The organism is Mucilaginibacter sp. P4_D1, assembly GCF_056401935.1.
Genome location: NZ_JBFUIJ010000030.1, coordinates 1 through 57,671, shown reverse-complemented (window position 1 = coordinate 57,671; position 57,671 = coordinate 1). Strand labels below are relative to the sequence as shown.

General features: G+C 43.4%; 50 protein-coding genes and 1 tRNA gene (1 of these 51 running past the window's edge). 15 read left to right on the top strand and 36 right to left on the bottom strand.

From position 1 onward, the window contains the following. From AC1DV1_RS21620 to AC1DV1_RS21570, 11 genes are all read right to left on the bottom strand, one after another. Positions 1 to 47 carry the 5' end (the start) of a DM13 domain-containing protein gene (locus AC1DV1_RS21620; RefSeq protein ID WP_477363244.1) on the bottom strand. 385 nt of this gene lie to the left of the window's left edge, so the window shows 47 of its 432 coding nt (coding positions 1-47); the start codon lies at positions 45 to 47; the stop codon falls past the left edge of the window. A 453-nt stretch (positions 48 to 500) separates the two neighbouring features. After that, positions 501 to 1,742, bottom strand: a complete 1,242-nt coding sequence (locus AC1DV1_RS21615) for a glycosyltransferase WbsX family protein (protein ID WP_477363241.1) — start codon at positions 1,740 to 1,742, stop codon at positions 501 to 503. A 180-nt stretch (positions 1,743 to 1,922) separates the two neighbouring features. Next, a complete protein-coding gene (locus AC1DV1_RS21610; protein ID WP_477363238.1) occupies positions 1,923 to 3,719 on the bottom strand; it encodes a RagB/SusD family nutrient uptake outer membrane protein in 1,797 nt (598 codons plus the stop codon). Between the two features lie 11 nt (positions 3,720 to 3,730). Continuing rightward, positions 3,731 to 7,036: a TonB-dependent receptor gene (locus AC1DV1_RS21605; protein WP_477363235.1), complete on the bottom strand. Its 3,306-nt coding sequence runs from the start codon at positions 7,034 to 7,036 to the stop codon at positions 3,731 to 3,733. Positions 7,037 to 7,234: 198 nt separating this feature from the next. Further along, positions 7,235 to 8,344 carry a FecR family protein gene (locus tag AC1DV1_RS21600; protein WP_477363232.1) on the bottom strand — a complete coding sequence of 370 codons (1,110 nt, stop codon included), beginning with the start codon at positions 8,342 to 8,344 and terminating at the stop codon, positions 7,235 to 7,237. 209 nt (positions 8,345 to 8,553) lie between these two features. Then, positions 8,554 to 9,144 carry a sigma-70 family RNA polymerase sigma factor gene (locus AC1DV1_RS21595; protein ID WP_477363229.1) on the bottom strand — a complete coding sequence of 197 codons (591 nt, stop codon included), beginning with the start codon at positions 9,142 to 9,144 and terminating at the stop codon, positions 8,554 to 8,556. Positions 9,145 to 10,295: 1,151 nt separating this feature from the next. Next, complete coding sequence (locus tag AC1DV1_RS21590; RefSeq protein WP_477363225.1) at positions 10,296 to 11,804, bottom strand: RagB/SusD family nutrient uptake outer membrane protein; 1,509 nt, start codon at positions 11,802 to 11,804, stop codon at positions 10,296 to 10,298. A 28-nt stretch (positions 11,805 to 11,832) separates the two neighbouring features. Continuing rightward, a complete protein-coding gene (locus AC1DV1_RS21585) occupies positions 11,833 to 14,940 on the bottom strand; it encodes a SusC/RagA family TonB-linked outer membrane protein (RefSeq protein ID WP_477363222.1) in 3,108 nt (1,035 codons plus the stop codon). A 579-nt stretch (positions 14,941 to 15,519) separates the two neighbouring features. Further along, positions 15,520 to 16,551 carry a GntR family transcriptional regulator gene (locus AC1DV1_RS21580; protein ID WP_477363219.1) on the bottom strand — a complete coding sequence of 344 codons (1,032 nt, stop codon included), beginning with the start codon at positions 16,549 to 16,551 and terminating at the stop codon, positions 15,520 to 15,522. Positions 16,552 to 16,585: 34 nt separating this feature from the next. Further along, positions 16,586 to 16,900 (bottom strand): hypothetical protein, encoded by a 315-nt coding sequence (locus tag AC1DV1_RS21575; protein WP_477363216.1) that lies wholly within the window; start codon positions 16,898 to 16,900, stop codon positions 16,586 to 16,588. Between the two features lie 209 nt (positions 16,901 to 17,109). Further along, positions 17,110 to 18,066: a carbon-nitrogen hydrolase family protein gene (locus AC1DV1_RS21570; protein ID WP_477363348.1), complete on the bottom strand. Its 957-nt coding sequence runs from the start codon at positions 18,064 to 18,066 to the stop codon at positions 17,110 to 17,112. Positions 18,067 to 18,296: 230 nt separating this feature from the next. Between AC1DV1_RS21570 and AC1DV1_RS21565 the strand changes: the two genes are divergently transcribed. From AC1DV1_RS21565 to AC1DV1_RS21510, 12 genes are all read left to right on the top strand, one after another. Continuing rightward, on the top strand, positions 18,297 to 18,749 hold the full coding sequence (locus tag AC1DV1_RS21565) for a thioredoxin family protein (protein ID WP_477363213.1): 453 nt from the start codon (positions 18,297 to 18,299) through the stop codon (positions 18,747 to 18,749). A gap of 54 nt (positions 18,750 to 18,803) precedes the next feature. Continuing rightward, a complete protein-coding gene (locus AC1DV1_RS21560; protein WP_477363210.1) occupies positions 18,804 to 19,496 on the top strand; it encodes a response regulator transcription factor in 693 nt (230 codons plus the stop codon). 101 nt (positions 19,497 to 19,597) lie between these two features. Then, positions 19,598 to 20,965: a histidine kinase dimerization/phospho-acceptor domain-containing protein gene (locus AC1DV1_RS21555; RefSeq protein WP_477363207.1), complete on the top strand. Its 1,368-nt coding sequence runs from the start codon at positions 19,598 to 19,600 to the stop codon at positions 20,963 to 20,965. 83 nt (positions 20,966 to 21,048) lie between these two features. Continuing rightward, on the top strand, positions 21,049 to 22,749 hold the full coding sequence (locus tag AC1DV1_RS21550; protein WP_477363204.1) for a protein-disulfide reductase DsbD family protein: 1,701 nt from the start codon (positions 21,049 to 21,051) through the stop codon (positions 22,747 to 22,749). A gap of 12 nt (positions 22,750 to 22,761) precedes the next feature. Next, on the top strand, positions 22,762 to 23,886 hold the full coding sequence (locus AC1DV1_RS21545; protein WP_477363201.1) for a redoxin domain-containing protein: 1,125 nt from the start codon (positions 22,762 to 22,764) through the stop codon (positions 23,884 to 23,886). 23 nt (positions 23,887 to 23,909) lie between these two features. Next, complete coding sequence (gene msrA / locus AC1DV1_RS21540; protein ID WP_477363198.1) at positions 23,910 to 24,554, top strand: peptide-methionine (S)-S-oxide reductase MsrA; 645 nt, start codon at positions 23,910 to 23,912, stop codon at positions 24,552 to 24,554. A 4-nt stretch (positions 24,555 to 24,558) separates the two neighbouring features. Continuing rightward, entirely contained in the window at positions 24,559 to 25,083 is a 525-nt protein-coding gene (msrB, locus tag AC1DV1_RS21535; protein WP_477363194.1) for a peptide-methionine (R)-S-oxide reductase MsrB, read from the top strand. 32 nt (positions 25,084 to 25,115) lie between these two features. Beyond that, positions 25,116 to 25,559, top strand: coding sequence for a protein-disulfide reductase DsbD domain-containing protein (locus tag AC1DV1_RS21530; protein WP_477363191.1), 444 nt, complete (start codon positions 25,116 to 25,118; stop codon positions 25,557 to 25,559). Between the two features lie 11 nt (positions 25,560 to 25,570). Then, positions 25,571 to 26,527 (top strand): thioredoxin-disulfide reductase, encoded by a 957-nt coding sequence (gene trxB, locus AC1DV1_RS21525; protein ID WP_477363345.1) that lies wholly within the window; start codon positions 25,571 to 25,573, stop codon positions 26,525 to 26,527. 46 nt (positions 26,528 to 26,573) lie between these two features. Beyond that, a complete protein-coding gene (locus AC1DV1_RS21520; protein ID WP_477363189.1) occupies positions 26,574 to 27,137 on the top strand; it encodes a sigma-70 family RNA polymerase sigma factor in 564 nt (187 codons plus the stop codon). 186 nt (positions 27,138 to 27,323) lie between these two features. Continuing rightward, complete coding sequence (locus AC1DV1_RS21515; RefSeq protein WP_477363186.1) at positions 27,324 to 27,482, top strand: hypothetical protein; 159 nt, start codon at positions 27,324 to 27,326, stop codon at positions 27,480 to 27,482. A 114-nt stretch (positions 27,483 to 27,596) separates the two neighbouring features. Beyond that, entirely contained in the window at positions 27,597 to 27,956 is a 360-nt protein-coding gene (locus AC1DV1_RS21510; protein ID WP_477363183.1) for a hypothetical protein, read from the top strand. A gap of 185 nt (positions 27,957 to 28,141) precedes the next feature. Here AC1DV1_RS21510 and AC1DV1_RS21505 read toward each other — a convergent pair whose 3' ends face one another. From AC1DV1_RS21505 to AC1DV1_RS21460, 10 genes are all read right to left on the bottom strand, one after another. Continuing rightward, the gene (locus tag AC1DV1_RS21505; protein ID WP_477363181.1) at positions 28,142 to 28,531 is read right to left on the bottom strand and encodes a RidA family protein; all 390 of its coding nucleotides are present in this window, start codon (positions 28,529 to 28,531) and stop codon (positions 28,142 to 28,144) included. A gap of 179 nt (positions 28,532 to 28,710) precedes the next feature. Continuing rightward, on the bottom strand, positions 28,711 to 29,268 hold the full coding sequence (locus AC1DV1_RS21500) for a Crp/Fnr family transcriptional regulator (RefSeq protein ID WP_477363178.1): 558 nt from the start codon (positions 29,266 to 29,268) through the stop codon (positions 28,711 to 28,713). 192 nt (positions 29,269 to 29,460) lie between these two features. Further along, positions 29,461 to 30,816, bottom strand: a complete 1,356-nt coding sequence (locus AC1DV1_RS21495; RefSeq protein ID WP_477363175.1) for an MBL fold metallo-hydrolase — start codon at positions 30,814 to 30,816, stop codon at positions 29,461 to 29,463. A gap of 13 nt (positions 30,817 to 30,829) precedes the next feature. Beyond that, on the bottom strand, positions 30,830 to 31,240 hold the full coding sequence (locus AC1DV1_RS21490; RefSeq protein WP_477363172.1) for a DUF6691 family protein: 411 nt from the start codon (positions 31,238 to 31,240) through the stop codon (positions 30,830 to 30,832). Continuing rightward, positions 31,237 to 31,797 (bottom strand): YeeE/YedE family protein, encoded by a 561-nt coding sequence (locus AC1DV1_RS21485; RefSeq protein WP_477363169.1) that lies wholly within the window; start codon positions 31,795 to 31,797, stop codon positions 31,237 to 31,239. Before AC1DV1_RS21485 ends, AC1DV1_RS21490 begins: the two co-directional genes overlap by 4 nt. A 1-nt stretch (position 31,798) precedes the next feature. Then, positions 31,799 to 32,587, bottom strand: a complete 789-nt coding sequence (locus AC1DV1_RS21480; protein ID WP_477363166.1) for a sulfite exporter TauE/SafE family protein — start codon at positions 32,585 to 32,587, stop codon at positions 31,799 to 31,801. Between the two features lie 58 nt (positions 32,588 to 32,645). After that, positions 32,646 to 33,254, bottom strand: coding sequence for a Crp/Fnr family transcriptional regulator (locus AC1DV1_RS21475; protein ID WP_477363163.1), 609 nt, complete (start codon positions 33,252 to 33,254; stop codon positions 32,646 to 32,648). A gap of 18 nt (positions 33,255 to 33,272) precedes the next feature. Continuing rightward, positions 33,273 to 34,202, bottom strand: coding sequence for an SDR family NAD(P)-dependent oxidoreductase (locus AC1DV1_RS21470; RefSeq protein WP_477363160.1), 930 nt, complete (start codon positions 34,200 to 34,202; stop codon positions 33,273 to 33,275). An 89-nt stretch (positions 34,203 to 34,291) separates the two neighbouring features. Continuing rightward, the gene (locus AC1DV1_RS21465) at positions 34,292 to 35,038 is read right to left on the bottom strand and encodes an SDR family oxidoreductase (RefSeq protein ID WP_477363157.1); all 747 of its coding nucleotides are present in this window, start codon (positions 35,036 to 35,038) and stop codon (positions 34,292 to 34,294) included. Positions 35,039 to 35,104: 66 nt separating this feature from the next. Further along, positions 35,105 to 35,695, bottom strand: coding sequence for a TetR/AcrR family transcriptional regulator (locus AC1DV1_RS21460; protein ID WP_477363154.1), 591 nt, complete (start codon positions 35,693 to 35,695; stop codon positions 35,105 to 35,107). 263 nt (positions 35,696 to 35,958) lie between these two features. Here AC1DV1_RS21460 and AC1DV1_RS21455 point away from each other — a divergent pair, with 263 nt between their 5' ends. Continuing rightward, a complete protein-coding gene (locus AC1DV1_RS21455) occupies positions 35,959 to 36,762 on the top strand; it encodes a DUF1223 domain-containing protein (protein WP_477363151.1) in 804 nt (267 codons plus the stop codon). A 76-nt stretch (positions 36,763 to 36,838) separates the two neighbouring features. Further along, the gene (locus AC1DV1_RS21450; protein WP_477363149.1) at positions 36,839 to 37,333 is read left to right on the top strand and encodes a cytochrome b/b6 domain-containing protein; all 495 of its coding nucleotides are present in this window, start codon (positions 36,839 to 36,841) and stop codon (positions 37,331 to 37,333) included. Between the two features lie 291 nt (positions 37,334 to 37,624). On the opposite strand, the gene AC1DV1_RS21445 is transcribed toward AC1DV1_RS21450, so the two are convergent. From AC1DV1_RS21445 to AC1DV1_RS21395, 11 genes are all read right to left on the bottom strand, one after another. Next, entirely contained in the window at positions 37,625 to 38,290 is a 666-nt protein-coding gene (locus AC1DV1_RS21445) for a hypothetical protein (protein ID WP_477363146.1), read from the bottom strand. 98 nt (positions 38,291 to 38,388) lie between these two features. Continuing rightward, a complete protein-coding gene (locus AC1DV1_RS21440; RefSeq protein WP_477363143.1) occupies positions 38,389 to 38,730 on the bottom strand; it encodes a DUF1016 N-terminal domain-containing protein in 342 nt (113 codons plus the stop codon). After that, positions 38,727 to 39,995, bottom strand: coding sequence for a site-specific integrase (locus AC1DV1_RS21435; RefSeq protein ID WP_477363140.1), 1,269 nt, complete (start codon positions 39,993 to 39,995; stop codon positions 38,727 to 38,729). Before AC1DV1_RS21435 ends, AC1DV1_RS21440 begins: the two co-directional genes overlap by 4 nt. A gap of 497 nt (positions 39,996 to 40,492) precedes the next feature. Then, positions 40,493 to 40,566: transfer RNA gene (locus AC1DV1_RS21430), tRNA-Asp, on the bottom strand. 205 nt (positions 40,567 to 40,771) lie between these two features. Continuing rightward, the gene (locus tag AC1DV1_RS21425) at positions 40,772 to 43,153 is read right to left on the bottom strand and encodes a hypothetical protein (protein ID WP_477363137.1); all 2,382 of its coding nucleotides are present in this window, start codon (positions 43,151 to 43,153) and stop codon (positions 40,772 to 40,774) included. Positions 43,154 to 43,226: 73 nt separating this feature from the next. Next, complete coding sequence (locus AC1DV1_RS21420; RefSeq protein WP_477363134.1) at positions 43,227 to 44,414, bottom strand: DUF4249 domain-containing protein; 1,188 nt, start codon at positions 44,412 to 44,414, stop codon at positions 43,227 to 43,229. Position 44,415: 1 nt separating this feature from the next. Beyond that, positions 44,416 to 45,585 carry a DUF4249 domain-containing protein gene (locus AC1DV1_RS21415; protein WP_477363131.1) on the bottom strand — a complete coding sequence of 390 codons (1,170 nt, stop codon included), beginning with the start codon at positions 45,583 to 45,585 and terminating at the stop codon, positions 44,416 to 44,418. 3 nt (positions 45,586 to 45,588) lie between these two features. Continuing rightward, positions 45,589 to 46,746, bottom strand: a complete 1,158-nt coding sequence (locus AC1DV1_RS21410; protein ID WP_477363128.1) for a DUF4249 domain-containing protein — start codon at positions 46,744 to 46,746, stop codon at positions 45,589 to 45,591. Positions 46,747 to 46,748: 2 nt separating this feature from the next. Further along, positions 46,749 to 47,915 carry a DUF4249 domain-containing protein gene (locus AC1DV1_RS21405; protein ID WP_477363125.1) on the bottom strand — a complete coding sequence of 389 codons (1,167 nt, stop codon included), beginning with the start codon at positions 47,913 to 47,915 and terminating at the stop codon, positions 46,749 to 46,751. A 5-nt stretch (positions 47,916 to 47,920) separates the two neighbouring features. Then, positions 47,921 to 50,698, bottom strand: a complete 2,778-nt coding sequence (locus AC1DV1_RS21400) for a carboxypeptidase-like regulatory domain-containing protein (protein WP_477363122.1) — start codon at positions 50,696 to 50,698, stop codon at positions 47,921 to 47,923. Between the two features lie 88 nt (positions 50,699 to 50,786). Next, complete coding sequence (locus AC1DV1_RS21395; protein WP_477363119.1) at positions 50,787 to 51,533, bottom strand: hypothetical protein; 747 nt, start codon at positions 51,531 to 51,533, stop codon at positions 50,787 to 50,789. Positions 51,534 to 51,712: 179 nt separating this feature from the next. Between AC1DV1_RS21395 and AC1DV1_RS21390 the strand changes: the two genes are divergently transcribed. Beyond that, positions 51,713 to 52,324, top strand: a complete 612-nt coding sequence (locus tag AC1DV1_RS21390) for a hypothetical protein (protein ID WP_477363116.1) — start codon at positions 51,713 to 51,715, stop codon at positions 52,322 to 52,324. Positions 52,325 to 52,461: 137 nt separating this feature from the next. Here AC1DV1_RS21390 and infB read toward each other — a convergent pair whose 3' ends face one another. The 4 genes from infB to AC1DV1_RS21370 all read right to left on the bottom strand — a co-directional run. Further along, on the bottom strand, positions 52,462 to 55,524 hold the full coding sequence (gene infB / locus AC1DV1_RS21385; RefSeq protein WP_477363113.1) for a translation initiation factor IF-2: 3,063 nt from the start codon (positions 55,522 to 55,524) through the stop codon (positions 52,462 to 52,464). 59 nt (positions 55,525 to 55,583) lie between these two features. Next, a complete protein-coding gene (gene nusA, locus AC1DV1_RS21380) occupies positions 55,584 to 56,819 on the bottom strand; it encodes a transcription termination factor NusA (protein WP_147054170.1) in 1,236 nt (411 codons plus the stop codon). 3 nt (positions 56,820 to 56,822) lie between these two features. Continuing rightward, positions 56,823 to 57,287: a ribosome assembly cofactor RimP gene (gene rimP / locus AC1DV1_RS21375; RefSeq protein ID WP_477363110.1), complete on the bottom strand. Its 465-nt coding sequence runs from the start codon at positions 57,285 to 57,287 to the stop codon at positions 56,823 to 56,825. A 144-nt stretch (positions 57,288 to 57,431) separates the two neighbouring features. Continuing rightward, the coding region (locus AC1DV1_RS21370; RefSeq protein ID WP_477363107.1) for a transposase at positions 57,432 to 57,671 on the bottom strand (240 nt) is incomplete at its 5' end.

Genomic DNA, 57,671 nt, shown 5'->3' with positions numbered 1-57,671 from the left:
GCCAAGGCCAGCAGAAATAGTAGACAGGGTCCAAAGAGATTTTTCATTTTTACTGTATTGATTTAGTGGTTTTTCCGTTGGTCGGAGCTTTATGGTAAACCTTACAGTAGAAGTAAAAAATATTCCTGGCTGTTCATGGAACAGCCAGGATAAGTAAATAGCTTGCCGGGTTATAGAATTACTATAATATACAACTGTTACCTTTAGCTTTGTAATCTTAATGATTGTTTTCTATTCAAAACGGAAGTTTGCAATAGTATTTATTAACAAATCTTTTTTGGCCTTCGGGCGCATACTTCTGTCGGCGACCTTTTGCGCTTGAACTTCCGTTACACGTTGGCAATTCAAAAGCAGTAACTTCCAACCCTGTTTTGTAGGTATACATGTAAGGCGGCGGCGCTTGCAATTTAAGAATGCGATCTGCAAAAATTATGAAGAAGGACGTCCTTTGTTAAATCATGATATCAGATATTTGAGGACATGCAATTTGATGATTCACATTATTTATCATCCAAAAACACCTTCTTGACCGCCTCAAGATAGCCATAACCATTGATATTATCAGGTTCAAGATAGCTGGTTTCGGTCCATTCGTTCCAGCTGTTAATGGTAATCAAAGGCGCCTGCTTAGGATGTGCATCTATATAATCTTTCGCCATTCGTAGCCCTTTGGCAAAGTTTGCCGGAGTGTTATTACGCATTACCGGGCTTTGTCCCATACGCGGACTGTTATCCCAACCTATGCTGACATGGGGATAATATTTAAACTCGAACGAGGTGTCAATACGTGCCCATTCTTTTTTTACGCGATCCAGGATGTTTAAGTAATCATCGTTAGGGTTTGTAAAATGAACAAACTGGTAATGCGTTGCGCTTGTAAAACCCAGCTTTTTTACAAATGCGTTCTCCACATTTTTGGTTTTGCCACCATCAAAGCCGCTATAATTAGTATTGATAGACCACATTGTTAACTGTAGTTCCAAGCCCGGAAAACCAGCGCGTTTCGTTTCATCCTTAAACCATTGCAGTGCTGCGGCTGTTTGATCTACTCCACCCAGCCCGGCAATTAATTGCGGTATATCGTAGATCATGAATACCGGTTTGCCGTCTATCTTATAATATTGGGGCAGTTTAAAATATTTTTCAATATTACGTTTACATATCTTTTCAAATTCAGCCCTGCTTACTTTGCCTGTCCAGATCACATTGTCTTCATGATATTTATTTAACCGGGTATCCCAGGCATTCAGTACATCATGATTAGCCCACATCAGGTAAAATTTCATCTTGTTAACGTTGTCGGCCTTAAGGAACCCACTGTCTAGTGTAGTCTCCATAAAGGGCCGGCCGTCGTACCAATACCAGTCGAAAATAAAAACATTGACGCCATGTTTGGTCGCCTGGTTAATTTCCATATCCATTATTGCCGGATCTGCCTCATTAATTGGGCCCCAGACCGGTTTACGATTCCAGTAATGACCGGGGTTGCGTTGCTGCATGGTAGTAACTGTTTCCCATTCGCCAATACCTTCCGGCCAGAATGGACGTAATCGCGGATCGCCGCTGGCGTAGGCAGGATAAAGAAATGCCGCCACGTCGTATTTTTTTGGAGGCGTTTGCTTGTTCTGGGCAGCCAAAGTGCCGGCAAATAAAAGAAGCATGCTTATTCCAAAAACGATAAGGTTTCTTCTGTTATTATACGGCTTGTGGATCAAAAAGATCCGGATTTTGAGGTATTTCATGGGGATGATCTATTAATTATCGTGTTGTTCTGATGTGGTTAGTAATTATATGCCCAAGGCACCGTGGGCAGCCCTGGGCATTGTTAGCTAACCAGCAATTAATATCAATTTCATTTTCTCATTATGAAGGTAATCAGCATTGCGCCGATCTTTGTATGCACCCTTCAGTAAAGGCTAAGCTCAATAACCAGGGTTTTCGAGCAAATTTTTATTATTGGATGTTCGTCCCACGGTTAAGGGTAGATAATAATTCTCAGCCCTGAATTGCGGGATGTTTGACGTTCCATCCACATTATTAATGATCTGTATTTGATATTTTCCTGTTGCACCGTCAAGAATATAACGGATGCCCGACCAACGGATCGACAGATCATGAACAGCGGTGCGCCATCTCCGTACGTCCCAGTATCGCTGCCCTTCAAATGCAAGCTCCACTTTGCGTTCATGATGAATTTGATCGCGATTTATAATGCCCAGTACGGCTATGCCTGCACGGCTCCTGATCTGATTAATGGAACTGAGCGCATCAGTTGTATTACCCAATTCAAATGCAGCCTCAGCATTGTTTAACAAGATTTCGGCATACCTGAAAATTAACCAATCCTGGGCCGAGGTTGCCCAGGCACTGTTGGCACCAGCCAAATTATCGTGGCTTTCATCTAAATATTTCAAAACACCTAAACCTGTTCCCTGGTAGTCCTGGTCGCCGGTAGCGGCAATGCCATTATACGCTCCGCTGGTAATAATTGATCCATCAGGACGCCGCACGCCGGCGTGAAAATCGAGCTTGGTTCCTTTCCATGGTGTATTTTGCGTGTAAAAAGTAGCAAAAAAACGAGGATCTTTATTAGCCCATAACTCTTCAGTCGACATTATTTTGCTTTGAACAGCGGCACGGTCTAACGTTCCCGGAGTTCCATCAATGTGTTCGAAAGATTCGGCTAATTCCAGATAAGCCTGGTCATATAAACCGCGGCTCCACGCTTGTGGTCGTGGACAATTGAAGAAATCGACGCCCCAGCCATTTCCGCCGGTAGCCTCATTAACATTGTCGTGACGCTTGGCGAAAATCACCTCAGAATTATTTTTCACCAAAAATATGTTTCTAAAGTTTGTCGATTTATTAGCATCAAGATTATAAAGCGCGTATTTGCCACTCTTTATGATGGTCTGGGAAGCATCGTACGACTCCTGGTAGTAAGTTTTGGCCGCAGATGCAGGAATTCCCACAACGCCGTTTAATTGAACTGTACCAAACTGGGCAATACTACCTGCATATAATGCCGCCCGGCTTTTTAAAGCAATAGCTGCATATTTAGATGGCCTTCCCAAATTATCACCGGTAACCACCTCGGGTAAATCATTTGCGCATGCGTCAATTTCTGAAATGATAAAGTCGTAAATTTTCTGTTCCGTGTCCCTTGCCGGGAAAAGTGCTGATTGGGTTTCAGTAATATCCTGAACTTTGGTTATCAATGGAATTCCACCATACCGCTTAACCATTGAAAAGTAACAGAACGCTCTTAGAAACCGCGCTTCGGCCATCTTGGCTTTTATCTGATCTGCCGGAAGGGGAGAAGCAGGTAATTTTTCAAGAAATTGGTTGATCTCCCGCACGGTATTATATCCCCACCAGTCCAGTAATCCCCCGTTAATATTTAAATTGCCATATTTATAGGTAAACGCATTACTCGGGTTCCAGTCTCTAAACTGCGGAAAGCTCTCGTCAGATACGTCGTTTATATCAAAGGCATGCCAGCTCCCGTCCCCGTCAAATGAACCACTTCCACTACAATCATTTCCTAAAATAGGCATATCGTAGTAAACCTGGGTCAGGTAGGCGTTTATCAATGCAGGATCCTTGAAAACGTCAGCATCTGAAATGATATTGAGTGGCTTTTTGTTTAGCACCTCCTTATTACAGGAAAGACATGCTGTTAAGCTGATCAAAACGATCAGCGAAATAATTTTTTTCATAATATTTTGATTTATAATGTAATATTCAATCCTAATGAAATGGTTCTTTGTTGCGGATAGTAGTAACCTGCCTGTCCATCAGGGGCTTCAGGGTCAATTTCGTACTTCCGAAGCGGATTAATCGTCAATAAATTGGTACCCGCCACATACACCCTCGCATTGCGAACACCGGCACCGGTCAAGATACTTTTCGGCAGATTATAACCTATAGCAAGGCTCTTTAAGCGCATGTAGCTTGCTTTTTTAAAGTAAAGGTTATTGAATAATCCATTGGTGCTGGCTCCCGAGATCCGCGGGCTTGCGTCGGCCGAATTATTCCGTTCCGTCCACATATTTTTGTAGAACGCATCAGAATAGTTTAAGCCGCCATGGTACAAAATAACGGAGTTGTAATAGTTAAAGGCTCCTTGAAAAAGGGATTGCAGATCGAAGTTTTTGAACTTAAGGTTGATCGTCGCACCGGTTATCCATTCCGGCACGGTGCCTGTACCTATTTGCTTTTGATCTTTGTAATCTAACTTTCCATCACCATTCTCATCAACAAATTGAATATCGCCCGGTCTTAACGCAGCATTTCCACCCGGATAAGTAAATTTCAGGTTGTCAATTTGCTGCTGGCTGGTAAACAAGCCGGTAGCAACGTAGCCAAACGTACGGTCGGTCCATTGGCCTGATAGTTGATAGAGTCTTTTTTGATCGGGATCCGTAAAATCTTGTTGCTCGTAATGGTCCCATTTTGCGCGTGTCCATGATACATTGGCACTTACCTGGTAGCTTAATTCACCTACGCTTCCCGCGGTTCCCAAACTAAATTCAAACCCGCGGTTATTCTGGCTGTTCAGATTTTCAGCAGGCAGCACAGCTCCGAATGTATTTGGAAGGGATAATACCCTTGTAGCAGGGATTCCCGAAAGGGTGCGGTAAAATACCTCCGCAGTACCGAACAGTTTCCTGTTAAGGAATGAAAAATCAGCGCCAAGGTTATAAATATTTATTCGTTCCCAAGTAAGGTCAGGATTAGCTAAACCTGTTGACCGGATACCGGCCTGGGTATTATTGCCTATAAGCCATTGCCCGGCGAATTGGTAGCCGGTAAGATATTGAAAGTCACCTACGTTGTCGATCCCTGAACTTCCGTAGCTTGCTCTTAGCTTCAGTTCATCAATGCTTTTTATGTTCTTGATGAAACTTTCCTGGTCCAATCGCCAGCCCAATGAAACGCTTGGAAAATATCCCCAACGCTTATCCGACTGAAACTTTGCAGACGCGTCTGCCCTGAGTGTTGTTTCCAGTAAGTATTTATCCTTATATGTATAGTTGAACCTGCCCACATAACTGGCACGTCCCAATTCAGCTGCAGAACTGTTGGCAACGGCTGTGGTCACCGAACCTGCGAATAACTCTTCGATAGCCGGTGTTAAAAAATTATCTCGTCCGGCAAGCAGATAGTTGGAGTTATTATCAATAACTTCATAAAGGGCAAGCGCCGAAATATGATGGTCGTTATGAAACACATGATCATAATTCAATGAAAACTGTCCGGTTACGTTGCGCGACTGCGTTTCCTGGTAGGTAAGCTTGGCCTGTGAACCTAATGATCCTGCTAAAGTATAGGCCTTCGTTGCATAATCGTAGGTATAAAAGCTATAGGGCTTGGAGAAGTTTTTGTCGGTAACATAGGTCTTGTCATAATTTACGAATGCTTTAGCGCTTAAGCCATCAACACCTGGTATTTTGTATACCGCAATAAAAGTCCCCTTCATGTTCTGGGTATTAACTTTGTCGTAACCGGCAATGTCTTCGTTTGATATGAGTGCGATACTGCCCACTCCCTGCCCGTTGGCATATGAATATTTGGTTGGATCGGGTAATGTGGCGGGATAGATTGGTAAGGAGTTCCATAAATCCTGCCATAATGTATTGATACCCGGGCCCTGGCTGCGTGCCGGTTGAGAATTTGACTCGCTAACCGCCGAAAGCAGCAATTGTATAGACAAGTTATTATTTACCTTGGCATCTAAGTTAGATTGGAGGTTATACCTGTTGTAATCCCCGCCATTTTTCTTCCACATTGGATCCTGGTTCACGTAGCCAAAAAATCCAAAATATTTTATTTGATCGGTTCCGCCGCGCACAGATAAATTTTGCTGGGTTTGCGGAGCCCAGTTGCGTGTTGCAACTTTTTGCCAATCTGTATTTGGGTAGGCAGGATCACCACCCGCAGAAAATTTCTGGATTTGCTCCGGCGTATATGGTGCAGGTTTACCCTGATTGGTATAAAACAGGTTGGTTATCTCGGCATACTGGGCCGAATTAACTGGCTTTGCCATCAGCGTATTACCTTGTAAGGTATATGATGAATTAAAAGTAATATCAGGTTTGCCCTCCTTACCGTGTTTGGTTGTAACCAGTATAACACCGTTACCGGCACGCGCACCATATATCGAAGCGGCACCGTCCTTAAGAATACTTAAAGATTCGATCTGGTTTGGATCGATGTTATTAAAGTTTGATTCAACACCATCTACAATCCACAATGCCTGGCCAAAACCACGGATGCTAATTGCAGCCTGATCTGCACCCGGTTGCCCGCTTGATTGCAATGACACCAACCCGGGCAGTCTTCCGGCAAGGGTATTTATGGTACTGGCAACAGGAGCCGCTGTTAGCTCTTCTCCTTTAACAGCGGATACCGAACCGGTAAGTGTGGCTTTCTTTTGCGTGCCGTAGCCCACTACCACCACATCATTAAGCGTTCCGGTCTGGGGAGCGAGAGCCACATTTATTGAAGTTTGCCCGGCCACCGGTATTTCCTTGCTGGCATAGCCAATAAAACTAAAAACCAGCACCGCATCAGTACTCACTCCCGAAATAGTGTATTTTCCGTCGGTTCTTGTCACTGTGCCCAGGGTGGTGCCTTTCACCCTAATGCTCACACCAGGTAACGGCAGTCCCTTTTCATCATCAACCCGTCCCGTAATGGTGATGAGAAATGGGGCTTGTACCGGGCTTAGGGTCACTTTAGGTTTAGCTGTAATAATTACATTATCATTCTTCACAACGTAAGTAAACGGCTGATCCGCAAAACACTCAATCAGCACTTTATCAAATGATTTGTTTTTTACGTTGATAGTTACCGGGTTAGCCTGGTTTATCAATTGTTCATCGTAAAGAAAATGGTAGCCACTCTGGTGGCTTAAGTCTTCAAGCAATTGCTCAAATGAAACGTTCTTAACCTTCAACGTTATATTTTGTCCGTAAGTAGCTGCTGTAGCGTGCAATAAGGCACACATACAAAAAACAAACGTTAGTTTCATTTTTAGGATTATATTAGGTTTAATGCAGGAGAGGGCCCTACAAAAAAAATTTGTAAAATTTTTATACATTTGAATGTTAGGTTTATTGGTAATTGATTGTTTAAAGCCATCGTTCAATATACCTGATACAGCTCTCATTGCTGTTAAACCAGGGGCGGTGAGACGGCCCTGGTTTTTACCAGATATCATGAGGTAATTTTATTTACATATTACTATTATCCTCCTTCCTTCAATTTTAAATTTTGCGATTCCTGTTAACTCTATATAATTCAATAGTTCAGTTATATTTTCTGATCGGGACACGGTACCTCCCAAAAACTTATTATTTACGTTTCCGCTATATTCCACATCTACATTATACCATCTCGCTATCTTGTTCATTACCGTTCTGATATTCTGTTTTCTGAAAGAGAAGTAGCCATTTTTCCAAGCCACGGCATCCTCTACATTAACCTCGCGAAGGACAATATTTTCTGAATTGAAATCTGCCGTTGCCTGTTGGCCGGGCACCAGTAGTGCATGAGCGTTTTTAGCCGAGAAAAAAATTGAACCCTCCAACAGCGTAGCCGCTACGCCAGGCTCATTTCTATAAGCCATCACGTTAAAATGCGTACCCAGCACTTTGATGTTTGTATTTTCTGCTGTAACTGTAAAGGGTGAATTTTTATTTTTAAAGACCTCGAAGTACGCTTCCCCGCGCAATTCAACATGCCTTTCTTTACCCTCAAACCGGCTTGGGTATTTTAATGAAGATGCTGCGTTAAGCCATACGTCGCTACCATCGGGCAAAGTAACCATGAATTGTCCTCCCGCTGGGGTGGTGATGGTATTGTACGTTATAGGCTTACCGGTGTCTCCGGTTCCGTTTTGGTAGACAATCCTGCCTGCTGCATTTTTGGTTATGATCGTCCTTCCTTGCACTGCCAATTTTCCGGTGGTTGAACTATCTAAATCAATTTTATCGCCGTTGCCTAGCGTTAATACGGCAGCGTATTTACCGGGACCGATAGCTTGCTTGAAACTCCTTTGTTTGGCAACTTTCTGATCGATGGAAATCGGCTTTGTAAAAATGAAAATTGTTAGACCAGTCGCTATTACTGCAACCGCCGCCGCTATCCATCTCATTCCCGCGAAAGATGGCTTTTTATCTTTATGCTGGATTTCATTTTTCAGCCGCAATAGTATCCGTTCGCGGGTGCGTTCCTGTTCATCGGGATACGTTGCTGACCTTGAGCTAATGAATTGGTAAAGATCCAGCAATTCCTGCTTTTCACTTTCGACAATCGTACCGGCTAAATATTTTTGCAATAGTCGGTTTATCTTTTGCTTCCTCACTACATAATTGGTTATAACTACGTGTTACCATAAATTAAACATAACCCTATATGCGCTATAAACTATTTTTAAAGGAATGTTAAAGTTGTAGATGCTATAAACCTGGAAATTACTTTACTAACTTCAGATGCGATTCCTTAAAAATTCAATTAAATAGTAGATAGACAGACAAATAAAGTTTACTACTTCAAAAATTCCGTTACCACATTGCTGGATATGATTGCCAGCAAGCCCGTGATCTCCAAATTATGTCGGATAATTTTAAGGGCGCGGGTTAGGTTTGCCTCTACTCCTTTTTCGGATATATTCATTTGAGAAGCTATTTCGGAGTTCTTTAGGCCCAGTTCGCGGCTATACTTGAAAACAAGCTTGCATTTTTCGGGTAAATTTGCAACTACCCCGTCGATATATTCTTTTAGAAAAAGCGCGTCTAACTTTTCCTCATCCCAACTTAAATCGTTAAATTCAAGGTGCAGTTCCGCCAATCTGTTCCGCCTTTGTTCTTTCCGATAATATTTAAATACAGCAAATTTGATTTTAGTTGCTAAAAAACCGGGGACATTTACGACCTGAATATTTATTTTTTCCTTCCAGAGTGCCATGAATACTTCGTGGACAATATCTTCAGCGATAATTTTATCTTTTGTATGGTTCCAGGCAATTAGCAGGAGCTTTTCCCAATACCTGTTGTATAGCGCTGTAAAAGCGGCGTGATCGCCCCGCTGCAACAGCACCAGCAAGTCTTGATCGGAAGTTCCGTTATCAGGTTTCATGACTTAATTACCTCAAAGACCTCTTGAATTGGAGGATTCTTTAATGCGATTTTTAATTGGTTATTGCAATGTATGAATCGTAGATACGTTTGTTAAAAATTCATTTTTCAATAAGCGTAAATGCTTTTCATAAAAGCAGAACTAAGGTAAATTGAATATGCGGTCAAACTATCCTCTACTGTTTGGTCGGGTTGTTATCCAGCGCCTGTAGAACCCGGGATGGAAGTGGAATCTGAAAGAAAACAAACAATGCCTTAGTATAATTTGGCAATCGAACGCGAATTGACATTAGCCCGGCAAAAATCTACAGCAACCGGGTCTCGAAGTTTAAGAATTCTTTTGATTTGAATAGAAGAACCGGACTGATAATGCTACCATAATCGACAATATTGACATTTCGCAAGCAATTGTTACAGTCCTTTTAAATTGATAAATGATACAATCCCCAACAATCGATGTTAAACATACAAATGGAAACATGTACGACGAAAATGGGACTGTAGAATATTACAAGCCATCGCAAGACATGCACCCGGCATATGATACTTAGAAGTATCTGAGAAGTTAACGGGCCAACAGACGTATTTACGTGTCGTTGATATTTCGTTTCTGGCTCGTCAGAAGGGATACTAAAACGCGGGTTAGGGGGTATCAATGCAGAGTGGTTTTTTTTGCCCTTCGGTTAAAAGATTGGTAATTATTACCTGCGCTATGCCAATTTTGCACAAAAATAAAAAACAGGTAGTGATACGGAATACTCTCATATTTGGTATTAAGGTAGTTGATAGGCGCATAATAATGTGCATTGTTTGTTTGGTCTGGCAATGCCACGCCCGTTGTTTTCGAACCTAAGACGGCCCCCAAAACAATATCCTCTTCTGGTTAATAATAAGTGCTTAGCGGATTCCAACTGTATTAGATGTTTTGACATTTTAAATTTCGGCAGTATCATCCCTTTGAACCGGTATTTTTATAAAAAAGTCAAAGTAAGCATAGATCGTTCGTTTTAAATTTGATATCTACCTCGAATAATCCATGCTTACCAGCGGAAAGTAAATAGTTAGATATTTTTCGCTGTTCTTATCTGAATCGTTGTCACGAGCGCTGATTAATTAGCATTACTAAAAATCATTACTTTTCAGTCTTTTAACTTACTGCGGATTTTGTTGTAAATTGTCAAGTGTTACCTCGCGTTGGGGTATAGGCAATAATAACTTATTGGCGGTTACCTTATAAGAACCCGCAGGTATGGTTGAAAATTGGACTATTTGCCTGGCCCCATGGGCATTCATGATGTCAACTGCTTTGCCTGTTCGTAGAAGATCATACCAGCGATGATTTTCGAAGGCAAACTCAACCCTTCGTTCCTGGAATATCGCATCGCGAAAAGCAGCCTGGGTACTCACATCAAGTGCAGGATTAGCATTACCGGCAGTTTTATTCGGTAAATGAGCCCGGGTACGCACCTGGTTCAAGAGGCTGAATGCTTCGCCGCCGGCAGCAAATCCTTGCTCGTTCAAACATTCGGCGATCATCAACAACACATCAGGGTATCGCAGTATCGGAAAATCATCATTTGTGTTCCCTCTGTCTACAAATCCGTGATTGTATTTAATAACATAAGGTATTACTTTATGAGAGGTCGGATCTGTAAACGTCAATGACAGGGAAGCGTCTTTACGTATGTCACCTGTTTCATACGCATCAATCATGTCCTGTGTTGGTATATTGTAGCCATTTCTGCTCCCCAAGTTTGTCCCCGGATCACCGGTTACCGTGCTCCCTGATGTCCAGGGTGCAAACTGATAAAGAAAGTTACTGGACAGACCGTTTTGCGATCCCAGGTACTGGATCTCGAAAATAGATTCTGAGTTGTTCTTGTTTGCCGGGTCAAAAACGTTTTTATAGTCGCCAAGCATTGCATAACCCAAAGTAGTTACCTTCCGCAAAGCAACTAATGCTTCGGCATATTTTTTTTGGGTAAGATATGCCTTACCTAAAAGTGTAAGCGCGGTGCCTTGTGTTACGCGACCCAGATCATTTCCCGTATATTTTGCAGGCAGTTTTGTGGACGCATCAGTGAGATCGTCAATAATTTGTTTATACACGTCAGCTTCAGAAGCCCGGCCTTTCGAGCGCGCATCGGAAGGCGATTGTGTAGCGGTAATGCGCAAAGGCACCCCGCCGAATTGTCTCACCAGGTTAAAATAATGAAACGCACGCAATACTTTGACTTCGCCGGTGTATTGGTTCTTTGCAGCATCGGTCATGGTGATCTTGCCGATGTTATCCAGCACATCATTACAACGGGCAATCGCTGTATAACTTTCCTGCCAAAACTGCTGTATTGGCGGGGCAGTGGCGCTCGATAAAAACTCATCGACAAATTCGCGTTGCTCCAGCCCGCGGTCGGTCCCATTGTATTGGTAGGTAGTATTGTCCGAGCGCATTTCACCAAAAAGCCAGTAGCTGGTTAATCCCATTCCAATTAGTGAACTGTAAGCGCCGTTCACTGCTTGTTTGATATCAGTTTCAGTTTTAAAAAAGTTAGTTCCTACGATCGTAGCTTCTGGTGACTGATCCAGAAAGGACTTTTTGCAACCCGCCGAAATGCCGATGGCAAGGGTTGATAATAATATATATTTAATATTGATTTTCATTGTATATCTTTTTAAAGTTTATGGGCGACTAAAAAGTCAAATTTAGTCCAACAATCAGGGTGCGGGCCAGTGGATAATTGGTGAAATCCTCGCCCGGAGTAAGCGCGCTGGCTCCGGCGGTATTGGCCTCAGGGTTACCATTATATTTGGTAAAGGTTACCAGGTTTTGTCCGCTAACATACAACCGTGCCCCTTTGACCACCCTTGAATGTGCAAGCAGAGAAGAATTGAAATTATAACCCAACGTAACATTCTGTAGCCTCAGGAAACTAGCATCCTCAACCCAGGAGGAATTGACATCGCGGTAAATAACCCTGGAGCCGTTGGTCGTCGGCGTAACCCCGTCACCTGGGTCCTGCGGCGATCTCCACCGGTTCAGCACTTTTCGGTCCACGTTAAATACACCGTCGATGTTTAATAAATATTGATTAGCTGTTCTTAATTCATGTCCGCCCTGGGAGCCCACAAAAATCACGTTCATATCAAAACGCTTGTAGGTGAAGCTATTGGTAAAACCATAGGTAAAATTGGGTTGCGCATGCCCTATAACAGCAAAGTCTTTTACCGCTTCAATGATCCCATTGCCATCGACGTCTTTATATTTGATGGAACCAACTACCGATGTGGCGTGTTTGGGCGAGCTATTAAGGTCGTTCTGATCTTTGTAAATACCTTCAATCACATAGCCATAAAATTGGCCAATTGGTTTACCAACTTCTGTTTTATGCGTATAAGACCCCTCACCGCTTAAACCGCTGTAAATGGGATCATTATTGTCGTTTAATGCTAAGACCTTGTTGCGGTTAATCGATATGTTGAAATTTGTTTTCCATTTAAATTCACCCTCCAGGTTACGGGTAGTTATACCCAGTTCAACACCTCTGTTTCGTATTTTACCTGAATTGATAGTAGCATTAGAGTAACCGGAGGATTGTGGAATCTCACTGTTAAAAAGCATCCCTGTAGTTAAACGGTTGTAATAGTCGGCGGTTAGGTATATCCTGTCCCTAAAGATTCCTAAATCAACACCGCCATCGAATTCCTTTGAGTTTTCCCACGTCAGATCCGGGTTGTTTAATGAAGTGTTTACCCGTCCATTAGCTAAATTTCCGTTAAAAGAATAATTCGCTGTACCGACATTTGACGTATACGTATAATTGCCAATATTAAAATTACCTGCTTTCCCTAATGTTGCACGAAATTTCAGGTCGCTTAACCACGATACATTTTTAAGGAAATCTTCCTGGGATGCACGCCATCCCAAAGCGGCTGATGGAAAGGTCCCGTACCGTTTGTTCTGGCCAAACCGGGATGAACCGTCTGTGCGTACGGTGGCAGTAAGCAGGTACTTGTCTTTATAAGTATAATTTACTCTTGCCAGATACGATATCAGTGACCACTTCTGGACATCCTCGCCATAGCCTCTGATAATTGATGCCGCGTTGATGGTTTTAACCAGATCATCAGGATAATTATCAGCAAAAAGCGATATGGAGTTAGAACGTTCCTTTTGCGCCGTGTAACCCAGTACGGCGCTGATGCGATGATCTTTCCCAATTTGTTTATCGTAATTTACCAGCAACTCAGACAACCAGTTGAAGGTTGTGTTTTTATACGTATTTGAATTCGGAACTACAGGTGCGGGATTACTTTCGCCACCTACCGTCGACGGGTTAAAATTGAAAGAATTTTCGCTGGTGTAGTCAACATCATAGCTGTATTTTATTTTCAAGCCATCGATAACTTCCAACTCTGCATAAGCGCCGCCCAATCCCCGGAAATATTTGTCTTTTGTCCCGGCAAACTCCAGTGAATTAAGCGGATTTGGAGCGCCTATTCCTCCAGGCGAGTTGATATACGAGGTGCGGTTTCCGTTAGCATCGGTGACCGGTACGATTGGACTAAGCCATAGCGCCCGCGTTAAAATATCGCGACCGCCAGAGTCAAAGCCGTTCCGGTCCTGGACGCTGTTTGTTGGTGCCAGATTGAGACCTACTTTTAATCTTTTACTAATTTTAGTTTCGATATTTGAACGGATGGCATATCGTTGAAAATTGGTATACCTGACCACGCCCTCCTGGTTAATCCGGTTAACAGAAAAGTTATAGTGTGTATTTTCTGATCCGCCACTTACCCCTAAATCAATGTTATTTTGAAGAGAGGTCCTTAATATTTCATTATACCAGTTCGTCCCTGCGCCATACTGAGCTGGGTTACGGAACGGCTCAGGAATAGCTGCATCTGTAACCTGCACCCCTCTAAAGGCAAAATCGTCCGTGATAATATCTTTTCGAAATTGTGCATATTCGGTACCGTTTAGCATTCGCGGCCGCCCTTTTTGAGGAACGGTTTGTGTACCTACATAAGAGTTAAGTGTTATTACCGGAGCCCCGGTTTTCCCTTTTTTGGTTGTAATTACAATAACGCCATTTGAACCTCTTGATCCGTATATGGCTGTTGAAGACGCATCTTTTAATACAGTCACCGATTCAATGTCATCAGGATTGATTACATTTAGAGGATTATAAATTGGCCCCGCTGAGTTTGATATGGGATAGCCATCAACAACGAATAATGGATTGTCACCCGCACCGATCGACCCCGATCCCCTGATCTTAATGGTTGAACCGCCACCTGGTAATCCGGTTGTCGTGCTTATCTGCACGCCAGGAATTTGACCAACCAGCTTTTGATCAACTGACAGCACCGGCAAATCCTTAATTTGAGCATTTGACAAAGTTGCTACAGCTCCTGTAAGGTCCTTTTTTTGTTGCCTGCCATATCCAATAACTACAACCTCATTCAGGGAGCCGCTTTTGGGGCTCAGTTTTACGTTGACAACAGCATTGTCAGTCAAAGGTATTTCTTTGTTTTCATAGCCGACAAACGAAAAAACCAGGGTGCTGTTTTTGGATGCAACAATTGAAAACGTGCCGTCAGCAGCAGTAGCTACGCCTTGATTGCCGTCTTTAACACGCACGGATACACCTGGCAGCGGATTGCCGTCATCAGCGCCCGTCACCTTTCCAGTTACCTTAATATCCTGCGCCGTCGCTACAGTGCTGCACAATATCAGCCATAGGAATAAGTGAAACCTTTTAACAAGGAATTTCAATAGTAAAAAATTTTTACTCATAATGATTTTATTAAATTGGTTATAAATTGGTTTTCACAAGCTGTAGTGACAGCTATTGGTAATTAGCTCCTAATTTCAATAGAATAGAAATATATCACATCCTGCTTTATACTGATGACTATCCTGCACCGTCATGGTATAATCGATTTAAATAGTTAATAGTCAGTTTCTTGTTTTATTAAAAATTCTATTAATAAATTAAAGGGCACAGCGGGTCGAAACCGAACTAATCCTTCGCAGGCGGGTTTAGAAATATATAATGTCTCACTCTGACGATAACTCTTTAGGAGCGATAGGGGGCAGCATCGTGTAACGATGTGTAGGCTAATCGATGTTCGGTCGCGCCTATGTTATAGCCGGCAGAGTTCAAGAAAGAATGAATAGTAAAATACGAAAGAGACTATCGAATTTGTTGGACAAATCCTTCCATTTGGGCGCCGTAGAACTGGCTGAACATTTTAAAATGTGCACGAAAATCCGAAATAGATGTTAAGACATAACTGTTTGCAACTAACCTGCCTTTACTCGTATGCCTGTTTTTTTTTAATGTCCACCTTATATTGTATCCGTTTCCGTTAATTACAATGAGGCTCTTTTATTATAGTAAAATGGAATTTCAACGTGCCGTTTGCTATTGTCAAGAATTAGGTTTGCAGCGACTGTGCCCATGTAAGAAAAATCGGTTGAGATGGTTGTTATACCATTAAGTATTAGCTTTTTCAGTGGCGTTTCATTATACGATATAATACCTACCTGTCTACCTATTACTAGCTGCTTTGATAATATTCGTTCAATTAATGCCACTAGATCATCCTCCATTAGATTGATAAATACCTCGCCTTCATTAATCGGCTCAAGCAAAATATCGCTAACCACCTTATGAGCAAATGCATATTGCTGGCAGAATTGGATAAATCCATTCACAATTTCCATGGGGTAATAACTGTTCCCCGGAAATATGATCTTGATAGTATGGTATTTACTTAACTGTTCTCTCGCGGAAACTAATGCCCCATAAATATCTTTTTCAAAATTTTCGTAAGCAGCAGCATATCTTCCATCTATACCCGCTAATTTTTTATCAAGCAGTAACAGCTTTTCTTTGGGAATATTGTTTATCTCATCTTTCGCGAATTCCTCGCCATCAATAAAATGTGGTATAATCACAAAATGCGAATAAGAATCAATTTTGTTGGCCAAGAACTTCTTAAAAAGCTTAACGTCACTATTATAAATATAAAAATCAACAGTCACATCATCGCCCAGGGCGTGGATAAACGAATCATAGATGATTTTTTTATGTGCACTTAATTTATTGAACATTAAAAATATACGAAGGTCCTCTTGAAGATCTGTATGCGCAATAAAATATCCCTTATTAGGCACAGAATTAAGTATACCAATCTTTTTTAAGTGCTTGTAACCTTTTTCAATAGTATCTCTGGATATTTCAAGTTTATAACTTAATTCATTGATAGAAGGCAACATATCATCCTTTTGTAACTTTCCTTTTTTAATAGCTTTAACAATGGCGCTAGAAAGTTGAAGATATTTGGGCGTTGCGGAATAAATATCAATATGAATAAAATCAAAAATGGAGATTGGTTTCATGTTAAAATAACTAAATAAGACTCCTCCGTTGGTTTTACCACTGAATAACTATATTTTTCGAGGAAGCACTAACCTTTGCACTTTTGTCATATAAATTGGCAACCTTGTTTTTCAGGGGTGGAATCAAATCCTCACCAGCGTGAAGGTGCGTGCAGACGCTCAAAGTATAAAATCTTATTTCAGGAAAGCCTCTAATAATATTTGAATGAACAAGGGCCTCGCTTTTTTTATCCATCATAACAAATAATTGCGAATCGAAATGGTTAAAAGCCACCAATGGCATCATAGCAAACTTTTGAAAAGATACCACTGTAAATTTCAATTTTTTACAATCAATGGTTTGTCGCATTAGCGTTAAAATCCTTACAAAAGAAATTTAAAGATAATTAGATAACAGCTAAGTCAAAGAGTTGTAGATTGAGCGAAATAATATTTTTTAAACCGGTAAAAGATATTTTCCCCTGAAGAGTTTTGATGTTATTATAACTATGGATCGATTTTCACAGGCCCCCAACAAAGATTTTTCACCTGGTTAATCTTACGCACATACGAGCGGGGCTAGACCCGGTCTATGAACTTAACTATACGTTGCCTTTCCCGGGTTACAGAGAGCTGGGCAATGTCGGGCCTTGAGTAATGCCCCGATGGATCAAAGTTCTGACGTTCTTCCATAACGCGCATTTGGTCAATCGTTGCCACGATCAGCCTTTCTTCGTTATCAAGCGGAGCGACAATCCACTTCCCGTCAGGGCCGGCAACGCAGGATCCGCCGCTACCAAGCCATTGTTCGCTATTCTCCATGATCAGTGCCGATGATGGTAATTCGCTACTAATGTCCTGCTTTCTTAAAATCCCCGAAACGGACACTACAAAAGACCGCGACTCCTGGGCAATAAACCGGGTGATATTCTCTGTATTGCGGGTACTTCCGGGCCAGAGGGCGACATGCAGGTCCTCGCCCTGTGCATAAAGGGAAGAACGGATAAGCGGCATCCAGTTCTCCCAGCAGTTTAAAGCCCCAACGGTAAACGCGCCCAGTTTACTCACCTGCAAACCGTGCCCGTCGCCAATGGCCCAAACCAGCCGCTCTTCATAAGTTGGCATCACCTTGCGGTGAATGTACCGGATCGTTCCATCCGCATCAATATTGGCCAGAGAGCAGTATAAACTATGCCCACCCCTGTCTTCTGCCCGCTCGATAAATCCAAGGATGATAGCGATCTTTTTTTCTTTTGCCCGGCTGCAAAAATCGTCAAGGTCACCCGAACTTAAGGACACCGCCTGGCGGGAATAGTAGGCATAAAGTTCCTTTTGGACCGGTGAATTAAACAAGGCACCATTTGTTAGTTCTACCCAAAACGGGTAGCCAGGTAAAAGGGCTTCTCCAAAGACGACCAGGCGACAGCCCTCATTTGCGGCATCGGAGATATATGCTAACATCTTTTTGGTCGTTTCTTCCCGGTTAAGCCATACTGGGGCGATCTGGGCGATACCAATTGTTAAAGTAGATTCCATCATTGATTTCTTATTTGACCTGCCTAAGTTAAGAAACAAGCGGCTTATCATGGAATACCTGGAAAATACATCAATAAGATGGCCGTAAACTGCCGGACGGAATTTCCCGGCCCCTTTATGGGCTGTCGCGGAAGCCTAATCCGCAAATAACAAAAATATTGTAAGGAATCTTGTACCCCTGCGACTAAACAGCAAACCGATAAAGGTTTGCTATCAACAAAAGAGTCCACATGAAAAAGACCGCTTTAGGATTATTCGTTTTATTTGCCGCCGTTGGCTTATGCTTCTACCTGGTTTCCTGTAAAACCAGTTATAAACCGATATTAAATTCACAGGAAGGGATAAATTTTAAAGTTACGACACTGGCTGAAGCCAAAGAGGCTGCGAAATCACAAAATAAACCTTTGTTCGTTTTTGCACATGCCTCCTGGTGCCCGACCTGTAAAAAAATGGAACAGGAGGTCCTTGTCAGCAAAGAATTAGGTGCCGCCTATAACCAGCAATTCGTTAATGTCGCCATTGATATTGACAGTCCGGCGGGAAAAGAATTGCAAAAAACTTATCCTATCCGGGCTACACCGACCTTGTTTTTCTTTAAAGCGGACGGCAGTTTGGCTAAAAAAACTGAAGGGTTCACCGATGCGGAAGACCTCCGGGCCGATGCACACCAGCTAACCCATTAGCACCCTTCCTGAAAAGGTCAACATACATTTGTCAACTTCGAAGATGTTTTATTCATGAAAGATATACTGTTGGTTGAAGACGACCCGGAGATCGCCCAATTGCTGCAACTGCACTATAAAGAACCTAATTACCGGTTAACCCATACTTATAACGGCAAAGACGGGTTGGAAATGGCGTTGGCCGGTAATTTTGATCTGATCATACTTGACCTTACTTTGCCGGACATGGATGGCATGGAGGTTTGCAAAGGCATCCGTGAACATAGGGTGCCGGGAGCGATCCTGATGCTGACTTCCAAGTCCGAAGAGATCGATAAAGTGCTCGCCCTCGAACTGGGTGCAGATGATTATGTCACCAAGCCTTTCGGGATCAGGGAACTGATGGCCCGGTCCAAGGCCTTGATCAGGCGTTCCGAACAACTACCCCAACAAACTCAGGAGCAGGTAAAAGAGATCATCGTCAAGGACCTGGTTATTGACCGGAACCTCCGTAAAGCTTCCCTAAAAGGAACCCGGCTGGAATTGACCCCAAAAGAATTTGACCTTTTAATGCTGCTTGCCTCGAATCCCGGCAAAGCCTTTACGCGCCAGGCGTTGCTGGAACAGGTTTGGGGTTATACCTTTTCGGGTTATGAGCACACGGTCACTGCGCATGTCAACCGGCTACGGATAAAAATCGAGGCTGACCTGGATCAACCGGAATATATATTAACCAGCTGGGGAATCGGCTACAGATTTATCGGATGAAAAGAAGGTCTACAGGTATATTCTCACGTATAGGGGTCTTTGTGTTCCTCGTCATTACCACGTTGGGTGTATTATTCGTGGTGGTTACTTACACAGCTACCATGAATTATTACCAGGCCAGCACTCAACTGCTCAATAAAGATGTCGCGTCAAACATAGCGAGGTTATCTGCACCCTTTTCCAGTGATGGGATTGATCATAAGAAAGCCGATTCGGTCTTTAACAACACTATGATCATCAGCCCGAATACGGAAGTCTATTTTTTAGACACCCTTGGAAATGTAAAATATTATTATGCACCGGACTCGCTCATCAAACAACGGAAAGTGCCGGTCGCTCAAATCGAAACCTATTTAAGTGACCACATTCACCTGATCAAAAATACCGATCCGAGGGATCCGGAAAACCCCAAAATATTTTCAGCGGCCGCAGTAAATTTCCAGGATCAAAAGATTGGTTATATCTATGTTATTCTGGCCGGCATGGAATATCGAAGCGTTGCCGAATTTGTATTTAAATCGCAGATCGGAGGATGGGCAACCAAGGTATTTTTCATCATAATCCTGGCCACAGTCATTTTCAGCTTACTTTATACCTCCCGCCTGCAAAAAAGATTTAACCATGTGATTTATATTTTAGATCAGTTCAAGGAAGGCAACCTCAATGTCCGGTTTAATATTGAACTCAAGGACGAGTTCTTTCCCATTGCCGATGCGTTTAATAAAATGGTGGCGATGCTCGATGACAATTTCACCCGGTTGAAGGTTCTGGAAAGTGAACGTAAGAACTTCCTCGCGAATATTTCACATGACCTGCGTACACCGCTGGCAGTGGCCAGAGGCTATACGGAAACGTTACTGATCGAAACTACTGCCAGCCGCGCTGAACAGGAAAGCCATCTGGAAATGATCCAGAACAAGATCATGCAGGTCGAAAAGCTGGTACTGCAGCTTTTTGAACTTTCCAAAATGGAATCGGTGAACTTTACCCCGAAAAGAGAGCCTTTTGTGTTTTCAGAAATTCTGCAGGAGGTCCTTAAAGGTGCGGAATTCCAGGCCAGGAAAAAAAACATCACCATTCTGTGCAAAAATTGTCAGGATAGCAGCCTGGTCGATGCCGACATCAGTATGATGGAAAGGGTCATGCAGAACTTGCTCGAAAATGCCGTAAAATACACTGCCGAAAATGGACATATCAGGGTAGCCTTATCGCGGGCATCCGATAAACTGACCGTCCTGTTGGAGAATAGCGGAAAATCAATCAACGGCGAGTTATTGGACTGGATCAACAACAGCATGGCAGACACAGCTATCCACAGGCCAAAGCAGGCAGGACTCGGACTGGCATTAGTGAAGCGTATTATGTATTTACACGGGTTTGAATTTGTTGCGGCCATCGCTGACGATAGTTATAACCGCTTTACTATCAGTATGAATAGTTATAAAACCCCCATCCAAAAGGTACTATAAACGGAGGATATGTTATACTTCTGTGATAACTTGTAGGGGGTGAATGAGCGAATTTTGGAGACATAAAGTTTTCCAAAAAGCTCATGAAAAATCACATAAAGAATCACTTAAAAAAACTGCCATATTTATTATTGGTATTGTTTTGCCTGCTGACTGTAAAGGTTCAGGCAGCAAGCCTTAAGCAAAAAGCCGACAGTGTCAGCACTGCTGATGTTCAGTTTAAACCGCTGACGGCGGACACTATCTCTATATCTGCAAATCCTGCTGTACAGACAACTAACCAAAACCATTCAGCGTCAAAAATTGCCGGTGTAACCAACCCGGTAAAAAAACCGCTCAGCTTATGGACCATATTCATTGCCGGTTTTATCGGCGGTTTAGCGGCTTTATTGCTGCCTTGTATATTCCCGATGCTCCCGCTTACCGTAGGTTTTTTCACTAAACGGCACAGCAACCCTAAAAAGGGAATTTGGGACGCGGCCGTATATGGCTTATCTATCATCCTGATCTATGTAGGCCTGGGCATGCTGATCACTGTGATCTTCGGTGCCGATGCGTTAAACGCCCTGTCCACAAATGGTATTTTCAACTTTGTTTTCTTCCTGTTGCTGGTGGCGTTTGCTGCTTCCTTCTTCGGCGCATTTGAGATCACATTGCCTAATAAATGGGCAAACAAAGCGGAAGAAAATACGGAAAAGAAGGGATTTGCCGGCATATTCTTCATGGCAGCCGCGCTTGCTTTGGTTTCTTTTAGCTGCACGGGGCCGATCATCGGCACACTATTAGTGCAGGCAGCAACCTCAGGGGCCCGGCTGGGCCCGGCAGTGGGCATGCTCGGATTTTCCGTCGCCCTGGCATTTCCATTTGTATTGTTCGCATTATTCCCTTCCTGGTTGAACAACCTGCCTAAATCAGGCGGCTGGTTAAACAGTGTCAAAGTGTTCCTTGGCTTTCTGGAACTGGCGCTTTCTCTAAAGTTTCTAAGCAACGTGGACTTAACTTACCACTGGCATTTATTTGACCGGGAAGTTTTCCTGGTACTCTGGATAGTGATCGCCGCTTTAACAGGATTCTATCTGTTGGGCAAGCTAAAATTCGGACATGACTCGGAGGTGGCTTACATCTCGGTGCCACGATTATTCCTGGCTATTATCGTGCTTTCTTTTTCGATCTATATGGTACCTGGCTTATGGGGTGCGCCATTGAAATCAATCGCGGCATTCCTGCCACCGCAGGCCAGCCAGGATTTTGACTTATATACACCAACCTTATCGGGCGGGAGTGCCAATGCCTTAAGCGCTATATCGCCTGGCGACGCTCCACACAAGTATGCCAGCCTATTTGACAAACCTTTAAATCTGAATCCATTTTTCGACTACAAGGAAGGTGTTGCCTACGCGCAAAAAGTGCACAAACCGGTTATCATTGATTTTACCGGGCATGCCTGCGTGAATTGCCGTAAAATGGAAGCAACCGTTTGGCCCGACAAAAAGGTGCTGCCATTATTGAAAGACAGCTACGTGCTGATCCAGCTTTATGTCGATGATAAAACGGAACTGCCGGCAAACGAAGAGTATGTCAGCAGCTTCAGCCACCGGAAAATCACCAATATAGGCGCATTGAACAGCGACATCCAGGCAACCCGTTTCAATACCAATTCACAGCCTTATTATGTATTACTGAACCCGGTAACAGAAACACCATTGGTAACACCTGAAGGCGCAGATTATGACCCGACAGCCTATTATACCTACCTGCAATCAGGCCTTGATCTATTCAAATAAATAAGTAAAACGATGAAAAATATAATCATGCTATCCGGTCTGTTGGCCTTAAGTGTGTCCCTGTTTTCCTGCAAGGATAACACCACATTTACCATCTCCGGAACTATTAAAAATCCGGCAAAACTCAAAACAGTCTACTTACTGGGAGCCGACAGTTCGGCGCAGTTTAGAACAATTGACTCTGCTGCCATAAATGCTGATGGCGGCTATAAATTCAGGCACGCTTCAGCCTTTGTCAATTTATATAAGCTAAAAGCTGACACCACGCAGTTTGACCTGGTGGCGCAAAACGGCGATGCCATTGAATTAAACGCCGACCTGGCCGATAATCATCATTCATACACGGTTGCCGGTTCTGAAACATCTGAAAAGATCAAGGCGTTTGATAATTTCAGCCAGGCTTTTACAAATAAGAATAACAAGGTAATAGCCGAGTTCAATGCTAAATCCCAGCAGGCAGGGCGGCAACCTGATTCCTTACTGAAAATTTATATGCCGCTATTCCAAAAGAACCTGGCTGTTTACAGCGCTGCTGTTTTACAATTTATTGATGACAATAAGTTTTCGCTTGCGGCATTTTATGCATCTACCGCACTCGATGCCGTGAAGTATGAGTCCCAACTGATCGCTTTTGCGGATGATATCAGGATAAATAAGGATCTGAATAAAAATCCCGCCGTCCGGAATTTTATAGCGGCCATGGACAGAATCAAACCATTGTCAATTGGCCACAAGGCACCGGATTTTACGATCAGCGGCCTGGATGGCAAGACAGTAAAGCTTTCGGATTATAAAGGAAAATACGTTATGGTCGATTTCTGGGCTTCCTGGTGCGTACCCTGCCGGCAGGAAAACCCCAATGTGTTGAAGCAGTATGACACATTTCATTCAAAAGGGTTCAATGTACTTGGCGTATCGCTGGATAAAGACAAGGCAGCATGGCAAAAAGCGGTGCGTGAAGACAAACTCGCATGGACACAAACTTCCGACCTGCAAAGCTTCCAGGGTAAGGCGGAACAGCTCTATCATATCGAGGCCATTCCCTCCAACTTTATTATCGACCCGCAGGGAAATATTGCTGCTAAAAATATCAGGGGAGCTGATTTGGAATCATTCCTGAGCAAAACCATCCATTAATTATAAACAAAATCAAAAAAAAGATGAAAAAGATCATTTGCTATATCCTGTTAACCGTGACAAGTGCATGCGCTGCTTTTGCCCTGTCGCCAAAAGAAAAAGTCCGGCCTGGTTTAAAACCGACACATTTAGACACTGCCACTCTCGCCACCGGTTGTTTCTGGTGCACCGAAGCTAAGTTTAAAGAACTTCGCGGCGTGATAAAAGTAACCTCAGGTTTCGCCGGAGGTCACACCGTTAACCCAACTTATGAACAGGTATGTACCGGCACTACAGGTCACGCCGAAGCTTGTAACATCGTATTCGATCCCAAACAGATCAGTTATGATGAGTTGCTGGAAGTGTTTTTTACCGATCATGACCCTACGCAATTGAACAGGCAGGGTAATGATATAGGCACGCAATACCGTTCCGCCATTTTCTACCACAATGCCGTTCAAAAACAAAAGGCGGAGTATTATATCAAAAAGATCAACGAGCAAAAAGCTTACCCCAAGCCGGTGGTAACGCAGGTCGCGCCCTTTACCGTTTTCTACAAAGCAGAAGGATACCACCAGAACTATTTCAGCAGGAACGGTGATGTGCCTTACTGCAAACTCGTCGTTCAGCCGGAACTCGATAAGTTCAGGAAAGCATTTGCCAACAAATTAAAAACCTCCAATAAATAAGACCATGAAATCCATCCTCATTTTGTCAGCATTGATGCTGATCACAATAGCCGGCGCATTTGCGCAACACCTGAAGTCTGCTAACGGACATGCGAACAATCCCTATTACTCCAACACGGATACTAAAAAACTCAATGTGTCGGATGCGGAATGGAAGAAGATACTGTCGCCGGATTTATACGCCACCGCCAGGGAACAGGCGACCGAAAGACCTTTTACCGGAAAATACTGGAATGCGGACGCCAAAGGAACCTACTATTGTGCCGTTTGCGGTAACGAACTTTTTAAATCAGACGCTAAGTTTTCCAGTACCTGCGGGTGGCCAAGCTTTTTTGCCCCTACCCGGAAAAACAGCGTGATCTACCGCGGGGACCAGTCGCACGGCATGGAACGTACGGAGGTGACCTGTGCCCGTTGCAGTTCTCATTTAGGGCATATTTTCGACGATGGACCGGCGCCAACCTACAAACGCTTCTGCATGAATTCTGTCTCGCTGGATTTTCAGCCCGACCGTTTAGCCAATAAATAATCATTTATCAAATTGATTTATCAAATAAAGAAATGAAAAAGATAGTATTTATCATCGCGATGGTCCTGGTTGGGACAAGCGCTTTTAGCCAGATCGAAAAGCCCGTAAAATGGTCTTTCGCCATTAAAAAGGAAAGCAAAGATGAAGCTGTCGTCTTCTTAAAGGCGGACATACAAAGCAGCTGGCACATCTATTCCCTGGATCAAAAAGATGGCGGCCCGATTAAAACGGCCTTCACTTTTTCGCCGTCCGCCGATTATTCGCTGCTAGGAAAAGCAACCCAGCCGGCTCCCCATACCAAATTTGAAAGCGCATTTAATATGAATGTCTCCTATTTCGAGAGTTCGGTGATCTTTCAGCAGAAGATCAAACTGAAATCAGGCAAAGGTACGCTGCATGGCAAACTCGAATACATGACCTGTAACAATCAGAAATGCCTGCCGCCCGAAGACCTTGATTTTTCTATAAACCTTTAATCTTAATGAAGATGTTACCAGCAACAGAACACGTGAAATGCCTGATCATCGGTTCAGGCCCGGCAGGTTATACGGCCGCCATATATGCCGCACGCGCAGACTTAAAACCGGTACTCTACACCGGCATCGTAGCTGGCGGGCAGCTTACCCAAACTACCGAAGTGGAGAATTATCCGGGTTACCCTGATGGGATTCAGGGTCCTGAAATGATGGAAAACTTCCGTAAACAGGCCGAACGCTTAGGGACTGATATCCGTTATGGTTACATCACTTCGGTAGACTTTTCAAGTTTGCCGCATAAAGCGGTGGTCGATGAAAGCAAGGTGATTACGGCAGATGCGGTGATTATTTCCACTGGCGCGTCCGCTAAATGGCTTGGCTTGGAATCAGAACAAAAATATAACGGCTTTGGCGTTTCTGCCTGCGCTGTTTGCGACGGCTTTTTCTTTAAAGGACAGGATGTGGCCATTGTTGGTGCGGGAGACACAGCTGCTGAAGAAGCAACTTACCTGGCAAAGCTTTGCCGGAAGGTCTATATGCTGGTTAGGCGGGATGAGTTCCGTGCATCGAGGGCGATGGTTAACCGGGTATTAAACACACCGAATATTGAATTGATCTATGATACGGAAACGCAGGAGATCCTGGGCGATGGGCTGAATGTGACCGGTGTAAAAGTGCTGAATAATAAAACTCTGGAAGAAAGAATCCTGGACATCACCGGCTTTTTTGTGGCCATCGGCCATCATCCCAATACAGATATTTTCAGGGGCTGGATACATATGGATGAAGTCGGCTACATCAAAACCACACCGGGTACTGCCACCACCAATATTGAAGGGGTGTTTTGCTGCGGTGACGCCCAAGATCATAGCTACCGGCAGGCGGTAACCGCGGCCGGCAGCGGCTGCATGGCTGCCATCGATGCGGAACGGTACCTGGCTGCGAAGGAGCATATGGTGACCGCCTGAATCTAATAAATAACATAATTTATAAACCTGAAAACGTAAAATACTCATGAGCGAACAAACCACCGATCCCCATAATTGGGTAGATATCCACGCCGATTATTTGTATGCTTATGCTATAACCCGTATTGCGGATGAAGAACAGGCACGCGATCTGGTACAGGACACTTTTTTAGCGGCGCTTGAACGAATTGATAAATTTGAAGGAAGGAGCACAGAAAGGACCTGGCTGACTGCTATATTGAAGAATAAGATCGTTGACCTCTATCGTAAACAATCCAGGTCGGGTATAGTTAAAAGCATAGCAACAACTGATGAAGAGACTGAGTTTTTTGATCCCGAGCTGAATAACTGGAAAAAAGAACATTGGCCGCAGCCGTTTAGTATCGAAGAACAGGATCCGCTGCATAATAAGGAATTGAACCGTATCCTGCAGCTATGCATGAAGAAGCTGCCGCCCTTATGGCTATCTGTCTTTACCATGAAACATATGGATGATGAAACAAAAGAATCGATATGCTCGCAGTTAAAAGTTTCAGATTCAAATTTTTGGGTAATCATTCATCGTTCAAAAGTTAACCTTAGGTCCTGTCTCCAAAAATTCTGGATTTAATTAAACGGTGATGGCGTTGCCGAGTTAATTAAATTTAACGTTTTGAGAGAACGTGTATTTAACATCAAAGGCCAAATGGTTTTTGTAAGGCTATGCCTCTTTTATCGACTAATGAACCGGAGCGGATAAGGGCGTACTTCAATCAAAAATAAAATATATGCATCGAACTTTTAAAACATAAAAAGCATGAATTTTAAAGAAAAAAAGATTCTGATCACCGGCGGTTCAAGCGGAATCGGAAAGGCAATTATTTCAGAATTAACCGCATTGTTCCTGGCGTCAGCAGATTCGAGCTTTATTACAGGCAGCGAAATATGCGTCGATGGTGGCATGGGCCAGATATAATCCACCTGGTTGCCGAACCATCAGGTTAATAACACGAAAATTTCTAAAAATAAATTGTAAGGATTTTAGTCGGGCTACGACCAATCAAGAAAAACTTAAATAAAAACCAAAAAAATGAAAACTCTAAAATTAAAATCAGTAGTAACCGGCCTTATGGCTACCGCAATGATGGTTTGCTTAACGATCACCACACAAGCAAAACCAGTTCATGGATTACAGACCGATACCGGCAAAATGGCTAAGATGGACAAGATGAAAATGGATAAAATGTCGAAAGATAAAATGTCCAAAGACAAAATGGACAAGATGAGCAAAGATAAAATGTCTAAAGACAAGATGTCTGGCGACAAGATGAGTAAGGATAAAATGTCAAAGGATAAAATGGCCAAAGACAAGATGGGTAAAGACAAGATGAGCAAGGATAAAATGTCTAAGGACAAAATGGCCAAAAAAGATACTACAGGTAAAATGTAAGGTGGGGTGTTGTGTTAGGTTGCAAAAGGGGCATTATTTGCCCTTTTTGTTTTTTTATCAATGTGGAACATCGGATAGCAAAGCATATCCCGAACCAAACCGGTCCGGGATTTTTTCGCCTTGTCTAGCCCAACTATTATTTACAGGCTTGCCAGTTCAAGACCACCGGCAAACCTGTTAGGATTTTATTTGACAACTGTAGCTTCGATTTCTACTTTCGTGGTCTCGTAAAGACTTTTCACGCCCACCACAGTGATCGCCTGCTTCACCCCGTATTTGGCTATCCAGTCATGCAGCATATTAAAGTGCAACCCGAGTTCTTCCATGGAAGTGGTATAGACGTTTAATTTAACGATGCCGCGTGGTTCATAACCTGCCTCACTAATAACCTTTTCCAGGTTTTTCAGCGTCAGGGTAAGCTGCGATTCCATGTCTTCGTTGCTTGATACGCCTTCTCCATTTATCGCAGTCTGACCAGAAATATACAATGTGCTTTCTGCGTGTTTTATTTCAACGGCCTGCACATAGCTGTGCTTATCCTGCCATTGCCAGGGATTGATAATTCTCTTTTCCATCTTAGTTGTTTTTTGCGTTTGTGCCCATACAGGGGCGGTCATGATTGAAAGGATTGCTAAAATTTTTGTTGTTTTTATTACGAACATCGCTTTGATCTTTCTTTCAAAATTAACGATGAGCATCGATAATAGCTCTTGACCTGCCTCACGATTTTGATGTGATCCAGGTCACACTAATTCTATAAACGGCTTAAAGTTTCGCGCGAAACGCCCAGGTAGGCAGCGATGAGGCTTTTGGGTACGCGTTGGATAAGGGAAGGGTATTGTTTGAGCAATTGTTCGTAACGCTCCTTGACATTAGAGGTAAGTGAAGAGATGATCCGCCTTTGAGCACTGAGGTAACCAAATTTTGCTTTTTCCAGAAAAAATCGTTCCATTTTCTGTAACCCGTCACAAAGCTTTTTGGAATCTTCTAAGGAAAGGCAAAGAACTTCCGTATCTTCCAGGCACTCCAGCGACATCGTTGCGTTGGTCTTCATGTTAAAGGCATAGTAATCACTTTCCCACCAGTCTTCCATCGCAAACGAAATGATGTGCTGCTTTTCGGTATCATCTGTAAAGACCAGTTTCAAAAGGCCTTTCAATACGAAGTAATTGTACGGTACCGGGTCACCCTGCTGAATCAGGAACTGGTGCTTTTTATACTTCCTGCCCTTAAAATGGGAAATAACGAACGCATATTCTTCGTCGGTGAGCGGTACAATCTTTTGAATATGTTCCCTTAAATGTACAGCCATTGCATCGATGATTAGACTACATCAAAGTTAAGCAATTCGGCACAAGATTACGAGACGCGCGCCATTCAGGTGGATCAGGATCATGTAAAGGGCCGTTTGTGGTAGACTAACAAACCTTGGCAGAAGGGTTGAAAAACAATGAGAACACACAGGAAGGTAAACATTTCGTAAATTCGGAATGTTTACCTTTTACTAATGAGTCGTCACTTCAGGTTTGTCAAATTGCTTTATGTTTTCACCGAGGTCAAAAACTTTTGTTTTATCACCAAAAGCATTATTAATAATACTGCTGCCAGCTGCGCTGCGATAACCACCCGCACAATGTACAACTATGGGTTTATTCAACGGTATTTCTGTAACTCTTTCCCGTAACTCAGGGAGCGGTATATTGATGGCATGATCAAATATCGGTTGTTCCTTTACTTCTCCTTTATTCCTGATGTCAACGATCGTATATTCCGTTTGATTTGCTGAAAACCTGCGTATGTCTATGGTATCCATTATTGCGGTCCCTGCCTGAAAAACAAAGGCCAGCTCAATAAAAGGCTCATAACCAATTTTTGCACAGCGCAAAATAAGGCTTCCGAGAATTTCCTCATTTTCTGCAACCAGGTAGAAAACTTCCTCCGGTGCAACAATGCTCCCCAGCCAGGTTTCAAACTTACCGCCATTTTGCAGGTTAATCGATCCAGGGAGATGCGCTTTTTTAAATTCATTTTCAGCCCGCGTGTCAATGATATTGATACTGCTGTTTAATGTATTAGTCAGGCCAACAGGAACATTTGCAATGGCTTGCGACAGGTTAGTTGCGCCGTGCTTATTGAGTTCTACATCAAACGGAAAATACTTTGGCACGAATGGCTGATCCTCCAAAAGCGTAGCAATAAACTCGGCTTTAGTCATGTTTTGCAAGGACCAGTTACTTGATTTTTCATCGCCGATAGTACTGCTATTGGCTTCACTTAATGCCTTTCCGCAAAGGGTGCCTGCCCCATGGGCCGGGTAAACAACGACGTCATTGTTCAACACGATCAATTTATCCCGGAGCGAGTGGTACATTTCCCCCGCTAATTCCTCACGCCTGGCGGTTAGCTTACCTGCACTTTCACGCAGGTCAGGCCTGCCGCAATCGCCTATAAATAGGGTATCGCCTGTAAAAACCGCTTTATCCTTACCATCCTGCTTTAATACGATAGAAATACTATCGGGAGAATGCCCTGGCGTGTTTATCGCTTTTAACGTGATTCTGCCGAAATGGATCAGATCCCCGTCGTCAAAAGCTTGATGCGGATAAACCGCGCCAACTAATACAGAACAGTAAATGGTCGCTCCTGTTATTTGATGTAATGCTAAGTGCCCGCTTACAAAATCGGCATGCGGGTGCGTTTCAATTACGCCTATGATCTTTGCTTCGTTTTTTTTCGCATAAGCGAGATATTGACTGATATCGCGTGAAGGATCTATTAAAACTACCTGGCGGTCACTTTCACTCAAAATGGCGTAGGAATAGTGCGATAGTTCTTTATCTTCAAATTGTTCGATTTTCATATTATCTGTTTAATTAGTGAGGTAATTTATTTCTTATTAAACCATATGTCCAGGTTCCTGCAACCGCGCTCAGCAACGTAACAATAGTTACCAAAAAACCACTGCCGATCTGTGCATAAACCGGCCCCGGGCAAGCGCCCGTAATCGCCCAGCCTAAACCAAATATCAAACCGCCGTAAACGTTACCCCAATGAAATGTTTTGTCGGGAATAACAATTTGCTCTCCGTGAATAGTCTTTAACCGGAACCGTTTCAGGAGCTGGATGGAAATTATACCAACTACAACCGCGCTGCCGATAACACCGTACATATGAAACGCTTGCAGGCGGAACATTTCTTGTATCCGGAACCAGGAGATCACCTGTGATTTGACGAGGATAATGCCGAACAGCATTCCTATGATTAAGAATTTTATATTTTTCATAACTGTAATAAATAAGGCAAAATAAACCAGGTCATCACCATTCCACCAATCATAAAGCAACAGGTAGCCACTAGCGATGGCCATTGCAAAGACGACAGGCCCATGATGGCATGTCCTGAAGTACATCCACCTGCATAACGGGTACCGAAACCTACAAGAAAACCACCCAGAACTATAAAGACAAATCCACGCGGGGTAAACAGTTGACTAAAGCTGAACACATCCTTTGGCAACAGGCCGCTAAAATCTTTTATACCTTCCTGTTGTAAAAGTGCTGTAGTGTGTGGATTGATATGCACAGGCCCCGGATTTGAAAGCAGGTAGGTAGCGATAAAGCCACCAATCATGATTCCTGCTACAAAAAAAAGATTCCAGCTGTCCTTTTTCCAGTCGTATTTAAAGAAAGAAATATTGGCGGGGATACAAGCAGCGCATACCTGGCGAAGCGTTGAGGAAACACCAAAAGTTTTATTGCCTAATAGTAGTAAGGCCGGTATGATCAACCCGATCAGGGGTCCGGCCACATACCAGGGCCAGGGTTGTTTAATGAACTCCATCTTATTTAGTTAAAGTAGTGATCGAAACAAAAATGCCCATTAACAATACGAACCATCCAAACGCCGGCTTTAATTTAGTGTCCGCAACGTATTTGGTCAAATAGCTGCCGGCAATAATTCCAGCTATCGCTAATGCAGAAAAAAGCACTAAAAAAGGGTAATTTATTGGTGCATGCCTGCTTACATCTCCCAATACACCCAACAGGGAACTAACGGTCATGACCATTAAGGAGGTGCCCACCGCTTTTTTCATCGGTAAACCGGCAAACAAGATCAAAGAGGGGATAATCAAAAAACCACCGCCTACGCCCACAAAACCGGTGATGGTGCCGACTACAATACTTTGGATGACCAATTTTGGATAGCTCAGCTGCGAATCTGAATCTAAAACTTCTTTTTTCTTCCTGATCATAGAAATGGATGCGGCCAGCATTAACATCGCGAAAGCGAGCATTAGTAAAACCGGCTTGGTGACCTCAAACGAACCAATGTTAAGCAAATGATGTGGCAGGACAGGCATTACCCACTTACGCATGATGAATATGGCTATTAATGAAGGAATACCAAACAGGAAGGCTATTTTGAAATCGATATTGCCTTTTCTGTGATGGCTTATCGCGCCTACAGAGCTGGTTAAACCAACTACAAACAGGGAATAGGTCGTGGCAATAATAGGGTCGATCCTGAAACAAAAAACTAAGATAGGGACGGTAAGAATCGAGCCGCCACCGCCAATCAAACCTAATGATAGACCTATTAATATTGCCGCCGAGTATCCTGCTATTTCCACTTGTTTTTAATTACGAAACAAATGTATCAGTCTGAAAGCCGTGGGTCGGTGACCTATGTTACAGAGCAGTATTTAATGTGATTTTATTTCGCGATAACGTGATCAATTCCTGTTTTTCCATTTGTTTTAACAGTCTGGAAACCACTTCACGGGTTGTACCCAATTCTTCAGCCAGTTGCTGGTGGGTAATGCTAAACTCATTTGATTTATAAATATTTGCTTTTCGCTTTAACAGAGTTGCTATCCGGTCGTCTAATTTTTGGAACGCCACGGCATTGATCACATCCAGCAATTCCTCAAAACGCTGGTGATATAAATTAAATATAAATTCGGCCCACTCCGGGTAAACTTTGATCCATTCACTTGCTTTAGCTACCGGCAGCATGAGTACTTCCGAGTCTTCTTCTACTACCAATCTAAGCTTGCTCGTATCTTCGTGAATGCCAGCTAAAAAAGACATGATACAGGTTTCACCCGGTTTGATGTAATACAGTAATATTTCCCGTCCGTCTTCATCCTGGCGGATTACACGCATACTTCCCGAAAGTACGACAGGTATTGATCGAATATAACTATTCGATTGCATCAGTACTGTTTCGGCCGGCAGCGTTTTTAGCTGGCTGTTGCTTCGCAGTTGTTCTTCTAAAATTGCTCCGAATAGGTTCATATATCAAAAAAAATAGTTTCAGTACTGTTTTATGAAATGGTGAATTGCTTCATCAGCGTTATCTTGGAATGAAATATTTTTCAAATCAGCGAAAAAAGTGCTTTGGTCAACTAAATCCCCGGTCATCTTTCCTTCTTTACTGGCGTAAAAAATACCGCTTTTAAAGTGATCATCCGAAATACCATCCACTAAGCGTTTGGTACCTACTTCTATCTTATTCACCATTCCCAGTAATGGCAGCACAATAGGCATCATAATATACTTCAGCATAAATTTCATTACCGGCGAGAAATTATCCGGTGCCATAGTACCGTCCGTATTTCCGGGACTGACAGCGACAAATTTGAGTGCAGGATATTTTCTTGCCATTGATAATGTCCACATCGTTGCTGCATATTTAACGTAGCCGTAGGCTTGCACATTATCAAAGTTTTTTCCAAAAAAGGATCCATCAAGAACAGCAGCAAACTCTTCTTCAGTGGAAGTCTTCATTAATGCAGGTTTCATGCCCATTTGCTTAACTCCTCTTACAGCTTCCGAACTTACATATAGTACCGCTTTTTTTAACTGATCGCGTTTTATTAATTCGTCCACTAAAATTACATGGCCTAAAACATTGGTAGCAGCGATTTCATTCATGCCGGAAGGGGTAATGTTTCCTGCAGTTTTCCCAACTATTCCACCTGCATTTAAAATTATCGCATCAATAGGTTCTTTAATTTTTTCAATTGCTTTTCTGACAGAATCTTCATCCGAAACATCCCCAATAATAATTTCAAAGATCTTTCTTCCCGTTTTTTCCTCCAGGTCTTTTTTTGCCGCCTCGGCTTTTGCTTGATTCCTGCAAAAAAGAATGATCTTTTTTGTCTCTTTTTTTAAGGCCAACTGTCGGGCGGCCTCTTTCCCGAGCCCACCATTCGCTCCGGTTATCAATATGCTTTCGTTCATTGTTCTACGCTTTAGTTGAATGTGTGTTAAGGACTAGCTAACCCTTTCCCGTTGTGGAAAAGCGTTAGCTAGTTTTTTTTTAGCCATTTTCACAGTTGCGACCAACCGCCGTCTACCGGAAGTTCGACACCGGTCATGAAGGTCGCGTCGAACGCGAGGAAAAGAACGGCCTTGGCAAGTTCCTCGGGCGTGCCGAGGCGCTTCATCGGAATGTCCGCGATCATCTGCGCGATCAGATGGGCTTGCATGTCTTTGTCCGGGATCGACTTATCAACGATCGGCGTTTCGGTGGGACCTGGCGAAACTGCATTGACGCGGATCCCGCGGGGAAGCAGCTCAGCGGCGAACATCCGGGCGAAGTTCCGCAGCGCAGCCTTGGCCCCGCCATATGCGGCCAGCATGGGCATACCCTTGACGTTTGCGGTTGAGGTTGTCAGGACGATGGAACCCCCGCTGGTGATCAGCGGCGAAAGTTTCTGCACCGCGAAAAAAGGTCCCTTAGCGTTCAGGTTAAACATCTCGTCGAAGGTCGCCTCAGTCGTTTGTTCGAGGGGGGCGAACAGGCTGAACCCGGCGTTGATGAAGAGGAAATCAAAGGTGCCGAACTCGGCTTTCGCCTGAACGGCGAGGGCGTCGAGGTCCGTCAATGAACGTGCGTCGCTCGAAACCACGATAGCGTCCTTTCCGATCTCCTTCCGGGCCAGATCCAGGCCGGCCTGCGACCGCCCCGTAACTATAACTCGCGCGCCCCCATCGAGGAGCATCTTGGCTGTTGAGAGTCCAATGCCACTGGTGCCGCCAATAATGACAACTTTTTTGTTTTCAAAATTTTTCATAATGTTCAATTTGTAACGTGTGCTACAAATGTATTATTTGTAACGTTCGCTACAAATAAACAAACATCATTGTTTTGTCAGGTTTTGAATGGTAAGATCAATGACCGATAGCAGTTCCTTCGGATCTTTAGCCAGCATACCGGACACTTTCAACCCGGTCATGACCGTTTGCAGGTAAACGGCCAATTGCGTTGGATCGTTCACCGCAGGGATCTCATTTTGCTCCTGTGCCTTTTCGACCAGTTCCTTTAATATGGAGATCGTCCCTGTCCTTGCGTCCGTGACGAACTGTTTCAACCGTGGGTTTTGGTTAGCAAGCTCAGTAATGGAATTAACCACGAAGCAGCCACTTACCGCCATAGCTGCTTCACCATCTTCCTGCAGCACGCACTCAAACAGTGCCCTGAGTGCCGTTAGCGCGGACGGCGAAGTTTTTATGTTTTGACCGAGTTTAAACTGTTCTGCTTCCATGTAATATTGGAGCGTTTCAAGAAATAAGGATTCTTTGCCGCCAAATGAATTATAGATACTTGATGTACCCAGCCCGGTTGCCTTTTCCAGGTCGCGGGTGGAGGTACCGTTAAACCCTTTTTTCCAGAACAACTCCATCGCATTTTTTAATGCTTTTTCCTTATCAAATAATTGAACACGTGGCATAAACCTGATTTAATGTAACAGTTGCTACAAATATAAAAAACAAAGTTCAGATTTTGGAAATTCGGACTATACCCGCGATAGCATCAACAATTGTCCAGGCTTTCACCTATCACACAGGTTGATTAAATGGCAAGAAAGATGAACAGCGACGATAACGACAATGGCCATAGCATGGAAAAAATGTTTAATTTTTATTGTAAGGAACTGATCGTTATGGCGACCAACTGCTTAAACAAGTTATTCAATTAATTAACAATAAAAAAATGAAACCATTCAGAATATTTATAGCTGTTGCCTGCCTCGGATTGGCCGCGATGGTAACACAGGCATTTATCCCTGTTAAAAGCGAAAAATCAACCAAAGCGGCGACACCGGGAAAAGGTTTTGCCGTGATTGAATTGTTTACATCCGAAGGCTGCTCCAGTTGTCCGCCCGCTGATGCGCTGGTGGCCCGTGTCGAAAAGGAAGTGACCGATAAACCGGTTTATATCCTGGCCTACCATGTGGATTACTGGAACCGACTCGGCTGGAAAGATGTTTTCAGCAGCCCTGAATATTCGGCCCGGCAGAACCAGTATGCTGATTGGCTGAATTTATCATCGGTTTACACGCCGCAGATCGTGGTGAACGGCCGTAAAGAATTTGTGGGCTCTGAAGAAGGCACATTGCGTAATGCGATAAAATCCGACCTGGAAATAGCTGCAAAGTCTGAGCTGGCTTTAAATAATATTAAAGTCGATGGTGATCAAGCCACCATACATTATGCTACCGGTACAGCCAATAACGCTGTCCTGATCGTTGCACTGGTTGAAAAAAACGCCACCACCAAAGTACAACGGGGTGAAAACGGTGGCCGTACCTTATCTCATGTTCAGATAGTAACCCAGCTGAAAAGCATTGCCTTAAACAATGCCAAAGACGGTACAGAAAACATCAGCCTGCCCCACGGTTTTGATCCGCAGAAATGGGAGCTGATCGGTTTCGTGCAAAACAAAGCGAATGGTGAGATCACAGGCGCTACAAAGGCCGAATTTCCTTCGGCGATGAGCGTTCAGGCAGCCAATTAATTCCTTAACATAGCCATGGGTTTAAACCCATGGCTATGTTAATCCCTCACAATTGATCTATCTTCCGGCAGGTACCATGAAAGTTATCAAAGAAAAACACCCGCTTTTAATGCGCTGGACCCTTTGGGTCAATTTTTCTATACTGACCATCATGATATGGAGCGGGATGCTGATTTACAGGGTCAATGATGAATACTCCATCACCATCTTCGGGCATACCTTCGTAAAGTTTTTTCCGGATTGGTATTATGATCTTTTGCATATCCCATCGCGCCTGGCAGAAGGGATGGCTTTCCATTTCCTGTTTACGTGGTTTTTTACATTGAATGGCATATTTTACATCTTATACACCATCATATCCGGTGAGTGGCGCCAGTTGCTGCCTAACCGGCACTCCTTTAACGAGGCCTGGCTGGTGGTCCTGCACGACCTGCATATCCGCAAGATGGCCCCGCCGCAGAACAAATATAACGCGGCGCAACGGATTGCCCATACCTCCATTATCGCAATGGGCTTTGGCTCGGTGATCGCCGGGCTGGCGATTTATAAACCGGTAAGGATAAAAGGCTAACTTTTGTCGCTCAACACATCTGCATTTTACCGGAATCCAAATGTTCTACTACCTTAACAAGCGCAATACCACCCAACCACCATATTGCCAAATTGGTCCTGGTGAAGTCCGTGAGCCAGGCAACCTGGGTTACAATTAGTGAGGTTCGTAGCGAAAAGATTTACCTTAGATGTTTGGATCTGGACATGGTCCTTTTCCCCTTGAAGGTCATACTTATTCAGTAATTCATTCAGGTCTTTGTGAAATGCCATCATGGCTTCCTTTGAAAGCGGTGATTTGTTTTCTTCCATTTTATTTATAAAAGTTAATGTTGGCAGCATCACTGATCAACTTCCCGGTAAGGTCGCTGGCTACGCTGGCTGTTAAGGTTATTTTTCCAAGATAAGCGCTCCCAAGCGGCAGCGAAAAGTAATTGACACAATTACCGCTGGCATCAGTCATCAGATTAAGGTTCCTAAAGACGCCGATAGGTTTAAGGTCATTATCTAATGCGGTAAGTGTGATGGCCTGTCCTATGGAAGGCGTACCTGTACCGATATTTCTTCGGCATTGCACCGTTACCGTTGCCTCGGTACCATTGCCGGCCTGGTAATTCAGCTTATCGACATTTAAATGGATCAGGTCGGGATATGCCCTTGTAAAACCGATGGTGTCTGTTTGGGTGAAATTCTTGATGGTCGCCGTTACATAGGCTGTTCCCTCATCCCCTGTACTGATAAGGTAGACCGTGGCGACTTTATGCGTGGCTCCGCTGATCATCACATTTTGTGCGCTGACCGTGATCGTGTTTTTTGCCGCCACATCGAATAGGCCTTTGGTGGTATTAAATATTACTGAGTTGGTCGCATCAGTGGTCTTGTCAGGCAATTCCAAAGTGATCATCTGTTTGCTCACTCCATCTGCCGGGATCGTGGCATGGTTACCCGACATCGACAGGATGACACTGGTTTGCGGCACGGGGGTTTCCTTATAACAGGACGTCAGCCCAAGCGTAATCTTTCAACTGGCAAAGGGGGCCTTTTTGAGTGGGCCAAAAGGGGTCATTTTGGTGTGTTTTATCCATCCGGTATTGTCAGTAATAAAGAATAATGAGACCAACTCAATTGTGCAGACAGTGTCTGCACAATTGGAAAGCCTCTATAAAACTGACGAAAAAGGTTTAGATTCCGCGCAGAAAAACCCCGGCCAAATTGTGGCTGAAGCTGCTCTGATAGATATTTGATAAGTTGAGTTCCATACTCAGCGCGATCCGCTCCATGTTGTTCCTCTTCGAATATCCGTTTCCCAATATGCCAATACATAATTACACGTTCATGATCAACAGCGCGTACAGCAGCTTCCCTTGCGCCACTGATAATCGCCTTGATCTCTTCGACTATTATAGTTGGGTTACTCATGCTAATACCTCCTCTCTGTCTTTGTTGGCTTCAGCCTTTTGCTGGTTAGCCAACAACCGGCCTTGTAAAGCCTGCATATCCCGTTTAACCTTCTTGTCTTTCATTTTCGCGTATATCTGGGTTGTACTGAATTTAGTGTGACCTAGCATCCTGCTTACGGTTTCCAATGGCACATCATTTTCCAGGGTTACTGTTGTGGCAAAGGTGTGACGGGCAATGTGCGTGGTAAGGACTTTTTCCATCCCGGCAAGATCACCGATCTCTTTTAAGTAGGCATTCATCTTCTGATTGCTTTTAACCGGGAGCAATTTGTTTTCAATTATCCTGCAATTATGGTCAGCATATCGGTCAATGATCTCTATCGCCTGTGGGATCAATGGCACATTAGACTCAATCTCTGTTTTTGTCCGGGTAGTCTTGATCCAGGTAACGCCATCTGCTCCGGTAACAACATGTTGCGGGGTTAATTTATCAACATCAACGAAAGCATACCCGGTGTAACAGCAAAACAGGAAGGTGTCCCGAACTTCACCCAGCCGTTTTACTTTAAATTGGTATTCGGCGAGCGCCTGAATTTCTTCCCATTCCAATTCGACACGGGTGACCTTATTGTAAGTGCACTTAAACAAGTTGAAAGGGTTATGGCTCATCCATTGGTTATTAACCGCCAGGTTGATGATCTTCTTAAGATTCTTGATATACCGCATGGCCGTATTGTGCTCAATACCATCCTCTGTTTTCAAATACATTTCCAGGCCGGTCACAAAACCGTAATCGATAGACGCCAGATAAACGTCCGGTTTCTTGTACCTGAACTTGATGTATTCCGCTGTTTTCTTTCGAACCGTTTTATATTTCGTTAAAGTTGCCCTGACGAAATCTTTATCCAGCAGTTTTTCCAGTTGGCCGTTATGTTCGTCAAAAACTTCCAGCAGCATGCGCTGAACAGTTCCCACACCTGTATATCGCGCCTTGATCTTTTCAGCAGTAATAAAATCTTCTGTTCTTTTCAAGTCATCAAAAGCCCGCCTGATCTCGTTGGTGGCCTCCATGATTTGCGTGTTGATGTCCCGGACTTCAGCTGTGTTGCCTTTTACGTAGCTTGTTTCGGCGTCCCATTTTTTAGGATCGACCTTTCTGCCGAGTGAAATCTCTGCTCGTTTGCTTAGGTAGGTGATCCGCGCATACAGCGGTACCATACCCTGAGCATCTGTTTTTCTTTTGTCAGCCCATATCAGGACTGCGAATTTTTGTGCATTTTTCATTTGACTGAATTTTAAATTACCTGATTTCAATAATTGGTCTCGAAACTCGCTTTCCGTGACCAACTTTAACTATGTCAAGTGCTTTAAAATCAATTCATTAACCTCTTATTCGGTGACCTATTTCATGGTTGTCAAATAGGTCACCGAATTGGTCACAAAAAACGCAAAAACAGCGTTTTTTGATGGAACCGGAACCCTCGGACCAAACGCTTCCGTGCGTTTGAGCCATTTTGATATTTCCAAATTTTCAGATCACATCTGAAGCCTGAAATTTGATATAAATCGAGGTGATTTGAGGCCTAAATTTATGAATACAAATAATTGACTATCAGTTAGTTAATCGTTGATTTGGTGACTAAATTAGTAGATTTGGACCAGTCACCGAATAGGTCACCGGATGAGTCATAAATGCCGGGGTGTTATGCGTTTTTTTGAGCAAAAAAAAACGCTTAGACCAGAAATCTAAGCGTTTTTGAGAGTTTTTAAGGCTCTTTTAGCGGAATGGACGGGACTCGAACCCGCGACCTCCTGCGTGACAGGCAGGCATTCTAACCAGCTGAACTACCACTCCGTTTGGGTCTGCAAATATACGCACCATTTTGGTTTACACAAGTGGTTTTTTAAAAAACATTGGTTTAATCGCTTTTATTGGCTGTTTCATCTATTTCGCAATGTTAATGTCGACTTTTATATACGACATAACTATCTTAATATCAACGCAAAAAGGGATGACCTACTCGGTCATTCCTTTTAAAACTTTCTTAAAATTTATTTTTTTATTTTACTTCGAAGCTAAAATACTGGGCCCCGGCGTCACCTTCTTCACTTATTCCCTGCACCGATACAACGTATTTTCCCCGCTGATCGGAGGTATAAAAGGATACCTGACCCTTTCCAACCGTATTTGTATTTACATCCGGTGACCAAAACAACAGGCTCCTAAAGTCTGGCACACGACTGTTGGCCGCCTTTTCGGTATCATAAACCGGCGAATAAAACTCGCGTTTTAACTGTAAGCCTTCGTAATCTAAAACCACGGCATGGGGGTCTATCTCTACGCCTCCAAGGTCTCCTTTGTATGTGGTGAAGCTGAACACCCCTTCATTTACAGTAGGGCCGTAAAAATACCTGTCTCTTACAACCTCAAGCTTTCTTACCTTCAACGGATCAATTGCCATCACCTTATCAATATTAAATACAGGCACATCATCCAGTAAAACAATAGGATCGCCGTCTAAAAACCCTTTTTCGTTTAATACTTTAATGTGGTACCGCCCCCTGGAGCGCACTATGTTGTCTTCTCTTACATACTCGCGCAGCACTTCTTCCATTGTGGTAAAACGGGTATAGTTATCCAGCAGGTAGGTTTTATAAGGCTGCGCAAAAAAGCCGGCGCTATCTACACCCGGATCATAAAACCGTTTGATTTTATTAAGGGCATATATATTTTGTATCTGCATGCCCAGGCTATGCTGTTCTAAGGCCTTTTGCAAATCGGCAGACAAGGTTAATTGAGGTAGCGTACGTTTGCTGTATTGCTCCGAAAACGGGCTCAAAACATCAATCCGGAAGGTTGAATCTTTCTCGGAATTAGTTTGGGCGACTACTTCGCCCGGACCAAATAGCTGCTTGGTGTTAAACACAAGGTGACCCAATGAATCACTTCTGGATGCATACAATTGTACCCTTTTGCCAGGCACACTCAAATAGGCTACGATATCCTTTGCCGGCGCACCTGTTAGTGTGTTTGTTATTTTCGCGCTTATCAGGTGGTCGTTATACTCAGGTAAAAAGTTAAATGACGACGACCCTCCATTTACAATATTACTCCATTGAAACCTGCGCCAGCCCTGCGACAGCATCAGGTTGTCCATAGCGGCATTAGCTTCGGCATTTTGATTTTTGAAATAATAGCCTGCCGATTCTATATTGCCCCTCAAATCCGATCGAAGCCACAGGTAGCTAGATATATCATCAGCATCCATTTGCTGCAATGAATCGACCCGGTAAACAGAAAGCGATAAATTTGCCAACACAGCCGTTCCTTTTGCCCCTTTGGTACCCACGTTAATATTTACTTTTTTTCGCGTGGCATACTGAGGCTGATCGGCAGCCGCATCTATTTGTAATAGCTGTTTAGGGCGTTTAAAATAAAGCCGCTCACATACCGGCTGTTTGGCGTTGTTAAAAATAGTTATATGCGATACCCCTTCGCCCAATTTGCTTTTATCGATGCTAAACGTAGCCGCTCCGGAGGTAAGCGAAGAGCTTAAAGCCGCTTTAATTAATTGCCTGGTGTGCGCAAAAAGGAATACTTCGCCACCACCTGTGTTGCTGTTTACGGTAACCTGTAAATTAGGTCCGTTATCCTTTAATTGCATTACATAGCCCTGATTACTAACCAAGGGCAATTCCTTAACCAATTTATTACCCTGGCTGGTTTTAACAATGGCCTTATAGCTGTTATTTGCTAACGGCGTAAATATAAAACTGCCCATACCAAACTTTAGGGGCTCAAAACGCGCTACCGTATCGTTATGCTGATCAATAACAGCACCCCGGTATACCGCCACACCATTGCCATTTGGCGCGGTAACTTTAAAGGCCACCTTACTGTTTAAGCCCGCTACCAGGCTACCTCCTTCGGGAAAAAATTGCAGGTCGTAAGCAGCAGTTTCTTTTGCCAGGGCATCCGGCGACTTCAAAGGATTTACAATGGTAATGTTCTTTTCGAAATAATAATCGGGGCTGAAATTTTTCATCCAGCTGGTATATGCCCGCAGCGTATAATTACCATTGCTTACCGATACAGGGATGTATAGCGAGCCACTACCGGTGCCATAATTCGTGGCTATTTTGGCCTGCATAATGGCATTGTGGGCGTTATCTATAACATCAACATAAACTACCTTGCTCAAGTTTAATAATTGATGAAACGAGGCATCAACACTATAGGTTTTAAACCAAATAATTTCGCCTGGCAGGTACACGCTTTTATCGGTATGTACATATATTTTTTCCTGCACGTTGCGCTGCCGGTATTGGTTAAAGCCGTTTTTTACCTGCTCAATTACCTGTGCAAAACCTACTGTTTGTGCAAGCAATAAAATCAAACCCGACGAGAATATTATTTTAGTAGTTCTGTTATGTTTTCCCATAGCTAAAAGCTGGTTTGTTTAATAATTATGTATGCGGCTTTGCATTGCCGTTGTTGTTGTTTTTGTTTGTTCGCTATGGCTTCCAAAATGGGGGAGGTAATGACTTACCCCTTATCCGGCAATCGGTACATTCAACCGTTGAATACGTGTAGCCAATTAAGACATTCATATTTACAATTGACGAAACCGGTATTGCACTACCGTCAATTATAATTAGCTGCACTTCGTGCTGCATTGTTTTAGGGTTATAAAAAAGTGCCGTATCTGCCGAGCAGCTATATGGGTAAACAGGGTACCACTCTGCAGGTAATTGATTATTGTTGATGAAAATCCGTTTGCGCTGAATGTTGGTAATGGTTATGAACCCGATAACCGGCTCATTAGGGTTGGTTATACTGTGAATATTGCCCTGTAGCTGGGATGGCTGGGCATCAAAGATACTTCCCAGCTGTTCGGTATTTTTCCGGATATTTTCCCAAAACTCATATCCCTCTTTTGTTAAGCCGTATTGGTTTAATAAAATGGAGTACCGTATCGAAAGTTTTTCGGCGGTAGAAGGTATTTGTATTATCGGGGCTTGGAATATAACATCTGAGCTCAGCTTGGCGGACGATGCTATAACCGTGTTACTTGATGTATCACCTGTATAACAATAATACATCGCTTCATTCTGTCTTCTGGTCCTTATTCCTTTAGTCTCTGGATCCACAATAAAGCCCGATTCGTACCGGGCATGAAACTTCCATGCCTCCGCATAATCCCAACGGTAATAGCGTGTATTATTAGTTGCGTCATGGGTATTAACATAAATATTCAGGTTGCCGGCCTTGGGTGCAAAGCCGATGCTGTCAATAGGAGGAGTCTTTTTCACCGCAATATAGTCAGAGGCGTACTCCTTACTGTTGCCCGAAATATGTAGCCGGTATTTCTTCGTTTGGTCAAGAGTTAGCACTGCCGACGAAGCGTATCTTCCGCTTTGGCCGGGCACCTCCTTCAACTCGGCAACATTTACGCCGCCTTCAGCCTGAATATTAACAGCATAGCCCGCCAGTCCCGATGTTTTTACATTATCGCCAAGGTTAACGGTTTCGCTCAGCTTAATCACCGTAACACTATCGCCAACGTCAATTACCCCTTCTACCACCAGGTAATGGTTGGGGCTGCTTATAACAGATGGGTTATACGGCTTTTTACAACCCGTAACAACTATACCGGCCCATATCACCAAACACCATATATTCGTTTTTTTTATCTTATTCATATTATTCTTTCCAAAATGGGGGTGCTTCAATTTTACCTCTAACCCGGCAATCAACACAATCAACAGTAGATGCTGTATAACCAAGAACAGTATAGGAACCCTGTAATATTGTTGCTATTGGTATCAGTGGCCCATCAAGTATCAATACTTTAACGTCGTTTTGCCGGCTATTGGGATTTTGAAAAAGGCAGGAGTCAATCTCGCAACTGCCTTTATAATTAGGTTGCCACTCGGCAGGCAAAGCACCGCCTGATATAAAGATCCTTTTGCTTTGCATATTGGTTATACTAATATAGCCAATTACCGCTTCGGTTGGGTGTGTAAGGCTGTGAATATTACCTATCAGCTGCGATGGCTGGGCATCAAATATGCTGCCCAACTGCTCGGTATTTTTTTTCATGTTCTCCCAAAAATCGTAGGCTGCTTTTGTAAGCGCGTACTGTTTTACAAGGATGCTGTAACGGATTCCCAGTTTTTCTGAATTGGGGGCTATTACGATGATCGGGTTTTCAAATATTACATCCTGGGTAAGTTTTGCCGATGAAGCTAAAACAATGTTGGCTGATTTATCTCCCGAATAACAATAGTATATGCTTTCAGCAATACCCCGGGGACCAATTTCGCCGTTTCTGAGTATTAGACCTGAGTTAAATGCCGAATGGAAACGCCAGGCTTCTTCATATGACCAGCGATAATAGCGGGTATTGTTGGCCGGATCATGCGTGTTCGAAAAAATTTGTAATCCTTTGCTGCCTATTTTATAGTTCACACTATCAATAGGAGGGTTAGCCTTTACGCCTTCATAATCAGAAACATATTCATTTCCGGTCATCAGTATATGCAGGCGATATTTTTTTGTTTTATCAAGGTTTAATGCCGCCGCGCCATAATGCCCGGGTTGATACTGCTGTTCCTGTAAAGGTATACTAACGCCACCTTCTGCTTCAACAGATACCTGTGCACCGCTTTGAAACGTTGTTGTATCATGCGCGCCGAGGTTCACGGTTGTGCTTAATGTTATTATTGTCGAATCGCTGCCACTGTCAATATTTCCCTCAACCACCAGGTAGCTTTTATTATTGGTTATCACCGGCGGAGCATACGGTTTCCGGCAGCTGGCAGTACACCAGGCCGTTAATATCAAAATCCATATATGCTTATTTCCTGTCATATTTTAATTTTGCCAAAAAACTGGTGCGTTAATATTTCCTCTCACTCTGCAGTCGGTGCACTCTACAGTTGATGCCCTGTATCCTATTAACTGCCCCAGGCTATCCAATACACTTGATGTTGGTACTAAGCCGCCCTTTAAAATAAAAAGTGCTACATCATCCTGGCGGGTATTGGGATTGGCAAATAAGTAGGCATTATTTTCACACCCTGTCAAATCTATATTCCATTCATCCGGTAAAACATTTTTTGATATAAAAATTCTTCGGCTTTGCATATTGGTTACGCTTACATAGCCAACAACGGGTTCGGCGGGGTTGCTTATGCTATGGATATTGCCAACCAATTGCGATGGTTGCGCATCAAATATACTGCCGAGTTGCTCTGTGTTTTTCCTAAGGTTTTCCCAAAAGGCATAGGCGCCTTTGGTTAAGGCATATTGTTTCAGGCGTATGCTGTATTTTATCTCCAGCTTCTCAGAGTTCCGTGGAATCAATGTAACCGGATTTTGGGAGATTACATCCTGTGATAGCTTCTCTGACGATGCCAAAACAATATTACTTGATTTATCCCCCGCATAGCAATAATAATACATCTCGTTTGCGGCTCTAAAAGTTATCTTTCCGTTTTTAACAATGAGGCCTGAATTAACAGCCGCGTGAAATTTCCAGGCCTCTTCATACGCCCATCTGTAATAGCGTGCGTTATTGGTAACATCATGCGTACTTGAGTTTATTTGCAGCCCCGGGCCCGTTATCTTATAACTAATGCTATCAATAGGGGGCGTTAGCTTTACGGGCTCATAGTCCGATGCATACTCATCCCCCCCGGTTTTAATATGCAAACGATATTTTTTAGCCTTATCCAGGTTTAAACCAATTACCAGGTAACGGCCTTTAAATTTACTCAGAGGGTAGTTGGCCCCATCTTCCCGTTCCACCGCTACTTCGGCGCCTGAATCAATTAAAAGCGATGTATGGTTAGCTATATTTACTGTTCTGCTCAATGTTATCAGGGTCGAATCGCTACCGCTATCAATTACACCCTCAACTACCAGGTAGCTGGCCCGGGCCAATACCGCTGGTGGCGCATACGGCTTTCTGCACCCAGCCACCATTGTTGCGGTGGTTATAAAATACCATATGTAGTTATTTTTTACCATTGTTAAAATTCCCAATAAGGTGGCGCGGTTGTTTTTCCCTTTAATGTACAATCCGAACATTCAGCTGATGCAGCTTTATAGCCAATTATCTGCCCGGTAAACGGATTCAGTATAGCTTCCAGGGGGTTCAGATGAAGCTTAATAATAAAAAGTTCAACGTCATTCTCTCCGCCATTATTTAACAAATAACCCAGCTTTTCACACAAACCGTCGTCCGGAACGTACCAGGTATAAGGCACCCTGTCGTTATCAACAAAAATGCGTTTGCGCTGTGTTGTGCTTATGCTTACAAACCCAATAACCGGCTCATCGGGGTTTGTTACATTATGAATATTTCCCTTTAACTGCGAGGGCAGCGCATCAAATATACTGCCCAACTGTTCGGTGTTCCGCCGGATGTTTTCCCAAAATTGATATGCTTCTTTTGTAAGCGCATACTGTTTTACCAGGATACTGTATTTTATAGTGAGTTTTTCTGACGATGGCGGTACCACAGTAATTTGAGTATTAGCAATTACGTCCCGCGTCAGCTTTTCTGATGATGCCAAAATGGTATTGGACGATTTATCGCCCCGATAACAATAATAAATCATCTCTTCTTCCCGGCGCGGCACTATTTCACCGTTTTTTACAATCAATCCCGAGTTAAACCGGGCGTGAAACTTCCAGGCCTCTTCATAGGCCATCCGGTAATACCGGGTACTATTTGTAGCATCATGGGTGTTTGAATTGACTTGTAGCCCTTTCGGCGTTACTTTATAAGTTACACTATCAATAGGAGGGGTTGGTTTAACAGGCACATAATCTGATGCATATTCCTTCCCGCCGCTTGTTCTGATATGCAGGCGATATTTTTTCGCTTTATCAAGGTTTAACCCGATAGCAAGGTAGCGCCCTGCCTTAAACTCGTTTAACGAATAGTTTGTGCCCGCCTCACTTTCAACTGTTAAACGGGCATTGGTTTCGGTTGCCAATGAGGTGGTATCTGAAAGGCGTACAGTGTTACTCACAGTAATAATTGTCGAATCGGCGCCGGGATCAATAACGCCCTCAACTACCAGGTAACTACCGGGGGCCGATACCGGGTTTGGCGTATAAGGTTTACGACAGGCCGGAGTGGTTGCGGTAAGTAATATCAAATAAACCATATAGTTGCCCCCCTTGCACATTGTGTTTAAAACCTGATGTTATAGTTGATAAACGGAATTGGCCGGGCAAAAATAGACAGCTTGTACCCGCTTATTATACCTCCCTGTTCGGTAAAATAGGTAGAGTATGCATTTTGTCTGCCGGTTAAATTATACACCCCTATGGTGAACGAGTTGTGTGTAAGCTGATGTACTTTGTGATTACCCTCAATGTTCATCGAAAAATCGGAACGGAAGTAATCAGGGATGCGGTACTGGTTCCTGTCTGAATAATATACCCGCTCCGATCCGCCGTACTCATATTTTGCCACCGGTAATGTAATAGGCCTGCCTGTGCTGTAAGTAACGTTTAACGATACGCTAAACCTGTGCGAAAAGCGGTAATTGCCTATGAAGTTAAAAGCATGCGGCTTATCAAAATTGGCCGGATAGTATGAGCCGCCATTAATCAGCTCGCCCTCGTTAGGATTGGTTTGTCTTAAAAAAGTGCGCGAGTAGGTATAAGTTATCCATCCATTGGCCTTGCCTGTGGTTTTCTTCAGCAAAAACTCAATACCGTAAGCCTTGCCTTCGGTACCCAATACATCGTTTTCAATATGGTGGTTTAATACAAGGTTGGCGCCGCTACGGTAATCCAGGTAGTCCCTTAGTCTTTTGTAATAAATTTCGACAGACGTTTCGATGGTGTTTGCCTTCATGTTGTGGTAAAGGCCAAGCGATACCTGGTCGCCGTATTGTGGCTTGATATTAGGATCGCTTAGTTGCCAAACATCGGTAGGGGCAATGGCAGTTGTATTTGATAATAAATGGATGTATTGCCTTAACGTGTTGTAACCGCCCTTTAAAGAAGTATTATCGCCCAGCTGGTAACGTGCCGACAAGCGAATTTCGGGCCCCGAATACGTTTTAATGAACTTCCCGCTGCTGTAATTGGTACTATCCAGCAGGTTTGAAGTTGTTTTTGGCAAATTAGGTGCGTAGTTGTAAACCAATTGCGGTCCCAGGAAATTGTATATAGAATACCTGATACCTCCGCTTACCGAAAAATCTTCGGTAAAATCATACTTATCGCCCAGGTACAAAGCGCTCTCCAAAGCCTGCTGCGCCGGGATAACATCAGGCGCTACCAATGACTTGGGGCTATTGGGCTGAAAGTTGCCGGGATGGAGCTTATAAAAAATAGAGCTTAAGCCAAAGTCAATGGTGTTTTTACGGTTAAGGTAATAAGTAAAATCCGCTTTAAAATTGGTTTGGTTAATATCGAAATTAAGCTTGTATGCATTTACCGGGTTATCATAGCTGGCAATATCATATTGATACCTGTCTATCCCGGCGCCTATTACGCTAAACAGCTTATCGTTAAAGTTATGCTTCCATTTAATATTGGCGTTGCGGTTGCTGTAGCCGTAAGATGTATCGCTGTTTAACTTAAATTTATCTTTGCTCAGGTAGGTTGTTACATAAATATTGTTCTTCTCGTTTATCTGGTGACTGATATCCAGGTTTAAATCGTAAAAGGATGCCTGGCTGTGCTTATAAGCATCGGGCAGCAACTTCAACAACCAATCGGAGTAAGTGGTACGGCCACCAAAAGAAAACGAGGTTTTATCTTTAATAATAGGCCCTTCTATATTAAGCCGGCTGGTTATTAAACCAATGCCTGCCGAGCCGGTAAATTTCTTTTTATTGCCTTCGCGATTGGTAACATCCAATACCGACGACAGGCGCCCGCCAAATTTTTCAGGAATGCTGCTTTTATAAAGTTCAATGTCTTTAACGATGTCGGGGTTAAATGATGAGAAAAAACCAAAAAAATGCGAGGGGTTATAAATGGTGGCATCATTCATTAAAATAAGGTTCTGATCGGCCGACCCGCCGCGTACGTTAAACCCGGTTGTAGCCTCGCCTACTGATTGTACGCCTGGAAGCGTTAGTACAACCCTCAACACGTCGGCTTCGCCAAATACGGTCGGCACCTGTTTAATGCTCTTGATGTCGAGCCTGTTTACTCCCAATTGTACGTTACGTACGTTGGCGACTTTCTCGGCCGATATTTTTACTTCCTTCAGGCTGGTAACCTGTTCCTTCATTTCTATAATCAGCTTCCCATCAGAGTAAAGTACAATTTGCCTGCGGGTATCACGCATCCCAAGGCCACGGATGCTCAAAATCTGGCGGCCTTTCGGTAGGCTAATAGTAAAATAACCAAATTGATCTGTTGCTACCCCCGTTTTAGTATTGGTAACAAAAATGCTGCCCCCAATTACCGCCTCGCCAGATTTGCTATCACGAACATAGCCCGATAGCGTTGCATTGCCTGCACCAATTGTGTTAGTTTTATTACCTATCTCATATAACTTATTTTCTGTAGTCGCCTCCGGAATGATCTTTTCTTTCTGATCGGTAAATTCGGCTACGGTTGTAGTAACGTTGTTCTTTACGGTTTCCGGGCCAGGTTTAATTCCAAAAAAGCCCGCGGCAAGCGATGGTTGTATCTCGCGACCTTTGGTTAAAAAAACCTGGCCATCAGCGGTTATCGCGTAACGAAACACGGTATTTTTGAACGCGGCATCAAGCGCGACGTTAACCGGTTTATTATCTACCTTAACGGTTACCTTTAAACTATCAAATAAGGCGGGTTCATAATAAATGTGATAGCCGGTTTTGGCTTCAATTTCGGTAACAAACTGCTCAATAGTGGTTTGTTGCACGTTTACGCTAATTGTTTTAACCGCCGTTTGTTGGGCATTGCCAACTTTCATCAGGATCAAAAAACAAAAAGTAAAAAAGTAAATTTTTTTCATTCGCATATTTATTTCTCGCAATATCCTGAACTGGGTGACGGTTTTAACTACTATCTATTAGTTGAATACTACAGGTATGAAAGCTTTCTTATTTTGATAATTGATCGTATTGGGCGGCTATTAAATACATCGCTTTTTCCGGGTTATCCTTAAACTTAATTTTATTAGCCTTTATATACTGCTGCAATTCTTTTTTCTTGTCCTTTAATGCATTCAGGAAAGCGCCTTGTCCGCCTGTACTATAGTAATTATTGCCTTTTTTTAAATAGTAATGCTTTTTAGCCTCTGTAAAAAAGGTTTCGAGCGTAGTTTGGGTTGATATACTCTGTATACTTTTTGTCCACTTAACTAAAACCTGCAGGTTGCCGCCGTATATCTCTTCATATACCCCTGCGCTTATAGACGATGCCAGGTTTGTCGAATCGGCCGCAACGTACACAAAATGATGGCTAAGCAAATCAAAACTTTGTATCCTGGAGTTTATTAATGAATATTTGGAAAAGCCGTTATACAGTAGTGTTACAACAAGGTCTTTGTTGATATCGTACATCATCGGCACGTTTGCGTAAAATATACCATCGTAATTAACCGAACCGGTTTTGAATGCGTTTATGTCTAAAAAGCAAGCATTTCCTTTAATTAAAGGATCATAAAACTCATATTCGGGGCCGTTATAAAGGCGCGACATTTGACCAATAGACGTATTGTAAACATCAACTACATGGCCAATGGCAATTTTTTGCATTGTACTGTCATCCGCTACTGTTTGTCCAAAGGCTCGGCCACTTATATAAGTGAAGACGATAAAAAAGCACAGGAATGGTTTATTTATCATTTAGGTTTTATAAAAAGGAAATGTACATTACTTTTAATTAATAATCAAACCCCGCACCCGAAAAGATAATCCAATGCGTATGATGTAGTGATTATGTTACAATTGTAAATACAACAATATATTACGCAATGACGAAACCGTTTGTAACAGTGACTGTTAAATGTTTATAATTTACAGTTATGAATGATGGTTATCATAATATCCCGGAGCAAACAGAAGGCGGAATGACCGACTTTATCCACTTTGCAGATCTTGATACACGCCAGGCGGCGCATGCCCTTTTCCTGCTGGCTAAAAACAGGTTAAAAGACGTTTCTAACTGGCACCAATTTGCCGGGCCTGCCTCCTCAAAGTTTTCGCTTACTGATGCGCAGGGAAATGAGCTATACCGCATGGCCGAAAAAGGAGATCATTTTTACGTAGACCTGCCTGCTCCCGGCTCGATAGCAGGAGGGGGGCTGGACTGGGTAATGATTGAAAGCATCCAGGAATTTGAAAACGCGAATTCGGAAAGCGAATTTATAGCTATTACGGTAAGGCCGGTGGCAAATCCCCGGCATCCGGGTGAAGCCATTGCCAATTTCTACGATCATAGCGCTACCAATACTTTTATTGTTGAGCGGTACTTAAACCACGTTAGCGCAGCAGTACATGGGCGAAATGAAGTGATCAATAACTCCGATACCAATTTATACGATAGCATCCGTAATACCATTATTGCGCTTACTGCGCGTCAGGGCCTATCGGGGCCACAGTGGAAAGCGCTGGTAGAGGGCTTGCTAAAGGAGTGAATTGGACAGGCATCGCCCGGAATGAAAAGGCTCGGGGAATTAAACTCCCGGCGAGCAACTTTATTTAATATATTGATATAAAGAAAAAGGGCTAATCTTTAACAGATCAGCCCTTCAAATTATCAATGCTTTGCTTATTACAACTTGCGTTTTACTTCTACATTTTCGTAAGCTTCAACAATGTCGCCTACTTCAATATTGTTGAAGTTTTGGATGTTCAAACCGCACTCGTAGCCAGTCAATACTTCCTTCACATCGTCTTTAAAGCGTTTCAGTGAAGCCAGTTCGCCTGTGTATATAACTACACCGTCACGAACTATGCGGATTTTGCTGTTACGGTTAATTTTACCATCAAGTACCATACAACCTGCAATGGTACCCACCTTGCTGATCTTGAAGGTTTCGCGGATCTCCACGTTCGCAACAATCTTCTCTTCAAAGGTTGGTGCAAGCATCCCTTCCATCGCCGCCTTAATTTCGTTAATGGCATCGTAGATGATAGAGTATAACCTAATATCGATCTGCTCAGCTTCGGCAAGTTTACGGGCACTTCCCGAAGGACGAACCTGGAAACCAATGATGATCGCATCTGATGCAGAAGCCAGCAACACGTCTGATTCGGAAATCTGACCTACCGCTTTAGATATAATATTAACCTGTATCTGCTCGGTAGATAGTTTCAGTAATGAATCTGATAACGCCTCGATAGATCCATCCACGTCGCCCTTAACAATAATGTTAAGTTCCTTAAAGTTACCAACTGCCAAACGACGGCCGATTTCATCAAGTGTAATGTGTTTCTGCGTGCGTAAACCTTGCTCGCGTTGTAGTTGTAAACGCTTGTTGGCAATTTCACGTGCTTCAACTTCACTTTCCAATACGTTGAATTTATCCCCCGCTGTTGGCGCACCCTGCATACCCAATACCTGTACAGGTGTTGAAGGGCCTGCAGAATCAACTCTTTGGCCACGCTCGTTGGTTAATGCCTTAACACGACCGCTGTAGCATCCGGCCAAAATAGGATCTCCTACTTTTAAACGGCCTGCCTGTACCAATATAGTGGTTACAATACCACGGCCTTTATCTAAAGCAGCCTCAATAACGGTACCTACGGCACGTTTATTAGGGTTGGCTGTAAGTTCAAGTAACTCGGCTTCAAGCAATACTTTCTCTAACAGCAGTTCGATATTTAAGCCGGTTTTGGCCGATATCTCTTGTGTTTGGTATTTACCGCCCCACTCTTCAACCAAAATATTCATGGCCGATAGTTGCTCGCGAATCTTATCCGAGTTAGCACCAGGCCTGTCAATTTTATTGAAAGCGAAGATGATTGGTGCACCTGCGGCCTGCGCGTGGTTTATGGCCTCGCGGGTTTGCGGCATCACGCTATCATCAGCAGCAATTACAATAATTACAATATCTGTTACCTGTGCACCCCTTGCACGCATGGCGGTAAACGCCTCGTGACCCGGCGTATCCAGGAATGTGATCTTTCCTTTATTATCCGGCAAAGTAACTTCATAGGCACCAATGTGCTGGGTAATACCCCCGGCTTCGCCACCAATTACGTTTGTTTTGCGGATAAAATCAAGCAATGATGTTTTACCATGATCCACGTGACCCATGATGGTTACAATCGGCGCACGGGGAACTAAGTCTGCCGGATCATCTGGCTGGTCAAGGTTGGCCTCTTCATCCTGTGGCTTCACAAATTCAACCTGGTAGCCAAATTCGTCGGCCACAATGGTTAATGTTTCTGCATCAAGCCTTTGGTTGATAGATACGAACATACCCAGGCTCATACAGGTAGATATAATCTGGGTTACAGATACATCCATCATCAATGCAAGCTCATTAGCAGTTACAAACTCGGTAACCTTTAATACTTTCGATTGCAACTCCTGCTCCATTGCCAATTCATCGGCACTGGCGGCAACGTCATCGCGTTTTTGACGGCGGAATTTGGCCCGCTGTGCAAATTTGCCCGACTTACCGGCACCACTTAAGCGTGCAAGCGTTGCTTTAATCTGGTCTTGTATATCTTTTTCTGAAGGCTCTTCCTTAGGGCCGGTATTTTGTGGCGCATTGTTACGGTTACCTCTGAAATCAGGGCGGTTTCCACCACCTCCTCCTTGCTGAGGGCCTCCGTTTCCTGGCGCACCATTACCGCGGTTCCTGAAATCCGGACGGTTAGGGTTAATAGTACCGCCACCCGAAGGGGTATGCGGAGGATGAGTACCACCACCTTGCTGATTTTGCGGATGGTTACCGCCACCTTGCTGCGGATTGCCCTGGCTATCTTTACGTTTCCTTTTGCGCTTATGATCGGCGCTGTTTGAATTTGATGAAGATGCTATAGGATTGCGTTTTGGCGCATTAACCGGCAATTGTATTTTACCAATAATATTAGGGCCTGTAAGGCGCTCTGCCTTGGCCCGTATTACGTCATCATCGCCATCTGCAGGTGTTTCAGCCGGGGCTTCAACAACAGGTGTCTGTACAACAGGAGGTTTTGGCGCCTCTGCTTTGGGTTCTTCTACCTTTGGTGCTTCAACAACAGATGGTTTTGGTGCTTCTACTTTAGGGGTCTCGGCAACAACCGGTTTTGGTGTTTCAACAACAGGCTCTGGTTTTGGTGCTTCTACTACGACTGGCTTCTCAGCAACAACCGGCTTAGGCGCTTCCACAACTGGCTCTGGTTTTGGAGCTTCTACTACAGCAGGCTTTTCGGCAACAGGCTGTGGTTTCGCATTCAGGTTATTAAGGTCAATTTTCCCAATTACCTTAACTCCAGGCAATACATCACCGCGCTCCTCGGTTTTCACCGCGGCAGCAGGGGCAACAGACTCAACCGGTTTCGGTTTCTCGGCCTGCGGTGCGGTATATTGGCCGGCATTTTTGATCAGTATCTCTTCGTTCTCAAAATCGCGTGAACGGCGATTTTCGATTGGCTTTTCAGGCAGCGGCGCAGTTTCCTCTTTCCTTATCTTACCGATACTGATCTGCTTGGCTTCCTCTTTAATACTTTTATCAAAGGCAAATTCCTTCAACAATGCGCCGTACATGTCGCCATTTAGCTGGGCCATGGGGTGCTTGTCAACCTTATAGCCTTTAGTCGCCAAAAAATCGACAATGGTACCCATACCAATGTTGAGCTCTTTTACCGCCTTAATTAATTTTATTGATTTGTCTTCTGACATTTATTATATTTTCTCTGCTAATTATCGCAAAAATACGATTTTAATTTTGGTTATTATGCTTATTCAAACTCAGCATTCAATATTGATAGCACTTCTTTTACCGTTTCTTCTTCCAGATCGGTACGTTTTACCAACTCGCCAACAGTTAAAGCCAATACCGATTTTGCTGTATCTAAGCCAATGCGCTTAAATTCATCAATAATCCAGCTATCAATTTCATCTGTAAATTCTTCAATATCCACATCCTCATCATGCTCATCAGCCTCGCGGTAAACATCTATCTCATAGCCGGTTAATTTACCTGCCAGTTTAATATTGTGACCACCACGGCCGATAGCTAACGATACCTGGTCGGGTTTTAAGTACACCGCTGCTGTTTTTTTCTCATCATCTAATTTAATAGATGTGATTTTGGCCGGCGACAATGCACGTTGAATATAGAGTTGAATATTGTTGGTGAAGTTAATCACATCAATATTTTCATTTTTTAATTCGCGAACGATACCATGTATACGTGAACCCTTCATACCTACGCAGGCACCAACCGGGTCAATACGGTCATCGTATGATTCTACGGCAACCTTGGCCCTTTCGCCCGGCTCGCGTACAATTTTTTTAATAGTGATCAACCCGTCGAAAATTTCGGGAACTTCCAGTTCAAACAAACGCTGTAAAAACTCCGGTGCAGTACGCGAAATGATAATTTTAGGATTACTGTTCAGCATATCTACCTTATGTACAACAGCTTTTACGCTATCTCCTTTTTTAAAGTAGTCGGCCGGTATCTGCTCTGTTTTTGGCAGCAACAATTCGTTGCCTTCATCATCAAGCACCAGTGTTTCTTTTTTCCAAACCTGGTAAACCTCGCCGGTAACAATTTCGCCAACGCGATCTTTATATTTTTTAAAGATCTCGTCTTTTTCCAGTTCCAGAATTTTTGAAACCAGTGTTTGGCGTGCCGCTAAAATAGCACGGCGACCAAAGCTTTCCAGGGTGATTTGCTCAATTTGCTCATCGCCTACTTCCAAATCCGGATCAAACAATTTTGCTTCCGCCAGCTCAACCTCCAGGTCATCATCTTCGCTAAACCCATCTTCCATAACCTTACGGGTGCGCCAAATTTCTAAGTCACCGTTGTCGGTATTAACAATCACGTCGCAATTTTCATCTGTGCCGTATTTTTTCCTGATCATGCTTCTGAAAACGTCTTCCAAAACGCTCATCATGGTTGGGCGGTCAATGTTCTTGAAATCTTTAAATTCCTGAAAAGAATCAATTAAATTAATATTGCTCATTTTCTACTTGAATGATATTAAAACTTTTGTTTCTGTTATTTTATCTAATGGGATAACGCTCTCAACAGTTTCGGCCTTTTTCCCTTTTTCTTTTATTTTTTCTTCAATTACAATGGCATCCTCGGTTAATGCCGATAAAACACCTTCTCGTTTTACGCCATCGGCCATTTTGATACCCAATGTGCGCCCAACATTCTTGGCATATTGCCTTGGCGACGAAAGCGGGAAATCAATCCCCGGCGACGATACTTCCAGGTTATAGGCGGTTTCAATTACATTTTCTTCCTCTAAATGGAAGCCCACATGCCTGCTTACCGCCACGCAATCGTCAATACCTACACCGTCATCACCATCAAGCAAAACGATAAGTTTTCCGTTTGAGTGCATTTTAACATCCACCAAAAACAAATTCGGCTTATCGGCTATCTTCTCTTCTACCAGTTCCCTTACTCTTTTTTCAATGTTCATTACCCGCCCGTTTTTGATTGATAATTTTTAATTGATAAAATAAAAGAGGGGGCTATTTGCCCCCTCTTTTATTAATTGACTGCAAATATAATCAAATTTATTAATTTTTCAACTATCAAATAGGGTTATTGCAGGGCTGACGCATTAGAAATTTTTATTAGCGATAAGCGTTAACAGAAATTTATGGTTCCAACCAGCCATTTTTCGTTTGGCCTTCAGGCTGGCCTTGCTGGTTTTATCAGCTTTCAGAATATTTAAGGCTATTTTTCTGACGACTGCCAGGTTTTGAGCGGCCTGCCTGTTGCGTGTGGTATTGTGGTCTTCGCCAAAACCAACATCCAGTTGCCAGTGCAACTGATTTTCTATCCCCCAATGTGCGCGGAT

What these genes read in the sequence shown, in the direction of transcription:
- AC1DV1_RS21615 (WP_477363241.1), bottom strand. Translation starts at nt 1,742, where the DNA reads ATGAAATACCTCAAAATCCGGATCTTTTTGATCCACAAGCCGTATAAT.
- AC1DV1_RS21610 (WP_477363238.1), bottom strand. Translation starts at nt 3,719, where the DNA reads ATGAAAAAAATTATTTCGCTGATCGTTTTGATCAGCTTAACAGCATGT.
- AC1DV1_RS21605 (WP_477363235.1), bottom strand. Translation starts at nt 7,036, where the DNA reads ATGAAACTAACGTTTGTTTTTTGTATGTGTGCCTTATTGCACGCTACA.
- AC1DV1_RS21595 (WP_477363229.1), bottom strand. Translation starts at nt 9,144, where the DNA reads ATGAAACCTGATAACGGAACTTCCGATCAAGACTTGCTGGTGCTGTTG.
- AC1DV1_RS21590 (WP_477363225.1), bottom strand. Translation starts at nt 11,804, where the DNA reads ATGAAAATCAATATTAAATATATATTATTATCAACCCTTGCCATCGGC.
- AC1DV1_RS21585 (WP_477363222.1), bottom strand. Translation starts at nt 14,940, where the DNA reads ATGAGTAAAAATTTTTTACTATTGAAATTCCTTGTTAAAAGGTTTCAC.
- AC1DV1_RS21580 (WP_477363219.1), bottom strand. Translation starts at nt 16,551, where the DNA reads ATGAAACCAATCTCCATTTTTGATTTTATTCATATTGATATTTATTCC.
- AC1DV1_RS21575 (WP_477363216.1), bottom strand. Translation starts at nt 16,900, where the DNA reads ATGCGACAAACCATTGATTGTAAAAAATTGAAATTTACAGTGGTATCT.
- AC1DV1_RS21570 (WP_477363348.1), bottom strand. Translation starts at nt 18,066, where the DNA reads ATGGAATCTACTTTAACAATTGGTATCGCCCAGATCGCCCCAGTATGG.
- AC1DV1_RS21565 (WP_477363213.1), top strand. Translation starts at nt 18,297, where the DNA reads ATGAAAAAGACCGCTTTAGGATTATTCGTTTTATTTGCCGCCGTTGGC.
- AC1DV1_RS21560 (WP_477363210.1), top strand. Translation starts at nt 18,804, where the DNA reads ATGAAAGATATACTGTTGGTTGAAGACGACCCGGAGATCGCCCAATTG.
- AC1DV1_RS21555 (WP_477363207.1), top strand. Translation starts at nt 19,598, where the DNA reads ATGAATTATTACCAGGCCAGCACTCAACTGCTCAATAAAGATGTCGCG.
- AC1DV1_RS21550 (WP_477363204.1), top strand. Translation starts at nt 21,049, where the DNA reads ATGAAAAATCACATAAAGAATCACTTAAAAAAACTGCCATATTTATTA.
- AC1DV1_RS21545 (WP_477363201.1), top strand. Translation starts at nt 22,762, where the DNA reads ATGAAAAATATAATCATGCTATCCGGTCTGTTGGCCTTAAGTGTGTCC.
- msrA (WP_477363198.1), top strand. Translation starts at nt 23,910, where the DNA reads ATGAAAAAGATCATTTGCTATATCCTGTTAACCGTGACAAGTGCATGC.
- msrB (WP_477363194.1), top strand. Translation starts at nt 24,559, where the DNA reads ATGAAATCCATCCTCATTTTGTCAGCATTGATGCTGATCACAATAGCC.
- AC1DV1_RS21530 (WP_477363191.1), top strand. Translation starts at nt 25,116, where the DNA reads ATGAAAAAGATAGTATTTATCATCGCGATGGTCCTGGTTGGGACAAGC.
- trxB (WP_477363345.1), top strand. Translation starts at nt 25,571, where the DNA reads ATGTTACCAGCAACAGAACACGTGAAATGCCTGATCATCGGTTCAGGC.
- AC1DV1_RS21520 (WP_477363189.1), top strand. Translation starts at nt 26,574, where the DNA reads ATGAGCGAACAAACCACCGATCCCCATAATTGGGTAGATATCCACGCC.
- AC1DV1_RS21515 (WP_477363186.1), top strand. Translation starts at nt 27,324, where the DNA reads ATGAATTTTAAAGAAAAAAAGATTCTGATCACCGGCGGTTCAAGCGGA.
- AC1DV1_RS21510 (WP_477363183.1), top strand. Translation starts at nt 27,597, where the DNA reads ATGAAAACTCTAAAATTAAAATCAGTAGTAACCGGCCTTATGGCTACC.
- AC1DV1_RS21505 (WP_477363181.1), bottom strand. Translation starts at nt 28,531, where the DNA reads ATGGAAAAGAGAATTATCAATCCCTGGCAATGGCAGGATAAGCACAGC.
- AC1DV1_RS21500 (WP_477363178.1), bottom strand. Translation starts at nt 29,268, where the DNA reads ATGGCTGTACATTTAAGGGAACATATTCAAAAGATTGTACCGCTCACC.
- AC1DV1_RS21495 (WP_477363175.1), bottom strand. Translation starts at nt 30,816, where the DNA reads ATGAAAATCGAACAATTTGAAGATAAAGAACTATCGCACTATTCCTAC.
- AC1DV1_RS21490 (WP_477363172.1), bottom strand. Translation starts at nt 31,240, where the DNA reads ATGAAAAATATAAAATTCTTAATCATAGGAATGCTGTTCGGCATTATC.
- AC1DV1_RS21485 (WP_477363169.1), bottom strand. Translation starts at nt 31,797, where the DNA reads ATGGAGTTCATTAAACAACCCTGGCCCTGGTATGTGGCCGGACCCCTG.
- AC1DV1_RS21475 (WP_477363163.1), bottom strand. Translation starts at nt 33,254, where the DNA reads ATGAACCTATTCGGAGCAATTTTAGAAGAACAACTGCGAAGCAACAGC.
- AC1DV1_RS21470 (WP_477363160.1), bottom strand. Translation starts at nt 34,202, where the DNA reads ATGAACGAAAGCATATTGATAACCGGAGCGAATGGTGGGCTCGGGAAA.
- AC1DV1_RS21465 (WP_477363157.1), bottom strand. Translation starts at nt 35,038, where the DNA reads ATGAAAAATTTTGAAAACAAAAAAGTTGTCATTATTGGCGGCACCAGT.
- AC1DV1_RS21460 (WP_477363154.1), bottom strand. Translation starts at nt 35,695, where the DNA reads ATGCCACGTGTTCAATTATTTGATAAGGAAAAAGCATTAAAAAATGCG.
- AC1DV1_RS21455 (WP_477363151.1), top strand. Translation starts at nt 35,959, where the DNA reads ATGAAACCATTCAGAATATTTATAGCTGTTGCCTGCCTCGGATTGGCC.
- AC1DV1_RS21450 (WP_477363149.1), top strand. Translation starts at nt 36,839, where the DNA reads ATGAAAGTTATCAAAGAAAAACACCCGCTTTTAATGCGCTGGACCCTT.
- AC1DV1_RS21440 (WP_477363143.1), bottom strand. Translation starts at nt 38,730, where the DNA reads ATGAGTAACCCAACTATAATAGTCGAAGAGATCAAGGCGATTATCAGT.
- AC1DV1_RS21435 (WP_477363140.1), bottom strand. Translation starts at nt 39,995, where the DNA reads ATGAAAAATGCACAAAAATTCGCAGTCCTGATATGGGCTGACAAAAGA.
- AC1DV1_RS21425 (WP_477363137.1), bottom strand. Translation starts at nt 43,153, where the DNA reads ATGGGAAAACATAACAGAACTACTAAAATAATATTCTCGTCGGGTTTG.
- AC1DV1_RS21420 (WP_477363134.1), bottom strand. Translation starts at nt 44,414, where the DNA reads ATGAATAAGATAAAAAAAACGAATATATGGTGTTTGGTGATATGGGCC.
- AC1DV1_RS21415 (WP_477363131.1), bottom strand. Translation starts at nt 45,585, where the DNA reads ATGACAGGAAATAAGCATATATGGATTTTGATATTAACGGCCTGGTGT.
- AC1DV1_RS21410 (WP_477363128.1), bottom strand. Translation starts at nt 46,746, where the DNA reads ATGGTAAAAAATAACTACATATGGTATTTTATAACCACCGCAACAATG.
- AC1DV1_RS21405 (WP_477363125.1), bottom strand. Translation starts at nt 47,915, where the DNA reads ATGTGCAAGGGGGGCAACTATATGGTTTATTTGATATTACTTACCGCA.
- AC1DV1_RS21400 (WP_477363122.1), bottom strand. Translation starts at nt 50,698, where the DNA reads ATGAAAAAAATTTACTTTTTTACTTTTTGTTTTTTGATCCTGATGAAA.
- AC1DV1_RS21395 (WP_477363119.1), bottom strand. Translation starts at nt 51,533, where the DNA reads ATGATAAATAAACCATTCCTGTGCTTTTTTATCGTCTTCACTTATATA.
- AC1DV1_RS21390 (WP_477363116.1), top strand. Translation starts at nt 51,713, where the DNA reads ATGAATGATGGTTATCATAATATCCCGGAGCAAACAGAAGGCGGAATG.
- infB (WP_477363113.1), bottom strand. Translation starts at nt 55,524, where the DNA reads ATGTCAGAAGACAAATCAATAAAATTAATTAAGGCGGTAAAAGAGCTC.
- nusA (WP_147054170.1), bottom strand. Translation starts at nt 56,819, where the DNA reads ATGAGCAATATTAATTTAATTGATTCTTTTCAGGAATTTAAAGATTTC.
- rimP (WP_477363110.1), bottom strand. Translation starts at nt 57,287, where the DNA reads ATGAACATTGAAAAAAGAGTAAGGGAACTGGTAGAAGAGAAGATAGCC.